Source organism: Serratia sp. GW822-FHT06D09 (assembly GCF_058799515.1).
The window spans coordinates 397,830-454,318 of sequence record NZ_JBXALO010000003.1 but is presented as its reverse complement, the minus strand read 5'-3'; the positions used below and the strand labels follow the sequence as shown (position 1 = coordinate 454,318).

General features: G+C 57.1%; 58 protein-coding genes and 1 pseudogene (2 of these 59 cut by a window edge). 28 read left to right on the top strand and 31 right to left on the bottom strand.

The features are described from left to right. Both fliT and AC1RKG_RS09870 read left to right on the top strand, forming a co-directional pair. On the top strand, positions 1 to 2 hold a 2-nt sliver of the coding sequence (fliT, locus tag AC1RKG_RS09875; RefSeq protein ID WP_122079696.1) for a flagella biosynthesis regulatory protein FliT. It extends 367 nt beyond the left edge of the window; only 2 of the gene's 369 nt are visible here; the start codon falls outside the window, past its left edge; the stop codon is cut by the window's left edge — 2 of its three bases fall inside, at positions 1 to 2. Positions 3 to 313: 311 nt separating this feature from the next. Beyond that, positions 314 to 1,180 carry a helix-turn-helix transcriptional regulator gene (locus AC1RKG_RS09870; RefSeq protein WP_046373258.1) on the top strand — a complete coding sequence of 289 codons (867 nt, stop codon included), beginning with the start codon at positions 314 to 316 and terminating at the stop codon, positions 1,178 to 1,180. A 529-nt stretch (positions 1,181 to 1,709) separates the two neighbouring features. Here the strand turns inward: AC1RKG_RS09870 and AC1RKG_RS09865 are convergent. After that, entirely contained in the window at positions 1,710 to 2,720 is a 1,011-nt protein-coding gene (locus tag AC1RKG_RS09865) for a LacI family DNA-binding transcriptional regulator (protein ID WP_046373257.1), read from the bottom strand. 202 nt (positions 2,721 to 2,922) lie between these two features. Here AC1RKG_RS09865 and AC1RKG_RS09860 point away from each other — a divergent pair, with 202 nt between their 5' ends. The 3 genes and pseudogenes from AC1RKG_RS09860 to AC1RKG_RS09850 all read left to right on the top strand — a co-directional run bounded on the left by AC1RKG_RS09860 (position 2,923) and on the right by AC1RKG_RS09850 (position 5,822). After that, a complete protein-coding gene (locus AC1RKG_RS09860; protein ID WP_493182885.1) occupies positions 2,923 to 4,047 on the top strand; it encodes an aryl-sulfate sulfotransferase in 1,125 nt (374 codons plus the stop codon). 56 nt (positions 4,048 to 4,103) lie between these two features. Beyond that, positions 4,104 to 5,429: a uracil-xanthine permease family protein gene (locus tag AC1RKG_RS09855; protein WP_130016330.1), complete on the top strand. Its 1,326-nt coding sequence runs from the start codon at positions 4,104 to 4,106 to the stop codon at positions 5,427 to 5,429. Between the two features lie 47 nt (positions 5,430 to 5,476). Then, positions 5,477 to 5,822, top strand: a pseudogene (locus AC1RKG_RS09850) (Tn3 family transposase). 324 nt (positions 5,823 to 6,146) lie between these two features. Here AC1RKG_RS09850 and fliE read toward each other — a convergent pair. Then, positions 6,147 to 6,461: a flagellar hook-basal body complex protein FliE gene (gene fliE / locus AC1RKG_RS09845; protein ID WP_493182884.1), complete on the bottom strand. Its 315-nt coding sequence runs from the start codon at positions 6,459 to 6,461 to the stop codon at positions 6,147 to 6,149. A gap of 481 nt (positions 6,462 to 6,942) precedes the next feature. Here fliE and fliF point away from each other — a divergent pair, with 481 nt between their 5' ends. The 14 genes from fliF to AC1RKG_RS09775 all read left to right on the top strand — a co-directional run bounded on the left by fliF (position 6,943) and on the right by AC1RKG_RS09775 (position 19,900). Continuing rightward, entirely contained in the window at positions 6,943 to 8,643 is a 1,701-nt protein-coding gene (gene fliF, locus AC1RKG_RS09840; protein ID WP_493182883.1) for a flagellar basal-body MS-ring/collar protein FliF, read from the top strand. Continuing rightward, a complete protein-coding gene (fliG, locus tag AC1RKG_RS09835; RefSeq protein ID WP_012145670.1) occupies positions 8,640 to 9,632 on the top strand; it encodes a flagellar motor switch protein FliG in 993 nt (330 codons plus the stop codon). Before fliF ends, fliG begins: the two co-directional genes overlap by 4 nt. Continuing rightward, on the top strand, positions 9,625 to 10,329 hold the full coding sequence (gene fliH / locus AC1RKG_RS09830) for a flagellar assembly protein FliH (protein ID WP_115058588.1): 705 nt from the start codon (positions 9,625 to 9,627) through the stop codon (positions 10,327 to 10,329). The genes fliG and fliH overlap by 8 nt, the downstream gene beginning before the upstream one ends. Next, positions 10,329 to 11,690 carry a flagellar protein export ATPase FliI gene (gene fliI / locus AC1RKG_RS09825; protein ID WP_020827501.1) on the top strand — a complete coding sequence of 454 codons (1,362 nt, stop codon included), beginning with the start codon at positions 10,329 to 10,331 and terminating at the stop codon, positions 11,688 to 11,690. Before fliH ends, fliI begins: the two co-directional genes overlap by 1 nt. A 22-nt stretch (positions 11,691 to 11,712) precedes the next feature. Beyond that, positions 11,713 to 12,159 carry a flagellar export protein FliJ gene (gene fliJ, locus AC1RKG_RS09820; protein WP_020827502.1) on the top strand — a complete coding sequence of 149 codons (447 nt, stop codon included), beginning with the start codon at positions 11,713 to 11,715 and terminating at the stop codon, positions 12,157 to 12,159. Continuing rightward, positions 12,156 to 13,370, top strand: a complete 1,215-nt coding sequence (locus tag AC1RKG_RS09815) for a flagellar hook-length control protein FliK (protein WP_122079700.1) — start codon at positions 12,156 to 12,158, stop codon at positions 13,368 to 13,370. Before fliJ ends, AC1RKG_RS09815 begins: the two co-directional genes overlap by 4 nt. Positions 13,371 to 13,800: 430 nt before the next feature. Further along, entirely contained in the window at positions 13,801 to 14,283 is a 483-nt protein-coding gene (gene fliL / locus AC1RKG_RS09810; RefSeq protein WP_020827504.1) for a flagellar basal body-associated protein FliL, read from the top strand. 5 nt (positions 14,284 to 14,288) lie between these two features. Then, a complete protein-coding gene (gene fliM, locus AC1RKG_RS09805; protein WP_020827505.1) occupies positions 14,289 to 15,290 on the top strand; it encodes a flagellar motor switch protein FliM in 1,002 nt (333 codons plus the stop codon). Next, entirely contained in the window at positions 15,287 to 15,700 is a 414-nt protein-coding gene (fliN, locus tag AC1RKG_RS09800) for a flagellar motor switch protein FliN (RefSeq protein ID WP_020827506.1), read from the top strand. Before fliM ends, fliN begins: the two co-directional genes overlap by 4 nt. Beyond that, a complete protein-coding gene (gene fliO, locus AC1RKG_RS09795) occupies positions 15,700 to 16,104 on the top strand; it encodes a flagellar biosynthetic protein FliO (RefSeq protein WP_048760257.1) in 405 nt (134 codons plus the stop codon). Before fliN ends, fliO begins: the two co-directional genes overlap by 1 nt. Further along, positions 16,101 to 16,877, top strand: coding sequence for a flagellar type III secretion system pore protein FliP (fliP, locus tag AC1RKG_RS09790; RefSeq protein WP_046373249.1), 777 nt, complete (start codon positions 16,101 to 16,103; stop codon positions 16,875 to 16,877). The genes fliO and fliP overlap by 4 nt, the downstream gene beginning before the upstream one ends. Before the next feature lie 35 nt (positions 16,878 to 16,912). Further along, the gene (gene fliQ, locus AC1RKG_RS09785) at positions 16,913 to 17,182 is read left to right on the top strand and encodes a flagellar biosynthesis protein FliQ (protein ID WP_041414697.1); all 270 of its coding nucleotides are present in this window, start codon (positions 16,913 to 16,915) and stop codon (positions 17,180 to 17,182) included. 2 nt (positions 17,183 to 17,184) lie between these two features. Further along, on the top strand, positions 17,185 to 17,964 hold the full coding sequence (gene fliR, locus AC1RKG_RS09780) for a flagellar biosynthetic protein FliR (RefSeq protein WP_044552050.1): 780 nt from the start codon (positions 17,185 to 17,187) through the stop codon (positions 17,962 to 17,964). Between the two features lie 496 nt (positions 17,965 to 18,460). Continuing rightward, positions 18,461 to 19,900: a DUF1996 domain-containing protein gene (locus AC1RKG_RS09775; protein WP_493182879.1), complete on the top strand. Its 1,440-nt coding sequence runs from the start codon at positions 18,461 to 18,463 to the stop codon at positions 19,898 to 19,900. Positions 19,901 to 20,216: 316 nt separating this feature from the next. Here AC1RKG_RS09775 and flgL read toward each other — a convergent pair whose 3' ends face one another. From flgL to flgB, 11 genes are all read right to left on the bottom strand, one after another. Then, on the bottom strand, positions 20,217 to 21,176 hold the full coding sequence (gene flgL, locus AC1RKG_RS09770; RefSeq protein WP_122079702.1) for a flagellar hook-associated protein FlgL: 960 nt from the start codon (positions 21,174 to 21,176) through the stop codon (positions 20,217 to 20,219). Positions 21,177 to 21,234: 58 nt separating this feature from the next. Beyond that, positions 21,235 to 22,884 carry a flagellar hook-associated protein FlgK gene (flgK, locus tag AC1RKG_RS09765; protein WP_115058585.1) on the bottom strand — a complete coding sequence of 550 codons (1,650 nt, stop codon included), beginning with the start codon at positions 22,882 to 22,884 and terminating at the stop codon, positions 21,235 to 21,237. Between the two features lie 189 nt (positions 22,885 to 23,073). Next, the gene (flgJ, locus tag AC1RKG_RS09760) at positions 23,074 to 24,015 is read right to left on the bottom strand and encodes a flagellar assembly peptidoglycan hydrolase FlgJ (protein WP_410528803.1); all 942 of its coding nucleotides are present in this window, start codon (positions 24,013 to 24,015) and stop codon (positions 23,074 to 23,076) included. After that, a complete protein-coding gene (locus AC1RKG_RS09755) occupies positions 24,015 to 25,115 on the bottom strand; it encodes a flagellar basal body P-ring protein FlgI (RefSeq protein WP_046373247.1) in 1,101 nt (366 codons plus the stop codon). Before AC1RKG_RS09755 ends, flgJ begins: the two co-directional genes overlap by 1 nt. A gap of 145 nt (positions 25,116 to 25,260) precedes the next feature. After that, complete coding sequence (gene flgH / locus AC1RKG_RS09750; RefSeq protein WP_020827516.1) at positions 25,261 to 25,959, bottom strand: flagellar basal body L-ring protein FlgH; 699 nt, start codon at positions 25,957 to 25,959, stop codon at positions 25,261 to 25,263. Positions 25,960 to 26,194: 235 nt separating this feature from the next. Continuing rightward, positions 26,195 to 26,977, bottom strand: a complete 783-nt coding sequence (gene flgG, locus AC1RKG_RS09745; protein ID WP_020827517.1) for a flagellar basal-body rod protein FlgG — start codon at positions 26,975 to 26,977, stop codon at positions 26,195 to 26,197. A gap of 18 nt (positions 26,978 to 26,995) precedes the next feature. Further along, positions 26,996 to 27,751 (bottom strand): flagellar basal body rod protein FlgF, encoded by a 756-nt coding sequence (locus AC1RKG_RS09740; RefSeq protein WP_493182876.1) that lies wholly within the window; start codon positions 27,749 to 27,751, stop codon positions 26,996 to 26,998. Between the two features lie 12 nt (positions 27,752 to 27,763). Further along, positions 27,764 to 28,987, bottom strand: coding sequence for a flagellar hook protein FlgE (gene flgE / locus AC1RKG_RS09735; protein ID WP_020827519.1), 1,224 nt, complete (start codon positions 28,985 to 28,987; stop codon positions 27,764 to 27,766). Between the two features lie 186 nt (positions 28,988 to 29,173). Then, complete coding sequence (flgD, locus tag AC1RKG_RS09730) at positions 29,174 to 29,851, bottom strand: flagellar hook assembly protein FlgD (RefSeq protein ID WP_020827520.1); 678 nt, start codon at positions 29,849 to 29,851, stop codon at positions 29,174 to 29,176. 12 nt (positions 29,852 to 29,863) lie between these two features. Continuing rightward, positions 29,864 to 30,268 (bottom strand): flagellar basal body rod protein FlgC, encoded by a 405-nt coding sequence (gene flgC, locus AC1RKG_RS09725; protein WP_020827521.1) that lies wholly within the window; start codon positions 30,266 to 30,268, stop codon positions 29,864 to 29,866. Between the two features lie 5 nt (positions 30,269 to 30,273). Further along, complete coding sequence (gene flgB / locus AC1RKG_RS09720) at positions 30,274 to 30,687, bottom strand: flagellar basal body rod protein FlgB (RefSeq protein WP_020827522.1); 414 nt, start codon at positions 30,685 to 30,687, stop codon at positions 30,274 to 30,276. A gap of 163 nt (positions 30,688 to 30,850) precedes the next feature. On the opposite strand from flgB, the gene flgA reads away from it, so the two are divergent. The 5 genes from flgA (at position 30,851) to AC1RKG_RS09695 (ending at position 33,453) form a co-directional block, all read left to right on the top strand. Then, the gene (gene flgA / locus AC1RKG_RS09715; RefSeq protein WP_048760264.1) at positions 30,851 to 31,513 is read left to right on the top strand and encodes a flagellar basal body P-ring formation chaperone FlgA; all 663 of its coding nucleotides are present in this window, start codon (positions 30,851 to 30,853) and stop codon (positions 31,511 to 31,513) included. Positions 31,514 to 31,749: 236 nt separating this feature from the next. Further along, positions 31,750 to 32,076, top strand: coding sequence for a flagellar biosynthesis anti-sigma factor FlgM (flgM, locus tag AC1RKG_RS09710; RefSeq protein WP_020827524.1), 327 nt, complete (start codon positions 31,750 to 31,752; stop codon positions 32,074 to 32,076). 47 nt (positions 32,077 to 32,123) lie between these two features. Continuing rightward, the gene (locus AC1RKG_RS09705) at positions 32,124 to 32,558 is read left to right on the top strand and encodes a flagella synthesis protein FlgN (protein WP_020827525.1); all 435 of its coding nucleotides are present in this window, start codon (positions 32,124 to 32,126) and stop codon (positions 32,556 to 32,558) included. A 225-nt stretch (positions 32,559 to 32,783) separates the two neighbouring features. Continuing rightward, positions 32,784 to 33,170 (top strand): type II toxin-antitoxin system RelE/ParE family toxin, encoded by a 387-nt coding sequence (locus AC1RKG_RS09700; RefSeq protein ID WP_493182873.1) that lies wholly within the window; start codon positions 32,784 to 32,786, stop codon positions 33,168 to 33,170. Then, complete coding sequence (locus AC1RKG_RS09695; protein WP_149572748.1) at positions 33,151 to 33,453, top strand: helix-turn-helix domain-containing protein; 303 nt, start codon at positions 33,151 to 33,153, stop codon at positions 33,451 to 33,453. Before AC1RKG_RS09700 ends, AC1RKG_RS09695 begins: the two co-directional genes overlap by 20 nt. Before the next feature lie 90 nt (positions 33,454 to 33,543). On the opposite strand, the gene umuC is transcribed toward AC1RKG_RS09695, so the two are convergent. The 17 genes from umuC to flhD form a co-directional block, all read right to left on the bottom strand. Next, on the bottom strand, positions 33,544 to 34,806 hold the full coding sequence (umuC, locus tag AC1RKG_RS09690; protein WP_046373243.1) for a translesion error-prone DNA polymerase V subunit UmuC: 1,263 nt from the start codon (positions 34,804 to 34,806) through the stop codon (positions 33,544 to 33,546). Then, entirely contained in the window at positions 34,790 to 35,224 is a 435-nt protein-coding gene (gene umuD, locus AC1RKG_RS09685; protein ID WP_122079706.1) for a translesion error-prone DNA polymerase V autoproteolytic subunit, read from the bottom strand. Before umuD ends, umuC begins: the two co-directional genes overlap by 17 nt. Before the next feature lie 210 nt (positions 35,225 to 35,434). Further along, a complete protein-coding gene (locus tag AC1RKG_RS09680) occupies positions 35,435 to 35,839 on the bottom strand; it encodes a flagellar protein FlhE (RefSeq protein ID WP_020827528.1) in 405 nt (134 codons plus the stop codon). Then, positions 35,839 to 37,917, bottom strand: coding sequence for a flagellar biosynthesis protein FlhA (gene flhA, locus AC1RKG_RS09675; protein ID WP_020827529.1), 2,079 nt, complete (start codon positions 37,915 to 37,917; stop codon positions 35,839 to 35,841). Before flhA ends, AC1RKG_RS09680 begins: the two co-directional genes overlap by 1 nt. Next, positions 37,910 to 39,061: a flagellar biosynthesis protein FlhB gene (gene flhB, locus AC1RKG_RS09670; RefSeq protein ID WP_493182870.1), complete on the bottom strand. Its 1,152-nt coding sequence runs from the start codon at positions 39,059 to 39,061 to the stop codon at positions 37,910 to 37,912. Before flhB ends, flhA begins: the two co-directional genes overlap by 8 nt. Before the next feature lie 173 nt (positions 39,062 to 39,234). Beyond that, positions 39,235 to 39,879 (bottom strand): protein phosphatase CheZ, encoded by a 645-nt coding sequence (gene cheZ, locus AC1RKG_RS09665; RefSeq protein ID WP_041414707.1) that lies wholly within the window; start codon positions 39,877 to 39,879, stop codon positions 39,235 to 39,237. A 12-nt stretch (positions 39,880 to 39,891) separates the two neighbouring features. Continuing rightward, positions 39,892 to 40,281 carry a chemotaxis response regulator CheY gene (cheY, locus tag AC1RKG_RS09660; RefSeq protein ID WP_020827532.1) on the bottom strand — a complete coding sequence of 130 codons (390 nt, stop codon included), beginning with the start codon at positions 40,279 to 40,281 and terminating at the stop codon, positions 39,892 to 39,894. A 223-nt stretch (positions 40,282 to 40,504) separates the two neighbouring features. After that, positions 40,505 to 41,554 (bottom strand): protein-glutamate methylesterase/protein-glutamine glutaminase, encoded by a 1,050-nt coding sequence (locus tag AC1RKG_RS09655; RefSeq protein ID WP_048760294.1) that lies wholly within the window; start codon positions 41,552 to 41,554, stop codon positions 40,505 to 40,507. Beyond that, the gene (gene cheR, locus AC1RKG_RS09650) at positions 41,554 to 42,426 is read right to left on the bottom strand and encodes a protein-glutamate O-methyltransferase CheR (protein WP_046373240.1); all 873 of its coding nucleotides are present in this window, start codon (positions 42,424 to 42,426) and stop codon (positions 41,554 to 41,556) included. Before cheR ends, AC1RKG_RS09655 begins: the two co-directional genes overlap by 1 nt. Before the next feature lie 28 nt (positions 42,427 to 42,454). Next, positions 42,455 to 44,080 (bottom strand): methyl-accepting chemotaxis protein, encoded by a 1,626-nt coding sequence (locus AC1RKG_RS09645; protein ID WP_020827535.1) that lies wholly within the window; start codon positions 44,078 to 44,080, stop codon positions 42,455 to 42,457. Positions 44,081 to 44,164: 84 nt separating this feature from the next. Next, a complete protein-coding gene (locus AC1RKG_RS09640) occupies positions 44,165 to 45,835 on the bottom strand; it encodes a methyl-accepting chemotaxis protein (RefSeq protein WP_046373238.1) in 1,671 nt (556 codons plus the stop codon). Positions 45,836 to 46,006: 171 nt separating this feature from the next. Then, entirely contained in the window at positions 46,007 to 46,507 is a 501-nt protein-coding gene (gene cheW / locus AC1RKG_RS09635) for a chemotaxis protein CheW (RefSeq protein WP_020827537.1), read from the bottom strand. A 32-nt stretch (positions 46,508 to 46,539) separates the two neighbouring features. Continuing rightward, complete coding sequence (gene cheA / locus AC1RKG_RS09630; protein ID WP_115058580.1) at positions 46,540 to 48,513, bottom strand: chemotaxis protein CheA; 1,974 nt, start codon at positions 48,511 to 48,513, stop codon at positions 46,540 to 46,542. Positions 48,514 to 48,517: 4 nt separating this feature from the next. After that, a complete protein-coding gene (gene motB / locus AC1RKG_RS09625) occupies positions 48,518 to 49,483 on the bottom strand; it encodes a flagellar motor protein MotB (protein ID WP_020827539.1) in 966 nt (321 codons plus the stop codon). Continuing rightward, positions 49,480 to 50,370, bottom strand: a complete 891-nt coding sequence (gene motA / locus AC1RKG_RS09620) for a flagellar motor stator protein MotA (protein WP_020827540.1) — start codon at positions 50,368 to 50,370, stop codon at positions 49,480 to 49,482. Before motA ends, motB begins: the two co-directional genes overlap by 4 nt. 158 nt (positions 50,371 to 50,528) lie before the next feature. Further along, positions 50,529 to 51,113 (bottom strand): flagellar transcriptional regulator FlhC, encoded by a 585-nt coding sequence (flhC, locus tag AC1RKG_RS09615; protein ID WP_020827541.1) that lies wholly within the window; start codon positions 51,111 to 51,113, stop codon positions 50,529 to 50,531. Then, the gene (flhD, locus tag AC1RKG_RS09610; RefSeq protein ID WP_122079707.1) at positions 51,113 to 51,463 is read right to left on the bottom strand and encodes a flagellar transcriptional regulator FlhD; all 351 of its coding nucleotides are present in this window, start codon (positions 51,461 to 51,463) and stop codon (positions 51,113 to 51,115) included. Before flhD ends, flhC begins: the two co-directional genes overlap by 1 nt. Positions 51,464 to 52,871: 1,408 nt before the next feature. Between flhD and ydgT the strand changes: the two genes are divergently transcribed. The 3 genes from ydgT (at position 52,872) to curA (ending at position 54,770) form a co-directional block, all read left to right on the top strand. Continuing rightward, positions 52,872 to 53,087 (top strand): transcription modulator YdgT, encoded by a 216-nt coding sequence (gene ydgT / locus AC1RKG_RS09605; protein WP_012145712.1) that lies wholly within the window; start codon positions 52,872 to 52,874, stop codon positions 53,085 to 53,087. Positions 53,088 to 53,238: 151 nt separating this feature from the next. Continuing rightward, positions 53,239 to 53,658, top strand: a complete 420-nt coding sequence (gene uspC, locus AC1RKG_RS09600) for a universal stress protein UspC (RefSeq protein WP_122079708.1) — start codon at positions 53,239 to 53,241, stop codon at positions 53,656 to 53,658. A 77-nt stretch (positions 53,659 to 53,735) separates the two neighbouring features. Further along, the gene (gene curA / locus AC1RKG_RS09595) at positions 53,736 to 54,770 is read left to right on the top strand and encodes an NADPH-dependent curcumin/dihydrocurcumin reductase (protein ID WP_128865374.1); all 1,035 of its coding nucleotides are present in this window, start codon (positions 53,736 to 53,738) and stop codon (positions 54,768 to 54,770) included. A gap of 44 nt (positions 54,771 to 54,814) precedes the next feature. Here the strand turns inward: curA and pcp are convergent, their stop codons facing one another. Continuing rightward, on the bottom strand, positions 54,815 to 55,462 hold the full coding sequence (gene pcp, locus AC1RKG_RS09590) for a pyroglutamyl-peptidase I (RefSeq protein ID WP_048760299.1): 648 nt from the start codon (positions 55,460 to 55,462) through the stop codon (positions 54,815 to 54,817). Positions 55,463 to 55,560: 98 nt separating this feature from the next. Here pcp and AC1RKG_RS09585 point away from each other — a divergent pair, with 98 nt between their 5' ends. Next, on the top strand, positions 55,561 to 56,489 hold the 5' portion of the coding sequence (locus AC1RKG_RS09585) for a LysR family transcriptional regulator (protein WP_122079710.1). Its footprint extends 1 nt past the window's final position; the window shows 929 of its 930 coding nt (coding positions 1-929); its start codon is at positions 55,561 to 55,563; its stop codon straddles the right edge of the window (only 2 of its three bases are visible, at positions 56,488 to 56,489).

Sequence of the window (56,489 nt, the reverse complement as noted above, 5' to 3'; positions counted from 1 at the left end):
GAGTTCGCAGCAATAACGGCGACAACGGAATAGATAGCAGCATGCACTATTATTCCCCGGTTAAGTCAGAATATTAATCCATGCCATTTGAATTATTCAGATATTGGGTAATTAGAAAAAATGTGCAATTCGAGCCTTGCTCTCACTTTAACGGATAAATACCACTCCGACACGGACGTTTTCTGTTCAGCAGGAAATTGATTTTTGATAGATAAAACACGCTGTTGTGTTTCACAACCTATGGAAAGATGTTGCTCCAACGCCAATCAAAGCGTAAAGATATTCATAGATAATGGCTGCGAAATGAATATCGATGGAACGTACAATTAATCTTTGTCCAGGAATTGGTGCATCGGCACACATCATTCAGCATACTGAATTATTATTTCCTTCAGTCTATTTTGAACAGCCGCATCTCTACCTGGTGCAGCAAGGTCACAAACGCGTGCGTTGGCAACAGCGTGAAGTGGTGGCGCATGCGGGCGAGCTGTTGATTATCGACGGGGGGCAAACCGTGGATATTATCAACGAACTCTCTGAGGACGGGGTATTCAGCTGTCAGCTATTGACCTGCGATCCGCAGTTGCTCACCTTATCGCCGCCCCAGGTTGAAAGCACATCACCGACTCCCTTCGACGCGGTGATGACATTATGCAATCTGCCCTGCGCGCTGATGCACAGTTTTGAGACCACCAGCCTGGCACTGGCGCTGAAGCAGCGTTTCCCCACGGTCATCATTCGCCATAAAATGCTGGAAATTCTACTGTGGTTAAAACAATTCAATATCAGCTTCATCCATAACGAAGCCAGGAATTTAACCCAACGCGTACGCCGCTGTCTGGCCACCGATCCGCACAACATCTGGACCGCGGCCGAAGTCGCCGAAACCTTGTCAATGAGCGAGGTGGTGCTGCGACGCAAGCTGTCGGCGGAGAATACCGCGCTGCGTAATCTGATGATAGACGTGCGAATGAGCAGCGCCTTGGCCCTGCTGCAATCTACCGATTGGCCAATATCGGCGATCGCCCAGCACGTGGGGTATGAAAGCGCTTCGCGGTTTGCCGAGCGCTTTCGCAAACGTTTCGGCTTTGCGCCCACCGCCATTCGCGGACATCAGCGGGCCATGGAACCCATGGCCATTCGTCCCGATCATTTCAGCATGATGCAAGCCCCGGAGTGATTGCTGCCGGCGTAAATTAAATCATTGAACAATGAAACTGTGGTTTATAGCGGCAATATTGGCGCAAAACAGGCGAGTGGGATAGCATCGGCGAGCATTCAGGTCATCAGAGGTGAATAAATCATGCTCAACGAAAAACTGCTATTTTCCCTCGCGGTGTTGCTACTCGGCCTATGGTTGCTGGGCCTGACCTACGAAGAAGACGCCATGCGGCTGCTGGCAGGAAAATAAAGCGGCAGGGCCACACATCGTGGCCCGGGTTATTTTAGCTTTCTTTAATTAAAACGCTTATTAATACAACCAAAACGATCAGAATTAAAATACTGAACAACCGCCATCTGCGTTCACTTTTGCTACACATTATCTTATCCGGTAATTGAAACGGCCTTAACCCGGAAATTATAGCCCCGTGAATACCGTGGCAATGTGAGTTTAACCGTAGTTTCTACCCTCTTCCTCCGGTGATTGACGTTTCCGGGATCCGTTTGGGAAACGGAAATTATTGTACGTGAAAGCTATTTGTTGACCCTTACGACAATTTGCTCGAGGCTCTGACCACCAGTTCCGGCATCTGCCCGCGACTGCCGATCACGTTATGTCCGGCCAGCACTTCAAACAATAGCGTGACGGCCTGACGGGCAACCTCATCGAGGTGCATGTTCACCGCCGTTAGCGGCGGCAAAGATTCCCGGGCGCGAATACCGTCATAACGGGTGGCTAAGCGAATCCGCTGCGGTATGGCGATCGCCGCATCGTGAAAAGCGCGCACGGCGCCACAAGCAAAAGTATCAACCAGCACCAGGACGCCATTGACTTCGGGATGTTCCTGCAACATCTGACACGCAGCCTGATAGCCAGCCGCTTCCCCTTCCTGCTCATCAAGATAATAGATCACCGGCGCCTGCCTTCCTTTACACCAGCGGTGATAGGCTGCCTCAGTTTCCAGCGAGGAAGTCCGCGGCGTATGCCCGACAAAGAGCGCGCAACAGTCGGCGCCTTCAGTCTGCAGGTGGGTCAGCAACATTTTCGCCGTCGCTTCCGAATGCAAATCCACCCACGGTAGCGGCGTCGGTGTTCCCGGCGTGCGGCCAATAGTGATGCATGGGATCCCCGCCTGTTGCAAAGCTTGCAGCAGTGGATCGTTTTCGGCGGGTTCCAGCAGAATGGCGGCATCAAAGGTCACCATGTCCAGCGGGTTCTTCCCGGGCGGGACCAGGATCAGCGCATGCTGCTTTTCCAGCGCCATAATCGCCGTCGTAAGCGCGACCTCCATCATAAAACCCAGCTTCGATGCTCCGGAAGCAATGGTCAGCGGCAAGGAAGAAAGCAGTGCAATAGTGTTGGTTTTGCCGGTACGCAACTGACGGGCGCGGATATTCGGCGTGTAGTTCAGTGTCTGAATCGCCTCCTCAATACGTTGCCGGGTCTCAGGTTCGACAAAACGGGGGTGATGTAACGCATTAGATACGGTGCCAGGCGATACGCCAGCAAGGCTTGCAACATCAATGAGTCTGGCGCGTTTTTTATCTTGAGCAGTCATCTGGCTGGCGTTCCCTCCCGAGAGTTTATGCTCAGATTAGCACATTTCCAGTGTATGAATTTCCGCGCTAATACATAACAAAATCATATGAAGAAAGTGACCATTTACCGTAGCTCACTGGCAAGCATTCCTGTCTAATGGCGTTTAATTAAAACGTTTTAATGACGTATTTTGCAAGAAACCAATCACTTCAGGAGGCTACGTGACACAACTATCTCAGGATGCAGCATTCACCCTCGGGCGTCGTCCGAGCGGGCTGATCTTCTCCGATTTGGAGAAAAGCTTCGGCGGCTATACGCTCTTCGCCCCACAAACTACCGAAGGCCGGGTATATCTGGTTGATGAGCTTGGAAAAGTGGCGCACCAGTGGCAACTCCCGGTTCGTGCCGGACGCGATGCGGTGCTGCTGCCTAACGGTAACCTCGGCTATAACGGTAGTCACGGCACGTCAGCCAATCTCTATCCGGCCTGGGATCTCTGGCACGGCGGGGATTTTTATGAGGTCACTCCGGATAACGAAGTGGTCTGGCATTATGAGGATATATTCCATCACCACGACGCGCAGTGGCTGGCGAACGGTAACCTGCTGTATACCGCGGCGGTGCCACTGCCGGCGGAAATTGCCGCTCGCGTTACCGGCGGCGATCCGCGCCGCGATGCGCCGGACGGCGTCATACAGAGCGATGTCGTCAAAGAGGTCAATCGCGACGGTAAAGTGGTATGGGAATGGCGCGTCTGGGAGCATCTGGCCCCGGAAGATTTCCCGATTCATGAGATCTTCGACCGCCGCCACTGGCCGATGATAAACGGTCTGTCGGTCACCCGCGAGGGCCTGGTGTTGATGAGCCTGCGCACCACCTCCGGGGTGATTGCCGTCAATAAAGAGAGCGGCAGCGTGGTATGGCACGTGGGGCCGGATGTCGTCGCCCAACAGCACACACCGATTGAGATGGAAAATGGTTCTATTCTGGTGTTCGATAACGGCAACCTGCGCCCCGGCGTGACCTCGCCACACTCCACGGTGCTGGAGTTCGACCCGCACACCCAGGCTATTCGCTGGCAATATCGCGATATTTTCCCGCCGGCCTTTTTCTCACCCTATATGGGAAGCGCTCAGCGCCTGGCCAACGGCAATACCTTTATCTGCGAATCCGCCTTCGGTCGACTGTTTGAAGTGACTCCGCAAGGAGAAACGGTATGGGAATACATTATTCCTTACTTCAATGAATATCCGGACCATCTTAGCAAGGGGATCATCCCCGGTAAGCAGAACAGCAGCTTCCGCGCGCACCGCTACGCGGCCGATGCGCTGCCGTGGCTGAAATAATCGCTCTTCGCCGGCGCGGGTCGGCGGGGAGGTTCTCACGTATTTGGGAGGAATTTATGCCGTATTCTGACTCCGCCGTACCGGAAAACGAAGCCTTGCCTTGGCAAACTAAACTGCTGCTGGCCCTTCAACACGTGCTGGTCGTGGCCGCTACGCCGATCACCGCCGTTTTTCTTATTGCTCAGGCGCTTCACTTCAGCTCTGGCGTCACCACATCGCTGCTAAGCGCCACCTTTCTAATGTGCGGGCTGGGGGCCATCCTGCAAAGCCTCGGTATCGGCAGCTTCGGCGCGCGCCTGCCGTTTATTATGGTGCCGGGCGGCGCGCCTATCGCGATCTTCATCGCTATCGCTTTACAGACCAATATCCAGACGGCAATTGGCGCGGTGATCTTAACATCGCTGTTTTATTTTATTGCCCTGCCCGTTTTTCGCCGTTTTCTGCACCATTTCCCGCCGTTTATTATCGGGATTATGCTGCTGCTGGTCTCCATCAACCTGATTCGTCTGTATGGCGGACTCATTATCGGTCAGCCGAGCAGTAGCCACTTTGCGCAGCCCACCAACATTATTCTGGCGCTGGTCACCATCCTGATTACGCTGATCTTCGCCCTGGCGTTCAGCGGCATCCTACGTCAGCTGTCGGTCATGTTCGGCCTGCTTGCGGGCACGCTGCTGGCAATGCTGCTGGGCATCGCCGATTTTAGCGGCGTCAGCCACGGGCCGCTGTTCAGCCTGCCGCAGCTGTTTCCGTTCGGCTGGCCAATATTCAATCTGTCAGCGTCACTGCCGCTGCTGATTTATGCGGTGATTTCCATGGCTGAAGCAACTGGGCAAACGATTGCTACCGCAGAGATCGTCAAATCGACACAAAACGTCCATCAGGCCATTCCCCGAACCATCCGCGGCGACGCCGTTATTTCGCTGCTGGGCGGCGTTTTCGGTACCTCATTGATCATCACCTCCGGCGAAAATATCGGCGTGGTTCGGACCACTAACGTCAAATCACGCTACGTCACGGCGATTGCCGGATTGCTGTTAATCCTGATTGCGCTATTCTCGCCGCTGGTGCGCCTTGCCGCCTGTCTACCCGGTCCGGTAGTCTGCGGGACGGCGGTGATTGTCTTCAGTATCATCGGGGTCATCGGTATCGATATGATTGCCCGCGAGCCGCTACACAAGCCGGGAAAAACCTATGCCTTAGCCACTGGTCTGGCTATGGGGATGCTGCCGATCCTTGTGCCTGGCCTGTACCAGAATTTCCCCGTCGGCGTGCAGATGATATTGGGCAACGGTATGGCAGCGGGTACACTCACCGCGATCGTCGTCAACTCGTTATTTCTGGTGAGCGAAAGGCGGGCCGCCATGCGACTAAAAGGCTGAACCGATACACCGAATTGACCCGTTAGCCGTAGTGTTGTTTGGTTTCCGTGAGGCAGAATAACGGGCTTGCCAAAGCACTGAGCGAAATTGACCGCATCGAGCGAACCCTGTTTATACTCGACAGGTTCCGTGATCCAGCACTGCGTTGGCGGGTTCAGACGGGGCTGAATAAAGGAGAATTCTGTTACGCGCTGAAACGTGCTGTATTCATGCATCGACTGGGTGAAATCAGGGACCGAAAATCAGAGCTATCGGGCCAGTGGGCTGACTCTGCTGACGGCGGAAATCTCGCGGCGGAATACCGTGTATATGGAAATGGCGGTCGATGCCGTGAAGCGTAATGGGATGGAAATCAACGAGAAACCACTCTCGTATTTGTCCCCGTTAGGCTAATCTGACAGGTGATTATATTTGGAAAAGCAACCGGATACCTGCTTCCGGTAAGTTTCGGCGTCTGAGACCAGCTAAAGTCGGAAAGTCAGAAAATAGCCTTAACGTACAATAATTTTCGATATCCACACCGACTCCCTTCCCGGCCAGACACTTGTCTCGGCTTTAGAGAAGTTCTGCATCTCAGAATCCGAAGCCCATATTTGCCTTGCGCTAAAAAGCAAAAACCCACCGTGGGTGGGTTTAGGCCAGTTCTTAAGCTGACGTTGCCTGTTCAACAGAGAATCCAGGCTTTCAATTCTGGCCGCGGGTACGAGGCCAGTCTCATCACACCGGCATATTCATCACTTCTTGATAAGCCGAAACCAGCTTATTACGCACCTGCACCCCTAACTGCAGCGAGATGGACGATTTTTGCAGATCGACCATCACGTCATTCAGGCTGATGCCCGGCGCACCGACTTCGAAGTCCTGTGCCTGCTTGCGCGCAGCCTGCTGGGTATCGCTGATCTTGCCGATCGCCGCCATCAACTCACTGGCAAAACTGACGCCCTGCGCGGATGCGCCTTGCCCCATCTGCCCTGCCTGAATCGCCGTGGCCTGCAACTGCTGCAAAACCCCTTCAATACCCTGAATTGCCATTATGACCTCAATAAAAACGCTGCTGCCGGACGTTGTTGCATCAGACACTACTTTGATGCTGAACACCCTAACACAGCATTTTCATCCTAAAGCGGTTAATTAACTGCAAAAAACCCGGCTTATCGGGCCATCGAAATGGGCCCTAAGGGCGAATAATAACATGCCCAGAAATGGGAGCGCCGCTATACCCGTCGCTTTTCAAGTTGCAGCGTTGTTGTCTGCCCGCGCTCATCCCAATGACTGTAGGGGGCGAATATAATCGCCCCGATTAACTCAGGCGCAGCATGCCGCGCCCCTACAAGCCCCCGGGATGAGCGAGCGGGTCGCCTGGCAGCAACTTGAAAGGCATAGGGTATATTTATATGTGTATCAGGGAGTCTGTTTTGTCACACAACGCTAACCACACCGTTCATCAGCCTGGCAGGGAGCTACGCCGTGGCCCGCACCGGATCCTGAGCGTCATTGAAGGACTCGGGCTAAAATGAATGCTTCAATCTCCGCTACCGAAAGCCGCGATAATGGCCTGCTGGCCATGTGGAACCGCCTGCGCGCCAACCCCAAAGTCCCGCTGCTGATTGCGGCCTCCGCAGCCATCGCCATCGTGGTCGCGCTGCTGTTATGGGTGAAAAGTCCAGACTACCGGGTGCTGTACAGCAACATTAACGATCGCGACGGCGGCGCCATCGTCACCCAACTGACGCAGATGAACATCCCCTACCGCTTTGCCGAAAATGGCGCGGCGTTGCTGATCCCAGCCGAAAAAGTCCATGAAACCCGTCTGCGTTTGGCGCAGCTCGGCCTGCCTAAAGGCGGTGCCGTGGGCTTCGAACTGCTGGACCAGGAAAAATTCGGCATCAGCCAGTTCAGCGAGCAAATCAACTATCAGCGCGCGCTGGAAGGTGAATTGTCCCGTACCATCGAATCACTGGGGCCGGTACAAAACGCCCGGGTGCACTTGGCTCTGCCCAAGCCTTCGCTGTTTGTCCGCGAGCAAAAATCCCCTTCCGCTTCCGTGACCCTGACGTTGCAACCGGGTCGGGCCCTGGATGACGGCCAGATCAACGCCATCGTTTATATGGTCTCGAGCAGCGTAGCCGGTCTACCACCGGGCAACGTGACGGTGGTCGATCAGGCCGGCCGCCTGTTAACGCAGTCCGACGGCACCGGGCGCGATCTGAACGCCGCACAGCTTAAGTACGCCAGCGAAGTGGAAAACCGCTACCAGCGCCGTATCGAAGCGATTTTGGCCCCGATGGTCGGCAGCGCTAACGTGCGTGCTCAGGTCACCGCACAGATCGACTTCTCCACTCGCGAGCAAACTGACGAACAGTACCAACCTAACCAAGAGCCAAATAAGGCCGCCGTACGCTCACAGCAAACGAGTCAAAGCGACCAAATTGGCGGGCCATTGGTCGGCGGCGTGCCGGGCGCATTGTCCAATCAGCCGAGCTCACCGGCTGCTGCCCCGATTGAAACCGCCCAACCGGCCACCGCCGGCAATAATGCCGACGCAGCTAAAACCGATACGGCCACGGCGCGCAGTTCGGCAGCCAAGGGCAGCGGGCAGCAAAACTCCCGCCGCGATGAAACCATCAACTATGAGGTCGATCGCACCATTCGCCATACCCAGCACAAAGCCGGGACGGTACAGCGCCTGTCGGTCGCGGTGGTCATCAACTATCGCGGCACCGATAAGGACGGCAAACCACTGCCGATGAGCAAAGAGCAGTTGGCGCAGATCGAATCGCTGGCGCGTGAGTCCATGGGCTTCTCCAGCGCCCGTGGCGATACCCTCAACGTGGTCAACACGCCGTTTACCGATAACGAAATTACCGGCGGCGAGCTGCCGTTCTGGCAGAGCCAGTCGTTTATCGATCGTCTGATCGATGCCGGTCGCTACCTGCTGATCCTGCTGGTCGCCTGGGTACTGTGGCGCAAACTGGTACGCCCGCAACTGCAAAACCGTCAGGCGGTACAAAAGGCCGCGCTCGCCGCCGCCGCTACGCCGATGGCCAAGCCGGCTGACAGCAGCAAACCCAGCAATGAGGAGCTGGCGCAGCACAGGAAATCCCAGCAGCGCGTCAGTGCAGAAGTCCAGAGCCAGCGGATCCGCGATTTGGCTGATAAAGACCCACGCGTGGTCGCTCTGGTAATCCGCCAATGGATGAGTAACGAACTATGAGTCTGACCGGAACCGAAAAAAGCGCCATCCTGCTGATGACGCTGGGCGAAGATCGCGCCGCCGAGGTGTTCAAACACCTTTCCTCGCGTGAAGTGCAGCAGCTGAGTGGCACCATGGCCAGCATGAGCCAGGTGTCGCACAAGCAGCTCAATGAAATCCTGCGCGAATTTGAAGACGACGCCGAACAGTATGCCGCGCTGAGCGTCAACGCCAGCGACTACCTGCGTTCGGTGCTGGTCAAGGCGTTGGGCGAAGAACGTGCCGCCAGCCTGCTGGAGGATATTCTCGAATCTCGCGAGACCACCACCGGCATGGAAACGCTCAACTTTATGGAACCAATGAGCGCGGCCGATCTGATCCGCGACGAACATCCGCAGATCATCGCCACCATCCTGGTTCACCTCAAGCGTGGCCAGGCAGCGGACATTCTGGCGCTGTTCGACGAACGTCTGCGCAACGACGTGATGCTGCGTATCGCCACCTTCGGCGGCGTGCAGCCGGCGGCGCTGGCGGAACTGACCGAAGTGCTGAACAACCTGCTCGACGGTCAGAACCTCAAGCGCAGCAAAATGGGCGGCGTACGCACCGCAGCCGAGATCATCAACCTGATGAAAACGCAGCAGGAAGAGGCGGTTATCGACGCCATGCGCGAATACGACGGCGAGCTGGCGCAGAAGATCATCGACGAGATGTTCCTGTTCGAGAATCTGGTGGAAGTCGACGATCGCAGCATCCAGCGCCTGTTGCAGGAAGTGGAAGGCGAATCCCTGCTGGTGGCGCTCAAAGGCGCGGAACAACCACTGCGCGAGAAGTTCCTCAAAAACATGTCGCAACGCGCCGCAGATATCCTGCGCGACGATCTGGCCAACCGTGGCCCGGTGCGCATGTCGCAGGTGGAGAACGAGCAGAAGGCTATCCTGCTGGTGGTCCGTCGTTTGGCCGAGAGTGGCGAAATGATTATCGGCGGTGGCGAGGACACCTATGTCTGATCGCATTAATACCCTGCCCTGGCAGCCCTGGTCGCTCAACGATCTCAACGAGCCCAAACCGGCGCTCGACCCGCTGCCGCTGCCGGTGGAAATCACCGACGGCGCACCGCTGGACGACAGCCTGGTTCGGGAACAACAGCTCACTCAACTCCGCCTGCAGGCCGAGCAGCAGGGCCAGCAGTTAGGCTATGCGGACGGGCAGCAAAAAGGCTACGACGCCGGCTTCCAGGCCGGCATGGAAGAGGGTCGCCAGCAGGGCTTGCTGGAAGCTCAGCAACAGCAACAACCGCTGACCGCGCACTGGCAGCATCTGGTGACGGAATTCCAGCACACGCTGGACGCCCTCGACAGCGTGATTGCCTCGCGCCTGATGCAGTTGGCCCTGACTGCCGCCAAACAGGTGCTGGGCCAACCGCCGGTGTGCGACGGCACTGCCCTGCTGGCGCAGATCCAACAGTTGATCCAGCAAGAGCCGATGTTCAGCGGCAAGCCGCAATTGCGTGTGCACCCGGATGACTATCAGCGAATCGAACAACAGTTGGGTGCCACGCTCAGCCTGCACGGCTGGCGGTTGCTGGCGGACGGTCAGTTGCATCCTGGTGGCTGCAAGGTCAGCGCCGACGAAGGCGATCTTGACGCCAGCCTGGCAACCCGTTGGCATGAACTCTGCCGCCTGGCCGCTCCGGGAGACGTGTAATGACCCTGCGCCTCGGCCGCTGGCTGACCTCACTGGATGCGCTGGAAAAACGCATCGCACACGCCCCGACGGTACGCCGCTACGGCCGCCTGACCCGCGCCACCGGTTTGGTGCTGGAAGCCACCGGGCTACAGCTGCCGATCGGTGCCACCTGCCTGATCGAGCGTCACGACGCCGGTGAGGTCCAGGAAGTAGAAAGCGAAGTGGTCGGCTTTAACGGCCAGCGGCTGTTTCTGATGCCGCTGGAAGAAGTGGAAGGCATCGTGCCCGGCGCCCGGGTTTACGCCCGCATCTCGCCGGAAGGCCAAAGCGCCAGTAAGCAGCTGCCGCTCGGTCCGGCCCTGCTGGGCCGGGTACTGGACGGCAGCGCCAAGCCGCTCGACGGCCTGCCCGCACCGGAAACCGGCTACCGTGCGCCGCTGATCACCGCCCCATTCAACCCGCTGCAACGAACGCCGATCGAACAGGTGCTGGACGTCGGCGTGCGCACCATCAACGGCCTGTTGACCGTCGGTCGCGGTCAGCGCATGGGGCTGTTTGCCGGTTCCGGCGTCGGTAAAAGCGTGCTGTTGGGCATGATGGCGCGCTACACCCAGGCCGACGTGATTGTCGTCGGTCTGATCGGCGAACGTGGCCGTGAGGTGAAAGACTTTATCGAAAACATCCTCGGCCCCGAAGGCCGGGCGCGTTCGGTGGTGATCGCCGCACCGGCGGACGTCTCACCACTGCTGCGCATGCAGGGTGCGGCCTACGCCACACGCATCGCTGAAGATTTCCGCGATCGCGGCCAGCACGTGCTGTTGATCATGGATTCACTGACGCGCTACGCCATGGCGCAACGTGAGATAGCCCTGGCCATCGGCGAGCCGCCGGCCACCAAAGGCTATCCGCCTTCCGTCTTCGCCAAGCTGCCGGCACTGGTTGAACGCGCGGGCAACGGCATCAGCGGCGGTGGGTCCATTACCGCCTTTTATACCGTACTGACCGAAGGCGATGACCAACAGGATCCGATTGCCGACTCGGCACGCGCCATTCTCGATGGCCATGTGGTGCTGTCGCGACGCCTGGCGGAAGCCGGCCACTATCCGGCCATCGACATTGAAGCCTCCATCAGCCGCGCCATGACCTCGCTGATCGACGAAGAGCACTATCGTCGGGTGCGTAACTTCAAACAGATGCTGGCCAGCTACCAACGCAACCGCGATTTGATCAGCGTAGGCGCTTACGTCGCAGGCAGCGACCCGCTGCTGGATAAGGCCATGACGCTGTATCCGCAGATGGAAGCCTATCTGCAGCAAGGCATTTTCGAACGCAGCGGCTATCAGGACGCCTGCCAGCAGCTACAGCAGTTGATCGTTTAACGTCACCAAAGGCGCAATCCCGATGAAACCACAGTCCCCCCTGATTACCCTGCGCGATCTGGCGCAGGATGCAGTAGAACAGGCGACTCGCCAACTGGGCCAGGTGCGCAAAGCTCAGCAAGCCGCTGAACAGCAACTTTCCATGCTGCTCAACTATCAGGATGAGTACCGTCAGAAGCTGAATAATCAACTGAGCGGCGGTATGGAATCGTCCAACTGGCAGAACTACCAGCAGTTTATCGGCACGCTGGAACAGGCGATCGCCCAGCACCGCCAGCAGTTGACGCAGTGGGGAGAGAAAGTGGACCACGCGATGAAACAATGGCAGGACAAACAGCAACGGTTGAACGCTTTCGAAACCCTGCATACCCGAGCCCAGAGCGCGGAGTTGCAGTTGGAGAACAAACGGGATCAAAAACTGATGGATGAGTTCGCTCAACGCAGTGCACAAAGGAATATACATCAATGAACCTGAACGCTTTGCCGGGCCTGTCGCTGCCGGGCGATACCGGCCTGCTGCCGGACGCGCAGCTCCCGCTGGATGAGTCATCGCTCTCTTCCGCTTTTGCTCAACTGCTTGGCGCCCGCGTGCTGCCGGCCGACAAGTCCGCAGGCAAACTGTCACCGATGGCGTTGAGCGCAGAAGAAGACTCTGCGCCGCTGAGCCGCAACCAACTGACGCAGTTACTGGCCGCATTCGGCGAACGCGATGGGCTGTTAGCGCCTTCGCTGTTAACGCAAGGCCAGCCAGCCGCCATCAGTAACGACGAAGAGCCGACGTTGAAGCAACCGTCGCACGACGCCGCGCTGCGGCCTGCCGGTGAGATCGACGCCGCTACGCTGCAAGCGCTGTTCGCCATGCTGCCAATCGCTATTCCCCCAGCAATGCCTGATGCAGGTACCGGCGCGGCGGAACTGAGCCTTGAAGGCGATCAAGATACCCCTCAGGCTGCAACGATCCAGAGCGCTTCACTGGGGCGCCAGGCTGAGGTAACCGGCACGCAAAAGGCACCAACGCCGGTAACTCCAGCTTCGCTCGGCAGTGAAAGCCGTGCCGACATCCCACAGCAAATTGCAGTTGCGCACGAAAAACCGGATGCAGCGGCGTTGAAGCTTGGCGCCGATAGCCAATCGCCAACGCCAAACGTCCCTCTGATGGCCCCACCGGTCTCCAGCCCGACGATCGCGGCAGCGCCAGGCGCTGCGTTGGTCACTGCCCCGCCTACGCCGCAGCTAAACGCCCAGTTGGGCAGCCCGGAGTGGCAGCAGGCGTTGAACCAACAGGTGCTGATGTTCCATCGCAACGGTCAGCAAAGCGCCGAGCTGCGTCTGCATCCGCAGGAACTGGGGGCGCTGCAAATCACCCTCAAGCTGGATGACAACCAGGCACAGCTGCACATTGCCTCGGCACACGGACAGGTTCGCGCCGCCGTGGAGGCCGCGATGCCGCAACTGCGTCACGCGCTGGCTGAGAGTGGCATCAATTTGGGACAAAGCAGCGTGGGCGGCGACCAGATGCCGCAGTGGCAACAGGCGCAGCAGCACAATGGTGGGCAGCAGGGCCGCCCGGATTATCGCGAGCGTCAGGGTGACGGCGATTTGTCCGTCGATGCCCACAGCGCACCGCTGGAATTGCAGGCGATGGCCCGCGCCGTCAGCGGCGTTGATATTTTCGCCTGAGTGGCCGCAAACGCCCAAGCTGGCACGCTTTTCCCTGCCTATTCTGGCTATTGCGTGCCGGAATAGGCGCGATAATACCGCTACCCTTCATACTTGAAGCTGCATCATTGTTGGCTGCATTTGCGCGCCCCGGTCACATAGTTATCTATGCTGCTGAGGACTTACAAACTTGCCGTCGCGATGCAACTCCAAATATTTTGGGTAAATAATGTCATGCGTGCGGCTTTTACACGCGCTATATACCCGCGAGATCTTAGGTTGCAGCTTGAAAAATGAAGGGCATATACCCTATGGATTTCAAGTTGCAGCCAGGCGCCCAGCTCACTCATCCCCAGGGGCTTACTCAAGTAAGTGACTGGGGGAGTGAGTGCAGGGAACAACGCTGCAGCTTGAAAGACGACGGGTATAACAACAGGAATTTGATTTAGCTATGTCTCAAAATACCCTACCGGCAGCACCGAAACGCTCCCTTCTGGTCATACTGCTGGTGCTGATAACCCTCGTCGCCTGCGGCGCGGCCGGCTACAGCTGGTGGCAGCTCAAGCAGCACCAGGAGGGCGCGCAGCCCGTAGCCAAAGAACTCCCCCCGGCCGCACCGGTGTTTATGCCGCTGGACACCTTTACCGTCAATCTGCTGACGCCCGATAACAACCCGGATCGGGTGTTGTATATCGGCCTGACGTTACGCTTGCCGGATGAAAGTACCCGCCGCCAACTGAATGATTTCCTGCCGGAGGTGCGCAGCCGTCTGCTGATGCTGCTGTCTCGTCAGGAAGCGGGCCAGTTGAGCAGTGAACAAGGAAAGCAGCAACTGGTGGCGCAGATTAAGGACGTGCTTAGCCCGCCGCTGGTTAAGGGACAACCGAAGCAGGTGGTCAGCGACGTGCTGTTCACTGCCTTCATATTGCGGTAATCACTATGGGCGACAGCATTCTTTCACAGGCAGAGATCGACGCCTTGCTCAACGGCGACAGCGCGGGTGATGAACCCGAAGCGGTTGCCCTCAATGAGAGCGAGGTCAAGCCGTACGATCCGACCACCCAGCGCCGAGTGGTGCGCGAACGGCTGCACGCGCTGGAAATCATCAACGAACGTTTTGCCCGGCAGTTCCGCATGGGGTTATTCAACCTGCTGCGCCGCAGCCCGGACATTACCGTTGGCCCGATCAAGATCCAGCCGTACCACGAATTTGCTCGCAACCTGCCGGTGCCCACCAACCTGAACCTGGTGCACCTGAACCCGCTGCGCGGTACTGCGCTGTTCGTGTTCGCACCGAGCCTGGTGTTTATCGCCGTCGATAACCTGTTCGGGGGCGACGGTCGCTTTCCCACCAAAGTGGAAGGCCGCGAATTTACGCCAACCGAACAGCGGGTGATCAAGCGCATGCTGCGGCTGGCGCTAGACGCCTACGGCGACGCCTGGAGCGCAATTTACAAGATTGACGTGGAATACGTGCGCGCTGAAATGCAGGTGAAGTTCACCAACATCACCACGTCGCCAAACGACATCGTGGTCACCACCCCTTTCCAGGTGGAAATTGGCGCGCTGAGCGGTGAGTTCAACATCTGCATTCCGTTTGCCATGATCGAACCGCTGCGCGAACTGCTGACCAACCCACCGTTGGAGAATTCGCGGCAGGAAGACAGCCACTGGCGTGAAACGCTGGTGAAGCAGGTGCAGCATTCCGAGCTGGAGCTGATTGCCAACTTCGTCGATATCCCGATGCGCCTGTCGAAGATCCTGAAGTTGCAGCCGGGCGATGTATTACCGATTGATAAACCGGATCGCCTCATCGCCCACGTCGACGGCGTGCCGGTTTTGACCAGCCAATACGGCACGTTAAACGGGCAGTACGCCCTGCGTGTTGAACATTTGATTAACCCTATTTTGAATGCTCTGAGTGAGGAACAGCCCAAATGAGTGATCCTAAGCAACCGTCTGGCGAAGGAAAGGAATCCGTGGACGATCTGTGGGCTGATGCGTTTAACGAACAGCAAGCAACCGAAAAGACGTCTGCCAGCGATGCGGTGTTCAAATCGCTGGAGCCGCAGGATACCAGCGGCAGCCTGCAGGATATCGATCTGATCCTCGACATCCCGGTCAAATTGACCGTTGAACTGGGCCGCACCAAGATGACCATCAAGGAACTGCTGCGCCTGTCGCAGGGCTCTGTCGTGGCGTTGGACGGGCTGGCGGGTGAACCGCTGGATATTATGATCAACGGTTATCTGATTGCCCAGGGCGAAGTGGTGGTGGTGGCCGACAAATTCGGCGTGCGCATTACCGATATCATCACCCCTTCCGAGCGCATGCGCCGCCTGAGCCGCTGATGAACCCAAGCGCCGCCACGCCCACCGCGGGCACCTTGCAATCCACCGAGCCGGCACTGCCGGCCGGTTCAGTGCTGACGCAGGTCAGCAGCGCACTTGGCGGCATTTTGCTGCTGATCCTGCTGGCCGGCTGGCTGTTTCGTCGCCTGGGGTTTGCCCCACAGGCACGCAACAGCAAACTGCTCAATCTGCGCGCCAGCTGTCAGGTTGGACAGCGCGAACGCGTGGTGGTGATCGAAGTGGATAACACCTTGCTGGTGTTGGGCGTCACCGCCCAGCAAATCACCCCGCTGCATAGCCTGCCCGCGCCGGTGCAGGACACCGACGCCGCCGAAGTGACCACGCCGGCGGATTTTCGCCAACTGATGCAAAAAGTTCTCAAACGTCCGGAAAAATCGGCATGAAATCCCTCGTTCAGTGTGTCGCCTTCTGTGGGCGAGGCAAAATACTTCTGCGCGTATTGGCAGCGGCTTTACTGTTGCTCAGCCCCACCGCTTTCGCACAACTTCCCGGTCTGATCAGCCAGCCATTAGCCAACGGTGGCCAAAGCTGGTCGTTGCCGGTGCAAACCCTGGTGTTGCTGACCTCACTCAGTTTCTTGCCGGCCATGCTGCTGATGATGACCAGCTTCACGCGCATCATCATCGTACTGGGTCTGCTGCGCAATGCCCTCGGCACCCCCTCCGCCCCACCCAACCAGGTGATGCTGGGCCTGGCGCTGTTCCTGACCTTTTTCATTATGTCGCCGGTGTTCGACAAGGTTTATCAGGACGCTTATCTGCCGTTCAGTCAGGACAAAATCAGTCTGGACATCGCGCTGGATAAAGGTTCACAGCCGCTGCGCGAGTTTATGCTGCGCCAAACGCGTGAAACCGATCTGGCGCTGTATGCCAAGCTCGCCAACCAGCCGCCGCTGGCCGGGCCGGAAGCGGTGCCGATGCGCATCCTGCTGCCGGCCTACGTCACCAGCGAACTGAAAACCGCGTTCCAAATCGGCTTCACGGTGTTTATTCCGTTCCTGATTATCGATCTGGTGGTCGCCAGCGTGTTGATGGCGCTGGGGATGATGATGGTGCCACCGGCCACCATCTCGTTGCCCTTCAAGCTGATGCTGTTTGTTCTGGTGGACGGCTGGCAACTGCTGCTGGGTTCGCTGGCGCAAAGTTTCTATTCGTAATTCGCGGCATACCCGCCGCCACTGAGGGATCCATAATGACACCAGAATCGGTTATGGCGCTGGGCACCGAGGCGATGAAGGTGGCGTTGGCCCTGGCCGCGCCGCTGTTGCTCGCCGCGTTGGTCAGCGGCCTGGTGGTCAGCCTGCTGCAGGCCGCGACCCAGATCAACGAAATGACGCTGTCGTTCATTCCCAAAATCCTGGCGGTGGTCGCGACCATCGTGATTGCCGGACCGTGGATGCTGAACCTGCTGCTGGACTATATGCGCACGCTGTTCACTAATCTGCCCAACCTGATTGGTTAACCATGCTCACATTTGACAGCGCGCAGTTCGGCGTCTGGCTCAGCCAATATTTCTGGCCGCTGCTGCGCATTTTGGCGCTGATCAGCACCGCGCCGGTATTCAGCGAAAAGCAGATCAGCAAGAAGGTGAAAATTGGCCTCGGCGGGCTGATCGTGATACTGATTGCCCCCGGGCTACCCACCAGCACCGTGCCTATTTTCTCTGCGGCCGGTTTGTGGCTGGCGGCCCAGCAAATCCTGATCGGTGTCGCGCTGGGCCTGACCATGCAGTTCGCCTTCGCGGCGATACGGCTGGCCGGCGAAGTGATCGGCATGCAGATGGGTTTGTCGTTCGCCACCTTCTTCGATCCCAGCGGCGGGCCGAACATGCCAGTGTTGGCACGGCTGCTCAACCTGCTGGCGATGCTGCTGTTTCTCAGCTTCAACGGCCATCTGTGGCTGATTTCTCTGTTGGTGGACAGCTTCCATACCCTGCCGATCCAGGCCGAGCCGCTTAACGGCAATGGCTTTCTCGCCTTGACCCAGGCCGGTTCGCTGATTTTCATCAACGGCATGATGCTGGCACTGCCGCTGATCTGCCTGTTGCTGACGCTGAACATGGCGCTCGGCCTGCTTAACCGCATGACACCGCAGCTGTCGGTGTTCGTCATCGGTTTCCCGGTGACCATGACCATTGGCATTATGACCATCGGCATGATGATGCCGATGCTGGCGCCGTTTTGTGAGCACCTGTTTGGCGAGTTCTTCAACCAACTGTCCGAAGTGATACGCGGTATGTCATGACCGAATTATAAAGATGTCCTTCGGCGAAGGATAAAACCGGACAGGTGCATCGTCCGGCCATCGAAAACACTTTTATTCTTATTCCTTCCAAAGTCATAATAATCCAGCCCCGGTGTTACTTGTCTTTAATAAAATGTTCCTCTCACCCAGCATAACGCCCACAGTTACCCATTATTTTCTTCAATTCTATTACAGCCCAATCACACATCGGCCCTGAGTTACAATTAAACACGTTTAAACCCAGCATTCCCAATGAACCTCACGATGAAAGCGCCCATAATAAAAACACCTAACCCACTGATAGGAAATATTATGTAGTCTTGTCCTGTGAAAGGTCGCACATCGTAACAATAAGGTCACCAGCCAGATTTCGTGGAATAGTAAAGGTGAAGAAAGTCATTTAACCAGTAAATAGTAATTTCTCGAAATTAGCCGAGGAATTTATATTTTCCGGTCGTTACCACCTTTTAAAAATATCTCTAACCAAGGAGTCGTTATGTTAAGGAATAAATTAGTTTACTCTATTGCCTCATCATTATTTATCCCCTGTCTTGTCGGTGCATCACCACTGGTCCCTGACTTTACCCCAGTAGAAGTGATTGCCGATTACGATACCGGTATTTTTAACGTAGTATGCGATTATTCACATACGCTGGCCGATGATGCCATTGTCATGCCTGGCCGTCCTGGCTATTCAATGATGCATGACTTCTTCGGCAACACCAGCGCCGACGCCATGACCACCACTGAGTCGCTGCAGCACGCACCAAGAACCACCTGCACCTCTGCGTATGACAGTTCATCATACTGGGCACCGCAGCTGATGCGCGCTAACGGTACCCTCGTCAAACCCTCCTACATCAAAGTGTATTACCGCAACGACAACCCGGAAAAGCAGGCTGCGGCCCCTATCCCACCGGGGTTGCAGCTGCTGGCCGGCAACCACCACCGCCCCGCGGGCCAATACGATCCGCACGTATGGTTCTATTGCCGCACGTCGCTGCAAGGTGGCGAACATTCAAACCAACCACCAGAAAGTTGCCCGCAAATCCCGGGGTTTGATGAAGGTGCCGAGTTCAATATTTCGTTAAGCTTCCCTGATTGTTGGGATGGTAAAAACCTGAAAACCACCGCCAATCCTAAAAATCGCAATGCCGCATTCAGTGAGAATGGCGTATGTCCCGCGGCTTTCCCCGTGAAGATCCCGCAGTTGAACATGCGGATCCACTACGCAATGAATGATGACGGCAATCTTAAGGGTGCCAAACTGTCCATGAACCCGACGGTTGACGAGCACGGCGCCATCATCCCGGTTTGGGGCGATCTGAACAGTGCCCATGCGGACTTCTTCGCTGCCTGGAACCCGCGCACCACCCGCTACAGCGTTGAAGAGTGCCTCAATCGTAAGGTGGCCTGTGATAAAGACATTACCGGCGATTTCGAACGCAGCAGCGCCGACGGTTGGATTTCAGCTAAAGAGGGACAAAAACATTTTGATGATGCGGTCATCAAGGTCGGGGGCGAAAATAACATTGGCCTGATCAAATTCGCGCTGCCAGAGCGCCTCGACAGCCATAGCATCACCAAGGCTGATTTGCGCCTTTACGGCAACCAGGTAAGCAGCGAAACCGGGCAGGTACGGTTATATGCACTGCCGAACACCGACTGGGATGAAAATGGCAATCAGCCTGCCATCACGCAATGCCCATCGACACCAGTGTTGGATCGTGCCCAGATGTGGAAAGACACGGTGATGAAAACCTTCGATGTCACCCAAACCGTACAGCAGGCCCTGCAGGCAGGAAAGCGCGAAATCGCCTTCTGCCTGAGCGGAAGTACCTCAGCCGACGCTGAATTTAGCAGTAAAGAAGGCAAGCGTGGGCCGATATTGCGTTTCGATTTTGACCCGGTGGCCGAAGCCTCGGCCATCAAATAAAACGTTAACGCCTGCTCAACGGATGAGTTCATGGCGATAAAAAAAGGCACGTCACGCCAAACCTGTGTGGGGGAAGCGTGACGTGCCAAACAAGTGCGCCCGGTTTCAAGAATTCCCTACCGCTGCTACGCAGCAATAACGTCTTCTAAGCACACCCAAAGAGATTGCCCGCCGTGACTGCACGGCAGGCTAATAGCTATTTATTACCCGGTACTATGGATTTCGATGCCCCACCCCAGCTAGCGTAGAGGCGCGGTATGCTGCGCCCGTAACAACCATACTGGAGTGAATTTATCGGCCCCTCACAGCAAGGGGATTAGCGGTTCAACTGGAACAGCGACATCCCCTGCATATCCCCGAAGGTTTTGTATGACGCCTGCAAGGCCGCCTGCTGCATGAAATAGCTGGAAATCGACTCGGCCAGATCGGCATCAACCAGCGCGCTCATTTGCGTTTTGTTGATCATGTCGCGATCCTTGCCGATACTGTCCAGCGTATCCATTTCCTGCAGTTGGCTGCCCAGCTCCGCGCGCACGCTAAGCACTCTGTTATAAGAGTTGTCCAGGCCGCGGTTGGCTTTGGCCAGCGCATCGTTCACCTGCTGCTTGGTGGCATCATCCGCATCCTTCTGCGGTGTTTTCAACGCCTTCAGCGCGATATCAATGCTTTCAAACACGTTAGCGACGGAGGCGCTGCCATCCGGTTCCGGCTTCGGGTTGCTGGTCAATGCCATGAAGACCTTATCGCCGGTATGGCCAATGGTCATGGTGCGGTTGGCATCCACTTTCTGCTCGACCGGCGTGTTACCGCCGACATAGCTGACCGATCCGCCCTTGTCTTCAAAGGGAGGCTTGTCGTTCACAAAACCGCCAAACATATAGCGGCCGTTGCCGTCGGTGCTGTTGGCCTGGTTGAGCAACTGATCTTTCAGCCCCTGCAGCTGGGTCGCCAGCGAATCGCGGTCGTCGTCGCTTTTGGTGCCGCCGGCGCTGACGATCAGCGCTTTCATATCGGAGATGGTGCTGGTCACCCCGGCCAGCACGGTCTCTTCCATCGACACGCTTTGACGGGCAAAGGTCCGCGCCAAGGCATATTGGGTGTTTTCCGACTGTGATTGAGCCAGCATCACCGCCTGCGAAGCCGCCAGAGGATCGTCGGACGGATTGCTGACTTTTTTGCCGGTGGAAAGCTGCTCGGCGGCTTTCATAAACAGCGACTGATTGCCGGTAATGCCGGACATGTTCTGTTGGTACATCATGCTGGTGGACATGCGCATGGTGCGGGTTCCTCAAAATCAGCGACCGGAACCGCCAGGGCTCCGGTCAAAGTGGAAATCAACGGATATTCAGCAGCGCGTCAAACATTGAGCTGGCGGTTTGAATGACCTGTGCATTGGCCATGTAATATTGCTGAAAACGCAGCAATTCACCGTACTCTTCGTCCAGGTTGACGCCGGAGATCGACTGCTGCTGAATGGTCAGTTGCTTGACGATATTGGCCTGAGAAGTCGCCGAAACCTTGGCCGATGCCGTCTGGTTACCAACGCTGCTCACCATGCTGGCGTATGCGCCGCTGAAGGTGGCTTTACCGTCGACCAATTTTTTGGTCTGCAGATCGAGCAGCTTTTTGGCGTTTTCGTTATCGCCGCGGCCGCTGTCGTCTTTGCCGGCGGCGGCGATGTTCGCCGAGTCGGTAATCGCGACTTTCAAGCTGCCCGCCACGTCGCTGACCGGCTTCACGGTAAAGCTGTCGTTCTTTTGTGCCGTGCCGTCGATGTCGACCTTCAGGCCGTCAAAGCTCAGCGTCGGTTTGCCGGTGGTGGCATCGACGCCCGCCGTGGCGTTGACCTTCACGTTGTCCGGCAGACGGCTGACCTGCCAGTTGCTGCCGTCGAACTCCACCCGGTAATCGTTGGCCTTCACCTTGCTGGTATCGGTGTAGGACACCGACAGCGCCGCATCGCCGGCATTGCGGCTGTTATCCACCACGCGCCCACCACCGAAGCTGAAGAAATCGGTGCCTGCGTCGCCGTTGAGATCGAACCCGGCACGGTGCTGCTGGTTAAAGCTGTCCGCCATCGCCAGCGCCAACTGCCCCAACTGGTTGCGTGCGCTATCCAGCGATTCGCTACGGAACTTCAGTACGCCGCTGACGCTGCCGCTGGTAATTTGCCCTTCCGGCACTTCGCTGACGCCGTTGCCGCGGTTATAGCCGATGGTCAGGCGAGAAGGATCGCCGCTGGAAGGCACTGCCTCCACCTGGTAGGCATTGCTCCCCTGCACCAGCGTCAGGCCGTTGGCGAAAGACACGGTATAAGCGTCGCCGTCTTGCTGCATCACCTGCACGCCCACCACCTGGTTTAACTCAGTCACCAGTTGGTCGCGCTGATCGAGCAAGGCATTCGGCTCACCGCCGCTGCCGCGCAGGCGGGTAATTTCATCGTTCAGTTTGGCGATTTGCTGGCTGTAGCTGTTGATCTGGTTAGCGCTGTCGCTGAGCTGTTGGTTAACGCCGCTGTCCATATCGCGCAGGTATTTGTCGGTGTTATTGAACTGATTGACCAACCCATTGGCCTTGCCCAGCACCGTTTGGCGCGCGGCGTCATCGCCGGCGTTGCTGACCAGGTTCTCCAGGTTGCTGAAGAAATCCTGCATATTGGTCGACAAGGTATTGGTTTTGCTCGCCAGCAGGTTATCAATCTGCGAGATTTTCTCGAAGTAGGCGTTCTGTGCCCCGGCCTGGCTCTGTGCTCCGCGCAACTGATTGGTGATGAACTGGTTGTACTCACGGTTAACGCTGGTCACGGTGACCCCGTTGCCAATGAAGCCACTCATGGTACTCATACCGCCGTTCTGCGCCAGGATCGCAGTCTGTCGGTTATAGCCCGCCACGTTGTAGTTAGAGATGTTGTTACTGACGGTGCTGAGCGCCACCTGAGCCGCATTCAGCCCGCTCATCGCGGTATTGATTAAGCTGTTGGACATAGAAGTTCCTTTTGCTGCGGCGCCGGTGGCCCACAGGAGTCAATTAATCTGCTGAGCCGTTCACTCAGCCTGTCTTGGTTATCGGCAAAAACGGGGGAAACTTGAGGGAAAAATCCGGGTCCAGCATGCTGGACCCCTACATTTAAATACGGCCTATTGCGTAGGGGCGCTGCATGCTGCGTCCAGTGGCTAAAAAAGATCCTTCAGGTCGTGGGTATACGCCTTCACCACCTGCTCGCCGGCGTTTTTCATCTGCTGTATCACGCTGACCAACTTGCTGGCATATTGCGGATCGGTGGCGTAACCGGCCTGTTGCAGCGCCTGCGCCGCCTGCTCCGGGCTGCGGGCGTTGGCCACCCCGGCGTAGCGTGGGTTATTGGTCAACAGCTTGACGTAGTCGGCCATCGCCTCGACGTAAGAACCGTAAACCCGGAACTTCGCCTTGATCTTCTTCGCCGCGCCCTGCTCGAACTCGGTGGTGGTGATCTCGGTCACCGGCCCGTCCCAGCTGCCGCCCGCCTTGATGCCAAACAGGTTGTAGCTCGGCGAACCGTCGGCGGCCGGGATCTCACGCTGACCCCAGCCGGATTCCAGCGCGGCCTGTGCCACAATCAGCTGATGCGGAATGCCGCTCTGCTGGCTGACGACGCGCGCAGGAGTAGACAGCCGGGCAACAAAGTTGCCGTTGTTGAGCGGCAGCGGGGCCGCGCTCGGCGCTTTTGGCACCGCGCGGCGGAGAGTCTGCTCCAGCGCCTGATTCGGCAGCGTTCGCAACACCTCATCGTCCAGCGCCATCGGCGACGTGCCCGCCGTTTCGCTCGGCACCGCGTTGGCGTTGCTCATCTGCTTCACCATCATGTCGGCCAGCCCCAGGCCTTTCTGCGACATCTGCTGGGCAATTTGCTGGTCATACATTGAGGTGTAGAGCCGAGACTGATCGCTGCTCAAGATCCCATCCTGCGGCAGCGCGGCACGCATGCTTTTCAGCATCATCTGCACGAACATGCCTTCAACCTGCTGCGCCACCTGTTTCAGGTTGCCCTGCGGATCGCTCGCCGCATCGCGTTTCAGTCCATTGAGCGCCTGCGCATCATAGGCAGCGCCCGACATTGCCATCAGATCGCCGGCCATCAGATAATTTCCAGCTTGGCGCGCAGACAGCCGGCGCTTTGCATCGCCTGCAGGATAGACATCAGATCGATCGGCGTTGCCCCCAACGCGTTAAGCGCGCGGATCACGTTGTTCAGATTGGCGCTGGCGTTGACCTTCTGCAGCGAGCCGCCCTGCTGTTGCACCGAAATCTGGGTGTTCGGCGTCACCACCGTTTGCCCGCCGCCAAACGGGGTATTTGGCTGGCTGACGGTATTTTGCCGATCGACCACCACCGACAGGTTGCCTTGCGCCACCGCGCAGGAATCCAGGATCACGTCGCGGTTCATTACTACCGAACCGGTGCGTGAGTTGATGATCACCTTGGCGTCGATCGCCCCGACGCTGACATTAATGTTCTGGATCTCCGCCAGGAAGCGCACCTGCGAACTGTTGCCCTGTGGCACCAGCACCTGAATGGTACGGGCGTCCAACGGTGAAGCCGTGCCACCGCCGCGTTGACGGTTGATGGCGTCGCTGATCTGTTGTGCCAGCGTAAAGTCTTCATCGTTGAGCTGCAGGTTAATCACTCCGCCGGCCCCAAAGGTGGTCGGCAGCTCGCGCTCAATGGTGGCGCCGTTGCTGATGCGCCCACCGGCCAGTTGGTTAACCTGTACGCTGCTGCCACCGGCCGAAGCGCCGGCTCCGCCGACCAGCACGTTGCCCTGCGCCAGCGCGTAAACCTGATTATCTACCCCTTTCAGCGGCGTCATCAGCAAAGTGCCGCCACGCAGGCTCTTGGCGTTACCCATGGAGGACACCACCACGTCGATATTCTGCCCGGTGCGCGAAAACGGCGGCAGCTTGGCGGTGACCATGACCGCCGCCACGTTTTTCAACTGCATGTTGGTGCCCGGTGGCACGGTGATACCCAACTGCGACAGCATGTTGCTCAGGCTCTGGGTGGTGAACGGGGTCTGCATGGTCTGGTCACCGGAACCGTCCAGCCCCACCACCAGTCCGTAACCGATCAGCGCGTTATCGCGTACGCCCTGCACCGTGACCAGATCGCGAATGCGCTCCGCCGCGGCCGGCAGGCTCAGCGCACTAATCACCAGCGCCATTAGAAATTTCTTTAACATTGGAACCTCATTCGCCTTACCCACAAGGCGTTATTGTCGCAGGCAGTTTGGGGGCGGGCGGCGCACAGGGAATGGAGCGTACACGCAGTACGTGACTGCCCCGAGCACTGCCCAACCTCAAAATGGCAAGTAAAATAGCCTGTACTCAAAACGGTGAGACATTTAAGAAGAAGCGTTGTAACCACCCCATGGTCTGCGCTTCGTTGATATAGCCGTTGCCGACATATTCAATGCGCGCATCCGCCACCTGGGTGGAGGTAACCGAGTTGCTGCCGCTGATGGTGCGCGGGTTGACGACCCCGGAGAAACGGATGAATTCGGTGCCCTGATTAATGGCGATCTGTTTTTCCCCCACCACGTGCAGGTTTCCGTTCACCAGCACCTGATTGACCGTCACGGTAATGGTGCCGTTAAAGGTGTTGTTGGCGTTGGCCCCGCCCTTGCCACCGAAGGTGCTGTCACCGGAGATATCCATGTCGGCACGCGCATTGCCCAGCAAGCCATCGAGGTAGCGTGGCGAGGTGGCCACGCCGAACTTGCTGGCCCCGTTGCGGCTGGCGTTGGCAGAGGAGCTTTTGCTGGCGCTGACGTTTTCCTGCAGCACGATCGTCAGGGTATCGCCGACGTTGCGCGGACGACGGTCTTCAAACAGCGGCTGATAACCGTAGTTCATCGGCTGCACCGTCTGGAAAATGGAACCGTTCGGCACGGGCGCGCCCGCCGGCGCCGGCTGTGCCGTGGTAGCCCCGTCAACCAGGGGTTTATGTGGAATGTAAGCGCAGCCGCTCAGCGTCAGCATCACCATTGCCGCCAGCCAGCGTTTTCCTTGCGGCGGATTTTCCATCAGAGTTGTGGTTACCACGGGTATCGCCTTTGTTTCACAAAATAGTGTTACGGGCGCTGCAGCACCCGTGAATGTGTTGACAAAGTGGGGAAAAAGCGTGGTTTTTCCCCACTTTGTGGTTATTAGCCGAAAATCAATAATTTGATTTTCCTTCATTTTTTGTTAGCAAATCCTGACCTTCCAACCCTGTTTTAAGATTGGTTAACGACCTTGCGGGCGCAGCGGCGCCCGTCAATTACAGTTGCGTCAGCTTTTGCAGCATCTGATCGGACGTCGATACCGCTTTGCTGTTGATTTCGTAAGCACGTTGGGTCTGGATCATGTTGACCAGCTCTTCCGCCACGTTGACGTTGGAGGTTTCCACATAGCCCTGATACAGCAGACCGGCACCGTTTAGCCCAGGCGTGCTCTCGTTCGGCGCGCCAGAACTCTCGGTTTCCTGATACAGGTTCTCGCCCATGCTTTCCAGGCCGCTGTCATTGATAAAGGTGGTCAGCGTCAGTTGGCCCACCTGCTGGGCGGCGGTCTGCCCCTGCAGGGTGGCACTGACGATGCCGTCGCGGCCGACGGTGATGCTCAGGGCATTGGCCGGAATGGTGATCGCCGGTTGCACCTGGAAGCCGCTGGCGGTCACCAGTTGGCCGTTCTGATCTCTCTGGAACGAGCCGTCGCGGGTATAGGCCAGGGTGCCGTCCGGCATCATCACCTGGAAAAAGCCCTGCCCCTTGATGGCGATATCCTTGCTGTTGTTGGTCTGCGACAGGTTGCCCTGGCTGTGCAGACGCTCGGTCGCCACCGGCCGCACGCCGGTACCGATCTGCAGCCCGGACGGCAGCGTCGTCTGCTCGGAGGACTGCGCCCCCGGCTGACGCATGGTCTGGTACAGCAGATCTTCGAATACTGCACGCTGGCGTTTAAAACCGTTAGTGCTGACGTTGGCCAGGTTATTGGCGATCACGTCCATATTGGTCTGCTGCGCATCCAGACCGGTTTTGGCAATCCATAAAGATGGGATCATGGGTTATTTCCTTGCTAATTAACTCATTGATAACAATGAATTGGCGCGCTGTTCATTTTCATCCACGCTGTGGATGACCTTCATCTGCATTTCAAAGCGGCGGGCGTTGGCAATCATGTCGACCATGGTTTCCATCGGTTTGACGTTGCTGCCTTCCAGCACGCCCGGCATCACCTGCACCAGCGGATCGTTCGGCAACTGATTGCCGCGCTGCCGTTGGGTTTCCGGCGTCAGGCGGAACAACCCGTCATCGCCACGCATCACTTCGCGCGCGTCGGCCTTCACCAGTTTCAGCCTGCCGATCTGTGCAATGCTGTTCGGCGGATCGCCCGCATTCAGCGCCGAGATGGTCCCGTCGGCGGCAATGGTGATCTCTGCCGACGGGGGTACCTCAATCGGTCCGCCGTCGCCCATCAGCGGCACGCCCTGCACCGTCAACTGCCCGGTGGAGGAGATCTGGATGTTACCGTTACGGGTGTAGGCTTCGCCGCCGTCCGGCAGGCCGACGGCCAGAAAGCCGTCCTGCTGCAGCGCCACGTCCAGCGGGCGTGCGGTGTAATTCAGCGCCCCCTGACTCATGTCCGCGCCCGGCGTTGACGCGGTAACCAGCGTTCGCGTCGGCAAGCTTGGCCCATCCACCGGCACGGCACGCAGCGCCGACAGCTGGGCGCGAAAGCCCGGTGTCGATGCGTTGGCCAGATTATTGGCGGTGACAGACTGCTGTTCCAGCGTCTGTCGCGCTGCGCCCATCGCGGTATAAATCGCGTGATCCATAAATCAGTCCTATTAGCGCAGGCTAACCAGCGTTTGCAGGATCGAGTCCTGCGTTTTGATGGTTTGGGCGTTCGACTGGTAGTTACGTTGTGCGACGATCATGTTCACCAGTTCCTGGCTCAGATCGACGTTGGAGGCTTCCAGCGCGCCGCTGGTCAGTTTGCCCAAACCGCCGTTGCCCGCCAGACCTACGCGTGGCTGACCGGATGCGCCGGTTTCCTGCCAAACGTTATCGCCCTGAGAAGACAGGCCTTCCGGGTTGGAGAAGTTGGCCATGACGATCTGACCCAGCACCTGAGTCTGCTGGTTGGAGTAGATGCCCATCACCGTGCCGTCGTTGTTGATCTGGAAGTTGGTGTATTCGCCTGCGCCATAGCCATCCTGCGACACTTTGCTGACGGAGTCGGCGCTGACGCTCTGCTGCATGCTCTTGGCGAAATTCAGGGTGAAGTTCTGTGCCGGCGCGCCATCTTTGGCTTCCATCGGGATCAGCATGCTGAATTCGCCGGCGGTGCCTTGTTTGCTGGTGGTGCTGGCCAGATTGCCGCTGGTGTCGAACGTCATGGTACCGGCATCTACCGGAGCAGCCGTTCCATCCTGGGTATAAACCTGCCACTTGTTCTCGTCGGTTTTCACAAAGTAGGCGTTGATGTTGTGCGCGTTACCTAACGAGTCATAAGTGGTGATGGTGTTGACGTAGTTGTAAGAATCCTTCTTGGCGGGATCGAAGGTGTGGTTATCCGGAACCTTATGCGTGGATTTAAGGTTGGCGACCATATTGCCGGAGGTTGACGCCTTGGCGTTCATCATGCCTTCCGGAATGCTCAGCGGCACCGGGTTCGCGCCCTGTTGAATGGTCGGCGGCGTACCTGCAGCCGGGTAGCCGGTCAGTTGCAGGCCCTGCATGTTGGTCAGGTTACGGTTTTCATCCAGTTTGAACTGGCCGTTACGGCTGTAGAAAATGCCGCCGTCCTGATCCTGCAGGCGGAAGAAACCGTTGCCGGAAATCGCCACGTCCAGTGCACGGCTGGTACCGGTGGTGGTGCCGCCTTTAAAGTTCTGGGTGATCCCCGCCACCTTAACGCCCAGGCCAACCTGTGAACCGGCGAACATGTCAGCAAAGGAAACGCTGCCTGATTTAAAACCGGAAGTGGCGGAGTTAGCGATGTTGTTACCGATCACGTCCAGATTGGTTGCTGCCGCGTTTAAGCCGCTTACTGCCTGAGAAAAGGCCATGTCATTCTCCGAATAGTGGTCAGGCTATCGTCCGATAACGCCTGATAGTGTTTTGATATACCCAATGGCTTTCATGTTGCAGCCGGGCGGCAAGCGCAGGAGTCCCCAGGAGCTTACTCACGTAAGTGACTGGGGTGAGTGCGCACAGCCAACAACGCTGCAGCCTGAAGGATGAAGGGTATTGGGTTAAAGGATCTGCCGGACATCCTCCAGCGTGGCGCTACCCGCCAGGCCCAGATCCAGCTTCGCGCCGTTCGCGTCGCGGATGACGCCGTTGACCATGCCAAAATGCAGATTGCGCGCCACCAGCTGTTCGCCGTTGGCTTTGGCGTTGATCGTAAAGCTGTAGGCACCGTCCGGTGCGGTGGTGCCGTCCGTCATCGATCCGTCCCAACTGAACGAATGCACGCCAGCGGTCAGGCCGCCGAGATCAATGGTGCGTACCGCTTTGCCGGTGGCGTCGGTGATGGTGGCGGTCACCGAGTCGGCCGCACGCTCCAGTTCCAGACCAAACGGCGTAGTGCTGACCTTGCCGTCTTTGCTGCCAGCCAGAATATTGCTGCCCGGGACCATCACGCCGTGGCCGATCAAAGCGGTAGCCTGCAGCGATTGATTGCTGTTGATCTGCCCGGAGATCGACCCCAGCGTGGTGTTGAGTTTCTCGATGCCCTGAACGGTATTGATCTGCGCCAATTGGCTGGTCAGTTCATTGTTCTGCATCGGGTTGGTCGGATCCTGATTCTTCAACTGCGCCACCAGCAGCGTCAGGAAGCTGTTGCTCAGATCCTGGCTGGTGTTATTTTTTGCGTTGGCACCGATGACGCTGTTATCCAGCGATTCAGTGGTGGTTGCGGCAATCGCCATGGCAAGCTCCGGTTATTGACCCAGCGTCAGGGTTTTCATCATCATCGACTTGGTGGTGTTGAGCACCTCGACGTTGGCCTGATAGCTGCGGGAGGCGGAAATGGTGTTGACCATCTCACCCACCACATCCACGTTAGGCATGCGCACATAGCCCTTGCCGTCTGCCAGCGGGTTACCCGGCTGGTAAACCAGACGCTCCGGCGCCGGGTCGTCAACCACCTGCGCTACGCGTACGCCGCCGGTAGGTTGTCCGGCCGCGGCGGCAACTTCAAACACCACCTGCTTGGCGCGGTAGGGTTGGCCGTCCGGCCCGGTGACGCTGTCGGCATTGGCCATGTTGCTGGCGCTGACGTTCATGCGTTGCGACTGGGCAGACAGCGCCGAGCCGGAGATATCAAAAATATTCAGTAGCGACATGCGCCTTATCCTTGTTGTAACACTGACATCATCCCTTTGATCTGACCGTTGATCAGCGTCAGGTCGGTCTGATACTTCAGGCTGTTATCGGCGAAGTTGGTGCGTTCGCGATCCATGTCAACCGTGTTGCCGTCCATGGAGGGCTGATCCGGCACGCGGAACAGCAAGTCGAGCTGTGGCGGCTGCATGTTCTGCGCCGGAATATGGCGCGATGACGTCATGTTCAGCGCAATGCCGCTGCCGCTGGCGCGCCCTTGTTCCAGCACCTTGTTCAGTTGGCCGGCGAAATCGATATCCCGCGCCTGATAACCCGGGGTGTCTGCGTTGGCGATGTTGGCGGCCAGAATTTCCTGCCGCTGGGCGCGCAGGTTCAGCGCCTCTTGACCAAAGCGCAGAGCAGCGTCCAGTTTGTCGATCATGCTCCCTCCGCGAGGTTAGAATTTGGAGCCGACAGCATAAACGTCCCTTCCGCCAGCCTATCGTGGGAATAAGGGCAAAATGCGTCGCTATTTATCTGCTTAGCCTGCGCGCACTCCGGGTACACTTACGCGCACCCTGAGGCTTTTTGAGGAAGAAGCGGAGATGAAAGCGAAAATGCTGTTGTTGGCAGCCCTGCTGTGCAGCCTGAACGCACGGGCCGAAGATCTGGCGGCGCAGATCGATCGCTTCATCAGCAGCCAGTTCAGCGGCAGTCCGGTGCAGGTTAAAGTGCTGGTGCGCACGCCCGCCACCCAATGGCCACAGTGCGAATTCCCGCAGCTCTCTTTGCCACAGAATGCGCGGCGTTGGGGTAATATCAGCGTTTCGGCACGCTGCGGCCAGGAACGGCGCTTTATCCAGACCCAGGTTCAGGTGATCGGCCAATATCTGGTGTCGGCCCGCGGCATCAGCGCCGGCAGCAAGCTGACGGCGGCGGACATCAGGTTCAAAAGTGGCCGGCTCGACACCTTGCCACCGCGCACGCTAAGCGAAACCGGCAAAGCGCTGGGGGCCGTCAGCCTGCGCAATATCAGTCCCGGTCAGCCGCTGACCTTCGCCATGCTGCGTCGCGCCTGGGTGATCAAGGCCGGTCAGGCGGTGCAGGTGACCGCGCAGGGAAGTGGATTTAACATCAGCGGTACGGGCAAAGCCATGAACAATGCCGCCGCCGAAGACAATGTCCGTGTGCGTATGGCTTCCGGACAAATCGTCAGCGGTATAGCCAGTGATGACGGTACGATCCGTATTGGGTTAAATACCCTATAGCTTTCAAGTTGCAGCTAGGCGCCCAGCTCACTCATCCCCAGGCGCTTACTTTAGTAAGTAACTGGGGTGAGCGAGTGCAGGTAACAACGCTGCAGCTTGAAAGATGACGGTTATAAAAAGGTAAAGGTTTATCAAAACCTGCCGATAAGAAAATCATAAGCAGACTTTTATTGGCCGCCAGGGCCACAAAATATCAGCCATTGCCTTCGCGGCGACGGCATCGATGGAGATTGACCATGAGTATCGATCGCACCCAGCGGCTGCAACCCGTTCCAACGGTGCAACCTCGTGAAACCGCGACTGAAAGCCCACTTCAGCCACGCAAAGCTGCCCAGACGGAAAACACCGTCAGCGGCACCCAGGTAAAATTGAGCGACGCGCAAGCGCGCCTGATGCAGCCGGGTACGCAAGATATTGATATGAATCGGGTGGACGCCATCAAGCAGGCGATCCGCAACGGCGAACTGAAAATGGATGCCGGGAAAATTGCCGATGCGCTACTGAAAGACGCGCAAAGCGATGCCCTGTGGATGGCTAACGGCCAGCAAACGCCGGAGGCTTAACCCTCGGGTTAAACACCAAGGAATTCTTTGACAGGTGGTTATTCGTAATGGAAAGTCTGGCGCAACTGATTGATAAGCTGTTGGAAACCCTGAATGCGCTGAGTACGGTGCTGACGGAAGAACATCATCTGCTCTGTTCGGGACAATTACCGGGCGTGGCGCTGCAACGCGCTACCGATGCCAAGAGCCAGTTGCTGGCCACGGTAAACTATCTGGAGCAGCAGCGGCTGAACCTGGAGCGCGCACAGGGGCAACAGGCACCCTATTCCGCGCACCCGCGCCTGGCGGACGGCTGGCAACGAGTACAAACGCTCAGCCAGCAGCTGCGGGAAAAAAACCAGCATAACGGCATGCTGCTCAATCAACAGATCGATCACAACGCTCAGGCGTTGGCGATCCTGAGCAAGCAAAACAAATCGCTCTACGGCCCGGATGGCCAGTCGCGCAATGCCAGCCTGCTGGGGCGAAAAATCGGCGTTTAATCAAAGACACTCACCCGGCCAGCCTGAAGTCGGGTGTCTTCTTTACGCTGCGAGCCCACTCGCACTTTGAACCGTCCCTTGCCTGCACGGCAGTTTTTATTTGCACAACGCTGCGCATACCCAACCTTCCCCCATTCGCCTCCCCATTCAATTCCTTCACCCTGTGTTGGTTTTTAAACCGCTTGATCTATACCCGTAAAGGGGATAGTTTCACAGAGAGAGTGAATGACCGATATTTATCTCACCAAAACGTTTCAGGCCTTTGCTGCCCATGAACGCATCAGCGATGCCACGGTGATCAAGGCCGCACGTGAAATACAAAACCACCTCTACGAGGCTAATCCAGGCAGCTGCGTTTATAAAAAACGCGTCGCCAGAGCAGGAGGCGGAAAGCGCGGGGGCTATCGCGTGCTTATCGCTTTTCGGGATGAGGACCGCCTGTTTTTCATGCGGGGATTTGCCAAAAATGAAAAGGATACCCTGACGAATGATGAGCTCGTCGGGTTAAAGCGCTTGGCTGCGCTCTATCTGGATTACTCGCCTTTCAGGCTTTACCAGTTGGTTAATGACAGGAAGTTGAGGAGGTTGACCTATGAGCAAGATCCTTGCTGAGATCCACCAGGAAGTTCAGGAACTGCATCATGCAGGTTTTGTCGACGATGTTACTATGCGGACTTTCGACATGCTGTGCTTACGCCCGGTCAAGCACTACACCCCCGCGGACATCCGCGCCCTGCGCGAGCGTGAAAACGTCAGTCAGCCGGTGTTTGCCTTGCACCTGAACGTCAGCAAAAAAGCGGTGCAAAAATGGGAGCGCGGCGAAGCTGTCCCTAACTCCGCCGCAATGAAATTGCTTTCGCTGGTCGACCGCAGCGGTCTGGCGATCCTGACGTAGGCTGCCCGTACTGTGCATACCCGATGAATGCTACCAATGATTGTTGATACACCTGAGCGGGCTCAACCGGTGGATGATAAGACCCCAGGGCTATTTGACGAACGGCAGGTCCGAGTACCTTGTGGTATAGCTGGGGGACAGCATTTCACGTTTCATCGCCCAGCTTTTTTGGATCCCCTGCCCGGCAAACCACACCGTGCCCCGACCGGACTGATTAAGCCGATCAAGGGTCTGCATTAACTCACTGCTGTTAGGCCTGGGTTGGTGTTCATCAAACAAATTAAGCTGCGCCACCCCCTGGCTAAAGAAATCACTCAGCATCACACCGGCTTTCATATAGCGAAAATCGTCTTTCCAGATACGGTCAAGCGCACTGACAGCAACGCGAATAATGTCACGCGTATCGTTGGAAGGGATCGCCAGGCGCCCGCTGGCCTGAGGGCCGTAAAATGTTTCATTTTCGGCATGGGGACTGGTTCGCATAAAGACGCTGATCACACAGCAGAACTGCTTCTCTGCCCTGAGCTTTTCGGCTGCGCGTTCCGCATAGGTACAAATGGCCTGGCGCATATCTTGATAAGCCGTGATGCGGTGACCAAATGAGCGGCTACAGATGATCTGCTGTTTGGTGGGCGCAAACTCATCCAATGCCAAACAGGATTCGCCGCGCAATTCACGAACCGTACGTTCGAGTACCACATTAAAGTGTTTACGGATCACCCAGGTTGAACAGTCAGCAAGCTGTAGCGCCGTTTCGATTCCCATAAAGCTGAGCTTCTTGCCGATGCGGCGGCCCACGCCCCACACCTCGTCCACCGGCACTAACGCCAGCAGTTTTCGCAGACGCTCAGGATCGGACAACTCAACAACGCCCCCCGTTTGACGCCACTTCTTTGCCGCAAAATTGGCGATCTTCGCCAGTGTCTTGGTTTGCGCGATCCCCACGCCAACGGTTAACCCGGTATTCTTTAACACCCGATCGCGCATTTGATGGCCAAAGGTGCTCAGCGGAAGGCTGCTACTCAGGCCAGACACATCGATAAAAGCTTCATCGATGGAGTATATCTCTACGACAGGGGCCATCTCGATTAGCGTCAGCATCACCCGATGGCTGAGATCGGCATAAAGCGTATAATTCGAGCTGAAAACGCTGACCTGCTGGCGCCGTAATTGCTCTTTGATTTTGAAGTAAGGCGCCCCCATTTTGATGCCCAGCGCTTTGGCTTCCGCCGAAAGTGAAATAACGCATCCGTCATTGTTTGAAACGACGACGATCGGCTTGCCCTTAAGATCTGGCCGAAAAACAGTCTCGCAGGACGTGTAGAAGCTGTTGACGTCAACAAGTGCGAACATGTCGGTTTGATTTCAAGGTAAATGTCACAACGCCAAAGATTTCCAGCTCTTCTTCGGCCTGGAAAACGATCGGAGAATAATCCGTATTATGAGGCACCAGCTGAATACGTGGATGGGTTTGCAGCTCCTTCACGGTAAATTCGCCGGCCACTGCCGCTATGACGATGTCGCCATGAACGGCGGTCAAGGAACGATCAACCACCAGTAAGTCACCGTGGCTGATACCTGCGCCGATCATCGAATCACCACTGACCCGGACAAAGTACGTCGCACTGGGGTGTTTCACCACCAGCTTATTCAGGTCGAGACTGTCTTCGACATAGTCCTGAGCCGGGCTGGGAAAACCGCAGGAGACTCGCTCCATAAAGAGGGGAAGTAATAAACCGGGAGTGAGCTGACTAGGGTGAATAAACTGCATAATGGCGGATCCGAATAACTGTATTTATATACAGTATCCATGATCGTCAGCAACGATCAAGCGGCGTATAATAAAATTCCTGAAAGCAGTTGAAGCATCAGGAAATTTAAATTGGCCTACCTGCCCCGTGGCTAAACACGCTTTGGGGCAACGGAATAAAACCAGGTCGAAGGCAACGGCCTGAGGGACTTGGCTTGTGTCGTTTTAGTTTTACTCGTAATTCACAATCACCTGATTGCTGATCACGCGCAGCGGCGGATTCAGGCTGCCGCGCGCCTGCACGTAATAAACAAAACGCAGCTCGGCGTTCGCCGGTTCCCCTTTCAGCCCGGTGCTGCTGCCGCTGCCGCCGCCCAACACAATGCAGCGCGTCAGGGTGCAAAGCTGCGCCTGCATGCCCGCCGGCTCATCGGCCAGCAGCCGGTAACGCCAGCTTACGCTGGTGATGCGGGCATTGGCATCCGGCAACGCATTGGGGGCGCGTAACCCCGGCGATTCCCCCCGCTCACCACCATATTCCAGCGTGGCGCCGACGCTGTCGGCTACCCAAGAACCGGATGCTGCCTGCACGCTCAACGGCGCTAACAGGCAAATTAACGCCAGACGGTGTTTCATTATGCGGCCCCAATGGTGGAGGTCATGCGGATTTGGCGGTCGTCATTGATCTCCAGATTCGACAACACCACCATCTGCGGCAGGCTGCGACGCAGGAAACGCGCCAGCAAGGCCCGCAGTGCGTGATTCACTAACAGTACCGGCGGCGCGCTGAGCATTTCCTGCCGCTGCAACGCCTGTTTGGCCTGATCCAACAAGCGGTCCGCCAGGCCCGGTTCCAAACCGCCGCCGCCCTGCAGCGCTTGCAGTAACAGACGCTCGAGTTGGGTATCCAGGCCAATCACCTGAATTTCACCGTTGCCCGGGAACCACTGTTGGGTGATCGCCCTTCCCAGCGCCACGCGCACCACGGTGGTCAGCTCATAAGGGTCGGTTTGTGATGGGGCATGCTCCGCCAGGGTTTCAATAATGGTGCGCATATCGCGGATGGAAACCCGTTCCGCCAGCAGATTCTGCAACACCTTGTGCAGCGTAGTCAGGCTTACCACGCCCGGCACGAAATCTTCGGTCAGCTTCGGCATGTCCTGTGCGACGCGATCCAGTAATTGCTGCGCTTCCTGTCGGCCAAACAGCTCACTGGCAAACTGGCCAATCAAATGATTAAGGTGTGTCGCGACCACCGTGCTGGCTTCCACTACGGTGAAGCCCTGGATCTGCGCCTGCTCGCGCAGCGCGCTGTCAATCCATACCGCTTCCAGCCCAAACGCCGGATCGGTGGTTTTATCCCCCGCCAACTCGCCCACCGCATTGCCTGGGTTAATTGCCAGCCAGCGGCCCGGTTGCGCTTCGCCACTGCCGATTTCTACGCCCTTCATCAAAATACGGTAGCTGGCCGGCGGCAGTTCCAGGTTGTCGCGGATATGCACCACCGGTGGCAGATAGCCCATCTCCTGCGCGAATTTTTTACGGATGCCGCGGATACGGCCCAGCAATTCACCATTCTGTTGGAAATCCACCATCGGGATCAGCCGGTAACCGACCTCCATCCCCAACGGATCTTCCAGCTGCACGTCAGACCAACTGGCTTCCACCGCCTGCGGATTATCCTGCGTGACCGGCACTTCCTGCACTTTGGGCGCTTGCTGATCGCGCCCGCGCAGCCACCAGGCCAACCCTAACAGAGCGGCGGTAAACAGCAGGAATACCAGGTTCGGCATCCCCGGGACCAGCCCAAGCAGGCCGAGCACAGCGGCGCTGAGCAACATAACCCGCGGGTTGTTGAACAGTTGGCCAACCATCTGCTCGCCAACGTCCTGATCGGTCGCCACGCGAGTCACGATCACGCCGGCGGCGGTCGAAATCACCAACGCCGGGATCTGCGCCACCAGGCCGTCACCGATGGTCAGCAAGGTGTAAGTTTCCGCCGCCGTGCCCAGTTCCATTCCGTGCTGGAGCACGCCGACCAACAGACCACCGACCACGTTTAGCATCATGATCATCAGACCGGCGACCGCATCGCCACGGACGAACTTACTGGCACCGTCCATCGAACCGTAGAAGTCCGCTTCCTGCGTGACCTCAGAGCGACGTTTTTTCGCCTCTTCTTCACCGATCAAACCGGCGTTGAGATCGGCATCGATCGCCATCTGCTTGCCCGGCATGCCGTCCAGCACAAAGCGTGCGCCCACTTCGGCGATACGCCCGGCACCCTTGGTGATAACCATAAAGTTGATCAGCACCAAAATGATAAACACCACGATACCGATGGCGAAGTTACCGCCCACCAGGAAGTGACCGAAGGCCTCTACCACGCGACCTGCGGCGGCAGATCCAGTATGCCCTTCCATCAGGATGATGCGCGTCGAAGCTACGTTGAGCGACAGGCGCAGCAAGGTTGAGAACAGCAAAATGGTGGGGAATGCGGCAAATTCAAGCGTACGCTGGGTAAACATCGCTACCAGCAACACCATGATCGACAAAGCAATATTGAAGGTGAACAGCAGATCGAGGATAAATGCCGGCAACGGCAGCACCATCATCGACAGGATCATCAGGATCAGTATCGGGCCGGCCAGCACCTGCCACTGCGTATCTTTAAAACTGCCCGGCAAACGAAGCAAGGCGGCCAAATTAGCCATTTGTATTACTTTCTCCAGCAAAATCCAGTGCTTCCGGCACCGGTAAACGTTCAGGTTTTTTCGGGATCAGCCCCCCTTCGCGCCGCCAGCGTCGCAGCTGGTAAACCCAGGCCAATACTTCGGCCACGGCGGCATACAGGGTGGCGGGAATGTGTTGTCCAATCTCGCTGTGTCGATATAGGGCACGTGCCAGCGGCGGTGCTTCGAGCATGGGAATACGGTGTTCCGTTCCCAGTTCACGAATACGCAGCGCAATTTCGCCGGCCCCCTTGGCCAGCACCTTCGGCGCACTCATGTTTTTATCGTTGTACTGCAGCGCGACGGCGTAATGCGTCGGGTTGGTCACAATGACGTCGGCCTTGGGGACGTCGGCCATCATTCGCCGCCGTGCAACGGCACGCTGTTGCTGTCGGATGCGCCCTTTAACGTGCGGGTCACCCTCCTGCTCCTTGAACTCGTCGCGGATGTCCTGCTTGGTCATCTTCAGCTTTTTGAAGTGGCTCCACAGTTGGTAAAACACGTCAAACGCCACCATCGGCGTCAGCCCGAGTACCACCAGCAGGCCGCAAAAGATGATCATTCGTAGCGCGTTACCCAGCGCATCGAGCGGCTGTTGCGTCACCAGATGCAGCATCGCCGCCCAGTTGTGCCACAGGTATAAACCGGTGATCCACCCTACCAGCGTCGCCTTCAGGATGCCCTTCAACAGTTCCGCCAGCACCTGGCTGGAAAAGATGCGTTTCAGCCCGGACAGCGGGTTCATGCGCTTGAGATCGAACTTGAGCGATTTACCGCTCAGCAGCAGGCCGCCCAGCAGCATCGGCGCCGTCAGCGCTACCAGCGCCAACCCGGCCATGATCGGCAACAGCGCCCATACCGCCTGGCGTAACAACATCGCCAACTGGCGCAGCATCTGCTTGTCGTTACTGACCATGCCGTGGTCGAAATTCAGGCCCTGGGTCAGCATGGCCGCCAACTGTTGCGCCATGTTGCCGCCGGAAATCCAGATGATCGACAAGCCTGCCACCAGCATCAGCACCGACGTCAGCTCGCGGGAACGCGGGATCTGGCCATCTTCACGCGCCTTCTCCACCCTATGGGGCGTGGGGGCCTCGCTCTTTTCCAGATCGCTGTCTTCAGCCACGGGGCGGTTCCTGTGCCGGAGGGAATAAAATTGCGGTCAGCATGCCAAAAAAATGCTGATTTCATTGGTGGAACAACGGGAGAAAAGGACGGTTATTTGCGGGATGGGGAAGATTGGGGACGCAGGAGCAGTGCTGCCTGTCTGGGGCGCAACAAAATGCGCCCCAGGAGCTATCAGAAACCCAGGCTGTCCAGAAGATCGTCCACCTGCGCCTGATTGGCGATAACGCCGGCGCCATTCTGGTCGAGCTGCGGGCCATTGAGCAGGCTGTCGTTCGGTTTTTTCTCTTTCGCCGGTTGCTCAGGAATATTTTCCATCAGCACCATCAGCAGCTGCTTTTCAATCTCCTGCACCACGTCCATCATGCGTTTGATCACCTGACCGGTCAGATCCTGGAAATCCTGCGCCATCATGATTTCCAGCAGTTGGGCATTGGTGAACGCCGTATGTTCCGGCACCTGATCCAGGTACTGACGGGTATCGGTAACCAATTCACGGGCGTCGTCCAACTCGATCGGGTTGGCGAACCACTCGTCCCAACGGCCTTTCAATCCTTTGGCTTCGGACTCCAGCTGTGCCTGGCGCGGCTGCGCCGCTTCCACACAGTTCAACGCCCGTTCCGCCGCCTGCGCCGTCATGGTGACCACGTAATCAAGACGATCGCGTGCATCCGGGATTGCCTCTGCCGCCTGGGCGATCGCCTGATCGAGCCCCAGTTCGCGCATGCTGTCGCGCAGCATCCGCGTCAGTTGGCCAATGCGCGAGATGATCTCCCCCGCGGTTGCCGCATCGCTGGCAGGCATTGGAATGTCTCTCATCGCCCTCTCTCCTTACATGCCCAGTTTTTCAAAAATCTTATTGAGCTTTTCTTCCAGCGTCGCCGCCGTAAAAGGTTTCACCACGTAACCGCTGGCACCGGCCTGCGCCGCCGCGATAATGTTTTCTTTCTTGGCTTCCGCCGTCACCATCAGCACTGGCATCGCCGCCAATGCGCCATCGGCACGAATGGTTTGCAACAGTTCCAGGCCGTCCATGTTCGGCATGTTCCAGTCGGACACCACAAAATCGAAGCCGCCGGCACGCAGTTTGTTCAGCGCATCCGCACCGTCCTCGGCCTCTTCTACGTTGTTGAATCCCAACTCTTTCAGCAAGTTTCTGACGATGCGACGCATAGTGGAAAAGTCATCCACCACCAGAAATCTGAGACTCTTATCTGCCATATATACTCCCAAGGTTTACCTAATCCAAACAACAGCCAGCCTCACGGCAGCTGTTCGCTATAACCCCCTATATACCCTATGAATTTCGAGTTGCAGCCAGGCGACCAGCTCGCTCATCCTCAGGAACTTACTCAAGTAAGTGACTGGGGTGAGCGACAAATCTGTCGGGAACAGATTTGAACGCTGCGGCTCGAAAGGCGACGGGTATAATTAAGGGTAAAAATCAAATACGCAGCGCCTGGCCACCGGCAATTTGCGCCAGCATGCGTTGGCTCATGCGATCCAGTTCGACAACTTCATTCACCCCACCGGTGGCGATCGCCTCACGCGGCATGCCGAACACCACACAACTGGCCTCGTTTTGCGCCAGGGTATAGGCACCGGCACGATGCATTTCCAACATGCCCGCCGCGCCGTCATTGCCCATGCCGGTCAGGATCACGCCAACCGCATTTCGACCGGCGTACTGCGCAACCGAGCGGAAAAGCACGTCTACCGATGGCCGGTGACGGTTGACCGCCGGGCCGTCATGCAGCTTCACCTGATAGTTGGCACCGCTGCGTGACAGTTCCATATGGCGATCGCCCGGTGCGATGTAGGCATGGCCCGGCAGCACGCGTTCGCCGTCCTCGGCCTCTTTCACCGTAATCTGGCACAGCTTGTTCAGCCGCTCGGCGAACGAGCGCGTAAACCCCGGCGGCATATGCTGGGTGATCAACAACGCCGGGCTGGTGGCCGGTAGCGGTTGCAGCACCTGCCGAATGGCTTCGGTGCCGCCGGTAGAGGCCCCGATGGCAATCAGTTTTTCGCTGCTCAACAGCGGCGTATGGCTGAGGATCGCCGGTGCCGGGCTGCTGGAGCGTTGCGGCAAGCGCGCCTTGGCCGCGGTGCGAATTTTTTCGGCTATCAGCTCGCTGTAGGCCAACATGCCTTCGCGGATGCCAAGCTGCGGTTTGGTGACAAAATCCACCGCCCCCAGCTCCAGCGCGCGCAGCGTGATTTCCGACCCCTGGCCTGTCAGCGACGACACCATCACCACCGGCATCGGCCGCAGACGCATCAGTTTTTCGAGGAAGTCGAGGCCGTCCATGCGCGGCATTTCGACGTCCAGCGTCAGCACCTGCGGGTTAAACTTTTTGATCAGATCGCGCGCGACCAGAGGGTCAGGCGCGCTCGCCACCATCTCCATATCGGGATGGCTGTTGACAATTTCGGTCATCAGCTGCCGCATCAGGGCCGAATCGTCTACGCTCAATACTCTGATTTTATTCATTACCTCTCCTTGGTCAGGCCATACACGGTCTGCCCACGCAAGTAGAAATCCCGGCTGATCTGGCTGAAATTCTCGGAGTGGCCGGCAAACATCAGGCCCCCCGGTTTAAGCAAGGGCACGAAGCGGCGCAGAATGCGCTCCTGTGTCGCCTTATCGAAATAGATCATCACGTTGCGGCAGAAAATAGCGTCGAATTGCCCCGGCAACGCCCACTCTGGCGCCAACAGGTTGAGCGCCTGAAAATTCACCCGCCCCGCCAGCTCCGGCCGCACCCGCACCAACCCCTGATGCGGACCGGTGCCGCGCAGGAAATAACGCTGCATTTGCGCCGGCGTCAGAGTACGCAGATCTTCCTGGCGATAAACGCCCGCTTCCGCTTTCTCCAGCACCTGGGTATCGATATCGCTGGCCCATACCTGGCAGCCGGTGGCGCGCTGCCCGAGCACCTCACTTAAGGTGATGGCAATCGAATAAGGCTCTTCGCCGGTCGAGGCCGCCGTGCTCCACACGCTGTAGCCGTTCGGCCGCTGACGCGCGTGCTCCGCCAGGATCGGGAAGTGATGCGCTTCGCGGAAAAACGCCGTCAGGTTGGTGGTCAGGGCATTGATAAACGCCTGCCATTCGGCGCTGTTAGGATCGCTTTCCAGCAGCGCCAAATAATCGCCAAAGTCGTTCAGGCCCAGCAGCCGCAGGCGTCGCACCAGGCGGTTATAAACCATCTCGCGCTTGTGCTCTGCCAGCACGATGCCGGCACGCTGATAAATCAGTTGGCTGATGCGACGAAAATGCACGTCCAGCAACGGCAGGCGCTGCACCATCTGCGTCAACAATGTCGCAGGGTCTCTGTTAGGGTTCGACGGCGCCGGCTTCATGCCATATCACTCAAAAAAAACGGGCTGCTTATGCGGTTTGACAATCTGGGGCTTCCTTTACCACGGGTGAAACTGCGTCTTGATGGTTGGCCTGCGCGGTGAAGTTATCGTCCGCCAGGCGGAATACCGACACCGCATCGGCCAGGGTAATCGCCTGATCCTCCAGTGCGGTGGCCGCCGAGGCGGCTTCTTCTACCAGCGCGGCGTTCTGCTGGGTTACCTGATCCATTTGGGTCACGGCCTGCGTGACCTGTTCAATGCCGCGGCTTTGTTCGTCGGACGCCGAGGCGATTTCGCCCATGATGTCGGTAACCCGAGTGACCGAACGGACGATGTCCTGCATGGTGGCACCGGAGTTTTCCACCAGCACCGAACCTTGCTTGACCCGGCTGACCGATTCGTCGATCAGACCTTTGATTTCTTTTGCCGCCTGGGCGCTGCGCTGTGCCAGATTACGCACTTCGCCCGCCACCACCGCAAAACCGCGCCCCTGCTCACCGGCACGCGCCGCTTCGACCGCCGCGTTCAATGCCAGGATATTGGTCTGGAAGGCAATGCCGTCGATCACGCTGGTAATAGCGCCAATCTTCTGCGAACTGTTGGCAATGTCATGCATGGTGGTCACCACGTCGCCCGCCAGTTCGCCGCCCTTGGCTGCGGTGGTAGAGGCGTCACGCGCCAGCTGAGAGGCCTGACGTGCGTTATCGGCGTTCTGTTTCACCGTCGCGGTCAACTGTTCCATGCTGGCGGCCGTTTCTTCCAGCGAGGCGGCCTGCTGCTCGGTGCGGGAAGAGAGATCGTTGTTGCCTTCGGAGATTTCCTGCAGGCCAATCAGGATCGACTCGGCACCGTCACGTACCGCACCAACGGTGCCGATCAGCGACTGCTGCATGCGCTGTAAACTGGCGAACAGCTGGCTGATCTCATTGCGGCCATACACCTGAATCGGCGTGGCCAGATCGCCAGCTGCAATGCGGTCAAAATGACTGCGCATAATGTTTAGCGGCTGCACCAGCATATTGCGTAACCACCACATGGCGCTGCCGGTCACCACCAGCAACATCAGTACCGCACCGGCCACCAGCCAACCGGACAGGGTGAAGGATTGCTGATTCGCCGCATTGGCTTCGCTCACGTTGGCGTTTACCAACTGCAGGTACTGGACAAAATCCGCTTCAAACAAATCCTGAGTTTTCTGCGTCGGCTGGTCCATAAAGGCCTGCAGCCGATCGTTTTCCAGGAAACCGATCAGCTCACGTAACGCGCTGCGCAACCGGTCGTAACTGGCTTTGGTGGTTTCGGTCAGCTGCTGTTCCTGCTCGCTGTTACGCGGCACGGCCAGGAACTGGTTGAAATAGAGGTCGGCTTTCTGCAGCGAACTGCGCGCGTTGCCCATCAAGGCATTGACCTGATCCTGCGGCAGTTTGAGCGCCGCACGGGTCCCGGCACGGTTCAGCGTATTGCGGGCCTGCAGCAGGGAAACCCAGCTCAGGCTGAGGGCGTCGCGCTGTTGGCTGCCGAGGGTGATCAGGTTCAGATTGTGGTTATCGGAACGGAAAGCGGTGTACGACAAGCCGCTGGTGGCCAACTGCATAACACAAAAAGTCATCAACAACAGAAACAAGCTGGTAGAGACGCGGATTCGGTTAAACACTATGAACCTCCTTGCAGCCGGCCGAGGGCCAGCTTACGACGGGGAATCGGCCTCCCCCGTGAATGCAGGGAGGCCCAATGCCGGTTAGAACGTTTCCCAGTTATCCTGCGGATCGCTGGCGTTCATTTTTTTATGATTGAGTACCGGTGTTACTGCCGCCTTGCTGCTGACGGGCATTTTGAACTCTTCCTGACCTGCCGCTTTCAAGCGGAATACCGCCACGGACTGGGTCAGCATGCTGGCCTGTTCTTCCAGCGCCGCTGCCGCAGACGCGGACTCTTCCACCAACGAGGCGTTCTGCTGAGTGACGCGGTCCATTTCCGCCACCGCCTGGCCGACCTGATCGATACCGCGGCTCTGTTCGTCCGACGCCGAAGCGATTTCACCCATGATGTCGGTAACGCGGGTCACGGCATTGACGATATCGCCCATGGTTTCCCCGGCGCTTTCTACCAGTACCGAGCCCATATCGACGCGATTGACGGAGTCTTCGATCAGGCCTTTGATTTCTTTCGCCGCCTGGGCACTGCGCTGCGCCAGGTTACGCACTTCACCGGCCACCACCGCAAAGCCACGGCCCTGTTCACCAGCACGCGCAGCTTCGACCGCCGCGTTCAGCGCCAGGATATTGGTCTGGAAGGCAATGCCGTCGATCACGCCGGTAATGTCGGCAATTTTCTGCGAACTGCCGGCGATGTCGTGCATGGTCTGCACCACGTTAGCCACCACCTTGCCGCCTTTCTGCGCGGTTTCGGAGGCGCTCAATGCCAGTTGGCTGGCCTGACGGGCATTTTCGGCGTTCTGTTTCACCGTCGCGGTCAGCTGCTCCATGCTGGCGGCGGTTTCTTCCAGCGAGGCAGCCTGTTGTTCGGTACGTGAAGAGAGATCGTTGTTGCCGGCGGCAATTTCGGAAGCGCCGCTGTAGATGGCGTCGGCACCCTGACGCACGCCGCTGACGGTGTCGATCAATTCGCTCTGCATATGCTTGAGGCTGGCTGCCAGCACGCCCATTTCATTGCGGCTGGTCACGGCGATCGGCTGAGTCAAATCGCCGGCGGCAATCATCTTGATGTGTTCGATCATTCGGTTCAGCGGGCGCACCAGAATGTGGTGAATACCGCTCCACACCAGCACAATCACGGCCAGTACCACCAACAGCACCACCACCAGCGTCCAGATGGCGAAGCTGAATGACTTATTGCTGTCTTCAACCGCGGTCTGGTAAAGCTTGTCGTTTTGCGCCAGATAGATGTTGTAGATGTCTTCGAACGCGTCCTGATAGCTTTGCGTCGGCTGATCAAAGAATGCGTTGATTTTGCCTTCACCCAGCAGTTGGGTCAGTTCGGTCAGCGCGCCCTGCAAGATGCCGTATTGCTGTTTCAGCTTTTCGGCCGATTGCGCGTCCTGGCGGGCGTCGAGAGGAATTTTGTCATAGGCGGCATAGTGCTGTTCCGCAACCACCAGGTTGCTCTTGGCGCGAGCCAACAGTTCGGTGACGCTGGCGCCGCTACCGATGTTATTGGCGTCCATCATGTGACGAATACCGGCACGGTTCAGCGTGTTGCGCGCCTGCAGCAGGTTGACCCAGCTTTCGTTCAGCTCGGACTGCTGCTGGCGAATGGTCTGCAAAACGGCGAAGTTTTCTTTGTCATTCTTCAGTGAGGAGAAAAAGAGCCCGCCTGAAACCAGCTGCAAGGCGCCAAATAACACCAGCACCAGTAACAGGCTGGTGACCACCTTCATACGATTAAACATGTTTTCCCTTGTTGAACGCCCGCGCGGACAGGCCCTGATTACGTTGATTGACAGAGTTATCGGCGCGGCAGGGAAGAACTTTATGAGGAGAGGTAACTATTTTGTGCAGAGTCTGGGTTTGTCCGGTTTTCGAATCAGGGCGCGGCATGCCGCGCCCCTACGGGGAGCGGATCAGGCGCTTTTCGCTACGCTGTCGACCAGTGACATCTCTTCGCTGCTCAGCAGCTTTTCGATATCGACCAGGATCAGCATGCGTTCGCCCAACGAGCCCAGCCCGGTGAGGTATTCGGTGGCCAGCGTCACGGCAAACTCCGGCGCCGGGCGGATCTGTTCGGTGGTCAGCGACAGCACGTCAGACACGCCGTCAACCACGATACCCACCACCCGCTGACCAAAGTTCAACACGATCACCACGGTGTTTTCATCGTAGGACACGTCCTGCTGGGCGAACTTCACCCGCAAATCGATAATCGGCACAATCACGCCGCGCAGGTTGGTGACGCCCTTGATAAAGGCCGGAGTATTGGCAATGCGCGTAACCTGATCGTAACCGCGGATCTCCTGCACCTTGAGGATATCAATGCCGTATTCCTCGTTACCCAAGGTAAAAATCAGGAACTCCTGCCCTACCGTTTCGCCAGCCAGTTTGCTGACGGTTGCCAGTCCTGCCATGTCATTCACCCTTTAAATCAATAGATTAATTATTATGCAGCCGCGTCCGTCTGACGCTGCTCGCGGTTCAGGGTTTGCAGCGCCGAGACATCGACAATCAGCGCCACGCTGCCGTCACCGAGAATGGTGGCGGCGGAAATGCCCGGCACCTTGCGATAGTTGCTTTCCAGATTCTTCACCACCACCTGATGCTGGCCGATCAGTTGATCCACCAACAGCGCATAGCGGCGGCCGGCGCTTTGCAGGATCACCACAATGCCCTGGGTGGCGTCGGTTTTGGCCCCCGCCACGTCGAACACCCGGAACAGCTCCACCAGCGGCAAATATTCCCCGCGCACCTGCAACACCCGCTCGCCACCGGCCAACGGATGCAGATCTTCAGCCTGCGGCTGCAGCGATTCCATTACCGCGTTGAGCGGCAGGATAAACACTTCATTGTTCACCTTGACCGACATGCCATCGAGGATCGCCAGCGTTAACGGCAGCAAGATCCGGATAGAGGTCCCCTTGCCCGCCTGGGAATGGATTTCGACGTGCCCACCCATTTCCTGAATATTTCGCTTCACCACGTCCATGCCGACGCCACGGCCGGAAACATCGGTCACCTGCTCGGCGGTAGAAAAGCCCGGCGCGAAAATCAGCATGCCGACGTCTTCGTCGCTCATGCTGTCGCTGACCGCCAGCCCTTGTGAAGCCGCTTTGGCGAGAATTTTCTCGCGGTTCAGGCCGGCGCCGTCGTCGGTGACTTCGATACAGATATTGCCGCCCTGATGCTCTGCCGACAGGATCAGGTTCCCCACCTCCGACTTGCCCGCGGCGAGGCGCGTGGCCGGATCTTCAATGCCGTGATCCAGGCTGTTGCGCACCAGGTGCGTCAGAGGATCGATAATGCGTTCAATCAGGCTCTTATCCAGTTCGGTAGAACTGCCCTGCAGCTGCAATTCCACCTGCTTGTTCAGCTTGCCGGCCAGATCGCGCACCAGACGAGGGAAGCGGCTGAATACGTATTCCATCGGCATCATACGGATCGACATCACCGACTCTTGCAGGTCGCGTGCGTTGCGTTCCAGCTGGCTCATGCTGTTGAGCAGATCGCCGTGATTCACCGGATCCAGACTGCCGGAGCGCTGCGCCAGCATCGACTGGGTGATCACCAACTCCCCGACCAGGTTGATCAATTGGTCCACTTTTTCTACCGCTACGCGGATGCTGGTGGATTCGCTGGCCTTGGCGCGCGGTTTGGGCGTTTCCGCCACCGTCGGCGCCGGTTTGGCGGCCACGGGCGCAACGGCAACGGGAGCGACCGGCTCGATCGCTACCGGCGGCAGCTCAGCCTGAGGCGGCGTGGTGAAACTGATTTGCTCCGGCTCCAGTACAAAACACAGCACTGCGCTGATGTCATCTTCGCTGGCGGAGGTCAGCAGCGTCACTTCCAGGCTGTTTTCGGTCTGATGCGGGTTTTTCACCTCACCCAGGTTGCCCAACTCTTCCAGCATCAACGGAACTTCGTTCGGCTTCAGACCACACAGGCAAACCCGCATGCCGCCTTCGATGGCCGCCGGTGCTGCGACGGCGTGTTGCGCGACGGCAGGTGCTGCGGGGGCATCTTGCTGCTGTGCGTCCAACGCAAGCTGCCGCAACGCCTGACAGATGTATTCAAAGCTGTCGACGTCAGGCTTTTGCGAAGTTTTATAAGCGTCCAGTTGCTCCTGCATAATGTCTTTGGTTTCCAGAAACAGGTTTATAATCTCGGTGCTCAGGCTCATTTCCTGACGCCGCGCACCGTCCAACAGGTTCTCCAGCAGGTGGGTGGTTTCCTGCAGCACCGAAAAGCCAAAGGTCGCCGCACCGCCCTTGATCGAGTGCGCTGCGCGAAAAATGGCGTTCAGCGGCTCAATGTCCGGAGCCAGCGGATCCAGCTCCAGCAGGTGTTGCTCCATGTCGGCCAGCAATTCGTCTGCTTCATCAAAAAAGGTCTGATAAAACGCACTAATATCCATGCTCACGGGGTCACCTCTGCTGTGAGTCGCTGTTAGTCGGTGCAGGGACAGCCGCCGGCTGCTCCGGTGCAATGAGGGTGGCCGGAGCCGTCGCCGACGGGGCCAACGGTTTTAAATCGACCGGCTGAGCAATCTCCATCGCGTTGCTTTCGCCATTTTCATGTTCAATGCCCTGCTGGGTTTGTTTGTTGAGCACCAGTACGGTAATGCGACGGTTGATGGCATCGTCGGCGCCGTGTTGTTTCAGGCTCATGGTGGCGGCCATGCCGACCACCCGCAGGACCTTCCCTTCCGACAGTCCGCCGGCGATCAGCTCGCGTCGCGACGCGTTGGCACGATCGGCCGAAAGCTCCCAGTTGCTGTAACCGCGCTCGCCGGTGGCGTAGGGAATATCGTCGGTGTGGCCGGACAGGCTGATTTTGTTCGGCAGATCATTGAGGATCGGCGCAATCGCCCGCAGGATGTCGCGCATATAGCTTTCTACCTGCGCGCTGCCGGTTTTGAACATCGGACGGTTTTGACTGTCGATGATCTGAATGCGCAAGCCTTCATCCATCATGTTGATCAACAGATGCGGCCGCAGCGCTTTCAGGCGCGGATCGGACTCAATCAGTTCGTCCAGTTTTTCCCGCAGCTTGTTCAGCCGCAGCTCTTCGTCACGCTTCTCGAGCGTATCAATCTGCTTTTTCACCAACCCGTCTTGCTGGGTAGGATCGTCGCCGCCGCCGGGGATCGGGCTGCTTTCAGAGCTGCTCTTGTCGCCGGAAGTCAGCGCCACCTTCAGCGGCGTGCGGAAGTATTCGGCGATTTGCGTCAGTTCCTGCGGGCTGGCAATCGCCAGCAGCCACATCACCAGGAAGAAAGCCATCATTGCCGTCATAAAATCGGCGTAGGCAATCTTCCAGGAACCCCCATGATGGCTGGCGTGATGCGACTTGCGTTTTCTGACCAAAACAACCGGGTGATTCTGTTTCATGCCTGTTCTTCTTCCGTCGCCTGCTGTGCCGGCGCCTTCACGCGACGCACATGTTCTTCCAGCTCAACGAAGGAGGGACGTTCGGTGGTGTACAGCGTTTTACGGCCGAATTCGACCGCAATCTGCGGCGCGTAGCCATTCAAACTGGACAGCAAAGTGACCTTGATGCACTGCATCATTTTGACGTTTTCGGCACTTTTTTGTCGCAACAGGGTCGCCAGCGGTGAGATAAAGCCGTAAGCCAGCAAAATGCCCAGGAAGGTGCCGACCATCGCGTTGGCGATCAACGCCCCCAGCTCGGCTGCCGGGCGGTCGGCCGAGGCCAGCGCATGCACCACCCCCATCACCGCCGCAACAATGCCGAAGGCCGGCAACGAGTCACCGACCATCGCCAGGCTGCCTGCCGGCACCTCGCTTTCCTGTTCAAAGGTTTCGATCTCTTCGTCCATCAAGGCTTCGATCTCAAAGGCATTCATGTTGCCGCTCACCATCAGCCGTAAGTAATCGGTAATAAACTCCACCAGGGTGTTATCGGCAAGAATGCGGGGATAATTAGAGAAAATTTCACTTTCCTGCGGATTATCAATATCGAACTCGAGGGAAAGCATGCCTTGTTGACGGGATTTGGCCAGCAGCCGGAACAGCAGCGCCATCAGATCCATGTAGAGATCTTTGCTGTATTTCGAACGGCGCATCAGCTTGGGAATGGCGCGCAGGGTGGACTTTATTGCCTTACCGTTGTTGCCCACGATAAAAGCGCCGATACCCGCGCCGCCGATAATCAGAAATTCTGCCGGCTGATAAAGCGCGCCCAGATGGCCCCCCACAATCAGGTAGCCCCCAAAGACCGCACCCAATACCACGAGATAACCCAAAATAACTAACACACGCATTCCTTAAATTAACAATGTGGATGGAAGGTGGGCTAAGCGCGCATATGAGCCGCACAGGCACAACAGGCTGAGCTGCGCCTTTGGGTTCGGCACGCCGAACCCTGCATTTCACCAATCGGTTTAAATCTGGATAAACCGGCGCTGCCGCCGGCTCAAATTGCGCGTTTAACCTGCTCGTCCAGCAGTTGAGGAATAATATCGGCCAGTTGCGGCGAAAGTTTACGTCTTTTTACTGCGCGGGATGGGGGTTGGCATAAACTGCAAACAAAATTGTTCAACGGTTGGTGCGCGTGGGTGATAAAAGTGCCGCCGCAGCAGTTGCAGGCAGAAAGCTGCAGCATGCCGCTATCGACGAAGCGCACCAGCGTCCAGGCTCGCGTCAGCGCCAGCAACGGCGGCTCACCCGGCTGGTGCGGGCACTGTTCCAGATACAGACGGTAGGCTTTAATCACTGCTTCAACGCCCGTGCAGTGCCCGCTTTTCATCAGGAAACTGTAGGCGTTGTAGAACATCGATGAATGGATGTTCTGTTCCCAGGTCATAAACCAGTCCGTCGAGAACGGCAACATCCCTTTCGGCGGTGGACTGCCGCGTAACTCCTTATAGAGCTTGATCAAACGCCCACGGCTGAGCTGCGTTTCGCTTTCCAACATCTGCAAACGCGCACCCAGTGTAATCAGCTCCATGGCCAGCTGAATATCCTTGGCTTCCTGAACAATACTTTTCTCTGCCATCATCAAGCTCTTTTCTTCGTCGCACTGCCGTCTTTCGCCGACAGTTCTTGCAGTAAATGGCTTGAGAGCAAAATACCGGTATGGATTTGCTGCAGATCGTCCACGCGAGACTCTTTTGTCAGACGCTCGATGGTTTGGTGATCGTTAAAGCGGAAGTGGCAGACCAGCTGGTTGGTTTCAGCCAATTTGACCATTTGCGGTAACGTGAGCTGAGAAAGTGCATCGGCCATGGTTTCGTCGATACCCAAACGGAACATTGCCGAGGCTTTTTCATCATTAATCAGACGCTGTGCTAAAAGTAAATATGACAAATTGATGTCATAAATATGCTTAAGTAATTCAGACGTACCCATATTCCCCATCCCGACAGACTATGTTTAAAAACATACGCTGGGTGATAATTTTTATCGCCCGTGACCTGGGTTTGTTCCCTAAGTTGGCAATGAAGCCCTGAATAACGACCGTTATAAATTTTTCAACATCACTAAATTCGGACCATCATTCAGTATTTGATACGTGCGCAAACCAACGTGTATGGATGTACAGCATTTTGCTCCAGCGGTGTTTAATCACCGTGAAACTATTTTTACAAAATTAATAAGATTATTCCTAATGCAGCGCAACTCTACCCCTGAACCATTAGCACACACAATGTAAGTGAGAGGCAATTTTAAATACAATGTGATCTAGATCACAAAAATAAAAAATAATTAAGCCAAATAGCCCGTTACCAGTATGGTTTTTAACCGCGTTTTCGCTCACAAAACAGACATAAGTAAAAAAACGTCTTAAAAACAATGTATATAAGCCAAAAAAATATCTTTTTTAGATCAATTCGAACAAAAGCATCACCAAACTAAAATAACAGAACAAAAATCTGCTCGTAGCCGATAAAGACAGTATAAATAACCGTTTAATAAACAATAAACTATCCGCATTGAAATATAACGCATGTAAACTATAAGGTTATTAGGTTTCGGATTTGACTTAAGCTTGCGGGAATCTCCTGTTTTATTTTTCGACGAATGTTCCAATTCGATTAACAACGGCTCGGTTACGTTGTAAACAAGAAAACAGAGGTAACGATTTGTTTCCTGACAAATGGAATGAAAGCCGCAAGCTTCGGGTGGTTTTTTAGGCAGGATAATGGCAAAACGTTTTATCGGCAGTATTAATTAAAACTTTAATAGTTTTTCAGCGCCACGAAAAAAATTAGATCTTGGCTGATGTTTATGCGCCGAGAATAAGTGCTGTTAGTTTCAGTAGCACTAATAAAGTAAAACGCAGTTTCGTTTTATTTTTCTCTGAGGGGCGACTATCTCATGCGGTGTGGAAAATACCGCGTCGCGGGCCGTTCGATTAATCCTGCCGACTCGGACAGGTAACCTGCTGCCGGAGCAGGGGCGCAATCGGGATAAAAAACGTCCAACCTCAGCTATAAACCGCCCTGCTGGCCCCTAAAAAAAGCCGGAATTCAACGCCAGGCGCATTGGCAAGCGGTTCTGCCCCCCAGCACCTTGCTCCCCAACCTGAGGCTTTCCCTATTTTGTGTACAGATCAGCAAGATGCCATTGCCGACGGCGCATGGGCATATTATTATTCTCAGAGCAGGGAAACTTGCGCGCAGACAATTATTACGTATCGCAATTTATTTATTTGAAATTAATTTTTCAGGTCGCACATCACGCTTTTGCTGCTGTCACGATGACAGAGTGATGTTTTTTCGTTCGGCTACAACTCTTAACAGGCTATATTTTAATCATGACCGATACCCTGGATTACCTGATGACTTTCCGTAAATGCACCAGCTTGGACAGCGTGGAGAAAGTGTACGACAAGCTTAACTACTCCATCGATAATGACATTGAAATCAGCAACATGTATCGCGCCGCCGATCATCGTCGCGCTGAGCTGGTTGCAGGAAAACTCTTCGATTTGGGCAAGGTGCCGAAAACGCTGTGGGCACAGGTGCTATAATTTGCATTCATTGCGCGCGCAGGTAATTTATCTTTTATTGCTAAATAACGGCCATCTGTCGCGGATTTATTGGCGCGCGTGATACAAAACACATTTATTCACTTCACCAGGCTCTACCCTTTGCCCTATCAACAGGAAACAGGAGTGGAAGATGGGATATCAAAACGTTTTGGTTACCGTCGCCGTGGCGGCAGACAGCCACCGCCTGGTTGAAAAAGCCGTCTCCATCGTACGTCCTTATAACGGCAAAATTACCCTGCTAAGCACCATCGCCAATCCAGAAATGTTCAATAACTTTGCGGGCCCCATGCTGGGCGACCTGCGTGCGCTGATGGAAGAAGAAACGCTGCTGTTTCTGGAAGAACTTCGCCTGCAGGCGGATTACCCGATTGCCGACACCCTGATCGTCCACGGCGAACTGGCCGATAGCCTGAACTATGCCAGCCAACGGCAACCTTTTGATCTGGTGGTTTGCGGTAATCACAGCGACGGCATGATGAACAAAATCTCCTGCTCTGCCGCGCGCTTTATCAATACCAGCCGTATCGACGTGCTGATCATCCCACTGTAACGCTGAGCACATTAGGCCATTCGCTCTTTTCGATGATTGACTAGACTTAGACTCTCTGTCCGCATAAGGAATGCCTGATGTCTCAGTCTACACAACAAAACCGCCGTTTTCTGTTGGCTTCTCGCCCGCACGGCGAACCTGTCGCAGACAACTTCCGTCTGGAAACCGTCGCTACGCCGCAGCCCGCCGCCGGCCAGGTGTTATTGCGCACCGTCTACCTGTCGCTCGATCCTTACATGCGAGGCCGCATGAGCGACGCGCCCTCTTATGCCCCGCCAGTGCAGATTGGCGAAACCATGGTGGGCGGCACGGTCTCACGGGTCGTGACATCACAGCACCCCGATTTCAAACCCGGCGACTGGGTATTAGGCTACGACGGCTGGCAGGATTATGCCCTGTCTGACGGAAGCGGCTTACGTAACCTCGGCCCTCATCAGGCGCATCCTTCTCGTCTGCTTGGCGTCCTGGGCATGCCGGGCTTCACCGCTTATATGGGGCTGCTGGAGATCGGCCAGCCGAAACCCGGTGAAACCCTGGTGGTCGCCGCCGCCAGCGGTGCCGTCGGTTCGGTCGTCGGTCAGGTCGCCAAACTGAAAGGCTGTCGGGTAGTCGGCGTGGCGGGCGGTAAAGAGAAATGCCGCTATGTGGTGGAAGAGCTGGGCTTCGATGCCTGTGTCGATCACCGAGCCCCAGACTTCGCTGAGCAACTGGCCGCCGCCTGCCCGCAAGGCATCGATATTTATTATGAAAACGTCGGCGGTGCGGTGTTTGATGCAGTGATCCCGCTGCTGAATACCCAGGCACGTATTCCAGTCTGCGGGATTATCGCCCACTATAACGCCACCGACCTGCCCGCCGGGCCGGACCGCTTGCCGATGCTGCAGGGCTTGATCTTACGCAAGCGCATCCGTATGCAAGGCTTCATCATTTTCGATGACTTCGCGGAAGGCTTTGATAAATTCCTGCAGCAAATGAGCGAATGGGTCGATCAGGGGAAAATCAAATTCCGTGAAGACCTGGTCGACGGACTGGAAAATGCACCGCAGGCATTCATTGGCCTGTTGCAGGGCAAGAACTTCGGCAAATTGGTGATCCGCGTCGCCGACGAGTAATCCCCACTGGGCGCGGTGATGAACTGCCGCGCCCTGCTATGCCCTCAATGCAACGCACCGCCACTGAGTGATAAATCCTCATCGACCGTCAGAGTGGTATGCACAATACTGCGTACCGCCTCAATCATTGCGGCTAACGCCAGGCTGGGTTTTCCCGGATGATTGACCGCCAGCTCATGACTGTAAGGGATGTGGATAAACCCACCTTTGATCGCCAAATTTTGGCTGGCGATATGATGGCTCAGCCCGTAGAAAAGCTGGTTGCAATTATAAGTGCCTGCCGTGTGCGACACCGCGGCCGGAATGCCTGCCTGGTGTAAATGATGCACGATCGCCTTCACCGGCAGCGTGGAAAAATAGCCCACCGGCCCCCCTTCCACCACCGGGATGTCTATCGGTTGTTTTCCGGCGTTATCGGGAATGCGAGCGTCAATCAGATTGATGGCAACCCGTTCAACGGAAATTTCGCCGCGCCCGCCGGCCAGCCCCAGGCAGATCACGGCTTTGGGCCGCAGCTCTTCGATGGCGGCAATCAGCTGCTGGTTGGACAACCCCAGCACGCAGGCCAATTGACGCACCACCACTTCTGCGCCGGCGATCCGCTCTCCCGCCAGCGCCTGCGCTACCTGCCAAGAAGGGTTAACCTTATCCCCGTCAAACGGCTCAATGCCGGTCACCAATACCCTTTCCATCATCACACCTCAGGTTGTTATTGAATCCGCGTGCTCTCAGCCTAAACAACGCGCTATGATTCTGGAAATGGATTATCTGTATATAGAGTATTCATAAAATGAATTTATCCAGCGTCGATCTCAATCTTCTGGTGGTGTTTGAGGCGTTATACCAAACGCGTAACGTCACCGCTGCCGGCGGACGTCTGAACCGTGCCCAACCGTCGGTCAGCAATGCGCTGTCGCGCTTGCGGCTGTTGTTTGACGATCCGCTGTTTACCCGCAGCGGCGGCGGCATGTTGCCAACCGCGCGTGCTCACCAACTGATGCTGCAAATCCACCCGGTACTGGAACAAATCCACCAGACGCTGACGCCGCCGACGCGCTTCGATCCCGCGACGGCCAGCCAGCGCCGCTTCAGGCTAGCCGCCGGCGACTACGCCGATATCACGCTACTGCCTGCCATTATCAGCCGACTGCGGCAGGATGCGCCAGGCATCGATATCCGGGTTTCCCGGCTCGATCGCCGCAATGTGGTGCAACAGCTTGAGAGTGGTGAGATAGATGTGGCGTTGGGCGGGCATATCGAGGCGGTGAAGGGCATGCTGGTGCAGCCGTTGTTTACCGAAAGCTTTACCTGTATCGCCAGCCGGCATCATCCGCGGTTAGCTGCCGAAAGTTGGGGCTTGGCGCAATACGTCGGCCTGCCCCATGCCCTTTACGCCCCCTCGGACGACGGCTCCGCCCGTGGAATTATCGATCGTCGACTGGCGGAACTGGGGCTGGAGCGACGGGTGGCCGCAACATTTTCGCATATCGTGGCGCTGCCTGCGGTAGTCGCCGGCAGCGATCTGATCGCAACCCTGGCACACAGCGTCGCCAGCCAGTTTGCCGATCCGACGAAGGTGCGCTTTCTGCCGCTACCGGCAGAACTGGCGGTGAGCACGTTTTCTATCGATCTGGTTGCTGGTCGCCAGGCCCGGCGCGATCCGGCGCTGACCTGGCTGTGCGACACCCTTACCCAACTGAACTGGGGGAAGAGTGAATG

Bases quoted from the DNA above. Each gene is read 5' to 3' on its own strand.
- AC1RKG_RS09865 (WP_046373257.1), bottom strand. From the start codon at position 2,720: ATGACTGCTCAAGATAAAAAACGCGCCAGACTCATTGATGTTGCAAGC.
- AC1RKG_RS09740 (WP_493182876.1), bottom strand. From the start codon at position 27,751: ATGGATCACGCGATTTATACCGCGATGGGCGCAGCGCGACAGACGCTG.
- cheZ (WP_041414707.1), bottom strand. From the start codon at position 39,879: ATGAGAGACATTCCAATGCCTGCCAGCGATGCGGCAACCGCGGGGGAG.
- cheY (WP_020827532.1), bottom strand. From the start codon at position 40,281: ATGGCAGATAAGAGTCTCAGATTTCTGGTGGTGGATGACTTTTCCACT.
- fliQ (WP_041414697.1), top strand. From the start codon at position 16,913: ATGACACCAGAATCGGTTATGGCGCTGGGCACCGAGGCGATGAAGGTG.
- uspC (WP_122079708.1), top strand. From the start codon at position 53,239: ATGGGATATCAAAACGTTTTGGTTACCGTCGCCGTGGCGGCAGACAGC.
- flgE (WP_020827519.1), bottom strand. From the start codon at position 28,987: ATGGCCTTTTCTCAGGCAGTAAGCGGCTTAAACGCGGCAGCAACCAAT.
- AC1RKG_RS09775 (WP_493182879.1), top strand. From the start codon at position 18,461: ATGTTAAGGAATAAATTAGTTTACTCTATTGCCTCATCATTATTTATC.
- flgM (WP_020827524.1), top strand. From the start codon at position 31,750: ATGAGTATCGATCGCACCCAGCGGCTGCAACCCGTTCCAACGGTGCAA.
- cheR (WP_046373240.1), bottom strand. From the start codon at position 42,426: ATGAAGCCGGCGCCGTCGAACCCTAACAGAGACCCTGCGACATTGTTG.
- fliJ (WP_020827502.1), top strand. From the start codon at position 11,713: ATGAAACCACAGTCCCCCCTGATTACCCTGCGCGATCTGGCGCAGGAT.
- AC1RKG_RS09815 (WP_122079700.1), top strand. From the start codon at position 12,156: ATGAACCTGAACGCTTTGCCGGGCCTGTCGCTGCCGGGCGATACCGGC.
- flhA (WP_020827529.1), bottom strand. From the start codon at position 37,917: ATGGCTAATTTGGCCGCCTTGCTTCGTTTGCCGGGCAGTTTTAAAGAT.
- flgD (WP_020827520.1), bottom strand. From the start codon at position 29,851: ATGGCGATTGCCGCAACCACCACTGAATCGCTGGATAACAGCGTCATC.
- umuD (WP_122079706.1), bottom strand. From the start codon at position 35,224: ATGCAGTTTATTCACCCTAGTCAGCTCACTCCCGGTTTATTACTTCCC.
- flgH (WP_020827516.1), bottom strand. From the start codon at position 25,959: ATGGAAAATCCGCCGCAAGGAAAACGCTGGCTGGCGGCAATGGTGATG.
- flhC (WP_020827541.1), bottom strand. From the start codon at position 51,113: ATGATGGCAGAGAAAAGTATTGTTCAGGAAGCCAAGGATATTCAGCTG.
- AC1RKG_RS09695 (WP_149572748.1), top strand. From the start codon at position 33,151: ATGAGCAAGATCCTTGCTGAGATCCACCAGGAAGTTCAGGAACTGCAT.
- flgK (WP_115058585.1), bottom strand. From the start codon at position 22,884: ATGTCCAACAGCTTAATCAATACCGCGATGAGCGGGCTGAATGCGGCT.
- flgL (WP_122079702.1), bottom strand. From the start codon at position 21,176: ATGCGCATGTCCACCAGCATGATGTACCAACAGAACATGTCCGGCATT.
- flgC (WP_020827521.1), bottom strand. From the start codon at position 30,268: ATGTCGCTACTGAATATTTTTGATATCTCCGGCTCGGCGCTGTCTGCC.
- fliM (WP_020827505.1), top strand. From the start codon at position 14,289: ATGGGCGACAGCATTCTTTCACAGGCAGAGATCGACGCCTTGCTCAAC.
- flgB (WP_020827522.1), bottom strand. From the start codon at position 30,687: ATGATCGACAAACTGGACGCTGCTCTGCGCTTTGGTCAAGAGGCGCTG.
- umuC (WP_046373243.1), bottom strand. From the start codon at position 34,806: ATGTTCGCACTTGTTGACGTCAACAGCTTCTACACGTCCTGCGAGACT.
- AC1RKG_RS09705 (WP_020827525.1), top strand. From the start codon at position 32,124: ATGGAAAGTCTGGCGCAACTGATTGATAAGCTGTTGGAAACCCTGAAT.
- fliN (WP_020827506.1), top strand. From the start codon at position 15,287: ATGAGTGATCCTAAGCAACCGTCTGGCGAAGGAAAGGAATCCGTGGAC.
- fliG (WP_012145670.1), top strand. From the start codon at position 8,640: ATGAGTCTGACCGGAACCGAAAAAAGCGCCATCCTGCTGATGACGCTG.
- fliP (WP_046373249.1), top strand. From the start codon at position 16,101: ATGAAATCCCTCGTTCAGTGTGTCGCCTTCTGTGGGCGAGGCAAAATA.
- AC1RKG_RS09855 (WP_130016330.1), top strand. From the start codon at position 4,104: ATGCCGTATTCTGACTCCGCCGTACCGGAAAACGAAGCCTTGCCTTGG.
- flgJ (WP_410528803.1), bottom strand. From the start codon at position 24,015: ATGGCCGGCGATCTGATGGCAATGTCGGGCGCTGCCTATGATGCGCAG.
- curA (WP_128865374.1), top strand. From the start codon at position 53,736: ATGTCTCAGTCTACACAACAAAACCGCCGTTTTCTGTTGGCTTCTCGC.
- fliH (WP_115058588.1), top strand. From the start codon at position 9,625: ATGTCTGATCGCATTAATACCCTGCCCTGGCAGCCCTGGTCGCTCAAC.
- fliL (WP_020827504.1), top strand. From the start codon at position 13,801: ATGTCTCAAAATACCCTACCGGCAGCACCGAAACGCTCCCTTCTGGTC.
- fliI (WP_020827501.1), top strand. From the start codon at position 10,329: ATGACCCTGCGCCTCGGCCGCTGGCTGACCTCACTGGATGCGCTGGAA.
- AC1RKG_RS09655 (WP_048760294.1), bottom strand. From the start codon at position 41,554: ATGAATAAAATCAGAGTATTGAGCGTAGACGATTCGGCCCTGATGCGG.
- AC1RKG_RS09700 (WP_493182873.1), top strand. From the start codon at position 32,784: ATGACCGATATTTATCTCACCAAAACGTTTCAGGCCTTTGCTGCCCAT.
- fliE (WP_493182884.1), bottom strand. From the start codon at position 6,461: ATGGCAATTCAGGGTATTGAAGGGGTTTTGCAGCAGTTGCAGGCCACG.
- fliF (WP_493182883.1), top strand. From the start codon at position 6,943: ATGAATGCTTCAATCTCCGCTACCGAAAGCCGCGATAATGGCCTGCTG.
- cheW (WP_020827537.1), bottom strand. From the start codon at position 46,507: ATGGCAGGACTGGCAACCGTCAGCAAACTGGCTGGCGAAACGGTAGGG.
- pcp (WP_048760299.1), bottom strand. From the start codon at position 55,462: ATGGAAAGGGTATTGGTGACCGGCATTGAGCCGTTTGACGGGGATAAG.
- AC1RKG_RS09755 (WP_046373247.1), bottom strand. From the start codon at position 25,115: ATGTTAAAGAAATTTCTAATGGCGCTGGTGATTAGTGCGCTGAGCCTG.
- motB (WP_020827539.1), bottom strand. From the start codon at position 49,483: ATGAAACAGAATCACCCGGTTGTTTTGGTCAGAAAACGCAAGTCGCAT.
- fliO (WP_048760257.1), top strand. From the start codon at position 15,700: ATGAACCCAAGCGCCGCCACGCCCACCGCGGGCACCTTGCAATCCACC.
- flgA (WP_048760264.1), top strand. From the start codon at position 30,851: ATGAAAGCGAAAATGCTGTTGTTGGCAGCCCTGCTGTGCAGCCTGAAC.
- AC1RKG_RS09870 (WP_046373258.1), top strand. From the start codon at position 314: ATGGAACGTACAATTAATCTTTGTCCAGGAATTGGTGCATCGGCACAC.
- AC1RKG_RS09640 (WP_046373238.1), bottom strand. From the start codon at position 45,835: ATGTTTAATCGTATGAAGGTGGTCACCAGCCTGTTACTGGTGCTGGTG.
- ydgT (WP_012145712.1), top strand. From the start codon at position 52,872: ATGACCGATACCCTGGATTACCTGATGACTTTCCGTAAATGCACCAGC.
- AC1RKG_RS09680 (WP_020827528.1), bottom strand. From the start codon at position 35,839: ATGAAACACCGTCTGGCGTTAATTTGCCTGTTAGCGCCGTTGAGCGTG.
- flhD (WP_122079707.1), bottom strand. From the start codon at position 51,463: ATGGGTACGTCTGAATTACTTAAGCATATTTATGACATCAATTTGTCA.
- flgG (WP_020827517.1), bottom strand. From the start codon at position 26,977: ATGATCCCATCTTTATGGATTGCCAAAACCGGTCTGGATGCGCAGCAG.
- fliR (WP_044552050.1), top strand. From the start codon at position 17,185: ATGCTCACATTTGACAGCGCGCAGTTCGGCGTCTGGCTCAGCCAATAT.